The organism is Streptococcus sp. Marseille-Q0941 (assembly GCF_943736975.1).
GTDB lineage: Bacteria > Bacillota > Bacilli > Lactobacillales > Streptococcaceae > Streptococcus.
Window position 1 is genome coordinate 57,672 of sequence record NZ_CALSFO010000005.1, and the last position, 57,671, is coordinate 115,342.

The window sequence follows — 57,671 nt, forward strand, 5'->3', positions numbered from 1 at the left end:
TGGTAGGATACCAACATGCCAGACAGGGCATAAGCTGTTGCAAACAAGGGAACCATCCATCGTTTTGACTCTGCGCCCTTATAACGTTTAATCAGGAGATGAGCAAAGGAAAGCCCAAAAGCTCCATATCTGAGCCAGATTGTTAGAAAAACAGATAATCCTATGTAGTTTAAAGGCAGAAGAACATAAATAATATTGAAAGGGCTCATCAAATAATAGCCCAACTCACCAATCATATCTCCACCGATAGATTTAGTAAAGGAGTATGACAGACTGCTTAAATCACCAGATAGAATGGCATTCTTTAGCAATCCATAAAAACTAATGTACTGCTGATCAAAGACAATGGTCATTAAACTTTTATTTCCAAAAGGATAACTCCCCATGAAAAACCATACCACCAGCATGATGGTCATCGGTAGCAAGGCACTACTGACATAAAGGATACCCTTCGGATATTTTTCCTTTACTTTCTGCCAATGTGTCAACCAATTTTCCATTATTGATTTCTCCTCTATGTTTTTAGCCAACTTCTGTTTGCTGTTTGCTACCGGCTATGTTAGCCAGTATTGTAATGTTGGCTTTGTAACTTCTTGATAAGTGGGGTTTTCCCTTGAAAAGGGAAGGATAGGTATCTACTACTCCATCATTTTAACATTTAAAAAAAGAGAGAGCAATGCTCTCTCCTCTCTAAAGAAACTTATCTAATATTATTTAGTAAATTTACGTTTCATAACAACAGTTCCTGACATGATTACTACACCAGCCAATACAAGTACTAGGCTTGTAGCCTCACCAGTATTTGGAAGTCCTGGTTTGTCTTCAGTTGTTGTTGGAGCTTCAGTTGTTGTTGGAGCCTCAGTTGTTGTTGGGGCTTCAGTTGTTGTTGGAGCTTCAGTTGTTGTTGGAGCTTCAGTTGTTGTTGGAGCTTCAGTTGTTGTTGGAGCCTCAGTTGTTGTTGGGGCTTCAGTCGTTGTTGGAGCCTCAGTTGTTGTTGGAGCTTCAGTTGTTGTTGGGGCTTCAGTTGTTGTTGGAGCTTCAGTTGTTGTTGGAGCCTCAGTTGTTGTTGGAGCTTCAGTTGTTGTTGGGGCTTCAGTTGTTGTTGGAGCCTCAGTTGTTGTTGGAGCCTCAGTTGTTGTTGGAGCCTCAGTTGTTGTTGGAGCCTCAGTTGTTGTTGGAGCCTCAGTTGTTGTTGGAGCTTCAGTTGTTGTTGGAGCTTCAGTTGTTGTCGTTGTAGTGGTTGTTGTCGTTGTAGTTTGACCTTCACCTTCACCAGACGCAGTGTAGATTAGGGCTTTAGCTGGGTAACTACGTTCGCTAGGGAAGTTTTCAGCTTTCCACTTGATGACGTTGTTAACTGCATCACCTTTTTTCTTAGCTTCAGTCAGCTCAGTAGTATACTCCAAGTACATTGGCCAGTTCCAGTTGTCACCAAAGTTGATAGTGAAACCAGTGATTTGACCTGCAGCGTTCGTAGTATACTCAGCTTTCTTAGTGAAGTTGTCAATTGGGTCAAGTTTTGTAAGTTCTTCTTCGCTTTCGATAGCTTTAGGTTGAGTTGCGTAACGTACAGCACGAAGGCTTCCTTTTACCAATACTTGTCCGTCAGCAAACTCATCCGTGATAACCATCTTGTTCAATTTATCTTGAGCAGCGTTCAAGATAACTTTCCACTTGATACGTTTTGGATTTTTTGGGTCTTGATATCCATACTTGTACTCGTATTCACCGATCGCAGTAGAATCTGGCTCGTAAGTCAAATTATAAGTTTGCTCACCATACTTGAATGTCTTTGGACCAGACTCAGTAACAGTAGAAGCATTTACAACGATGTCGTATTTTAATGACATTCTCTTGTTTTGTGGGTTTTTAGAGAAATAGTCAGTGAACGTTACTGTTGTTTTACCAGTAGCTGGGTCAGCAACTGCATTACCAACAATGTCAGATCCGTTTTTGATTGGGAATTCTGACTTAATAGGCCAGCTCAATTCTTTTGGCAAGTCAAGAACAAGTGTATCACCTGCATTGATTGCTTGAGAATCTGGGAAGGTAATATTGTTTGTAGCCTCCATGGCTTGACCTTTACCTACTTTTGTATCAGCAGTAATTGGTTTCCCATCGAGGGTAATAGTCGTGTTGTTAGTATAGTTTGTTACTTCAGCACCAAAGACTCTCGTCAATGTGGTCAATGAAAGAACAAAGATACTTACTAACGCCAAGATGCGTGTTACGCTCTTTTGTGAAATCTTCATCACATAAACTCCTTTAATTTAATCTTATCTGATATATCGTAGCATTTTTTTAATCCTTTTACAAGCTCTTTTCAGCTATTTTTAAAGATTTTTTTAATTTATTTTGGTTTTTTGCTAAGAATGTTCAGGTTTTTTGTTTTTTTATTTATTTTTAGATAAATACCGGCTTTAACAGTCGTCTTTTTTCTTGCGAATGCCGACCAAAGTTAAGAACATCATCAAGATTCCAAGCAGGCTAAGCCACCAGTTTGAATGCTCTCCAGTATCTGGTAAGAGCTGGTCTTGGACAACTGGCGCTTCATCTATTTGAGATTCTTGAGTTGGAACTACTGATGGCTTCTGCTCCTCCTGTTTATGAGATGGAACTGTTGGGATGATTTCAGCTGGTGCTGATGGTTCTTGTCTTGATTGTTCAACCAGTGTTCCGATTTCAATGATCTCTGTTTGTGGTTCTTCTAGGATTTCTGAGCGAATCAATTCTTTCTTGATCACAACTCCATCCTGTAGGGTCAAGCGGTAGACATTTTGTCGTTTTCCTGGTTTCCCTTTTTGTAGAAGAACTTGTGTACCTTTAGCAAGTTTAGGATTTTCAACCGTTTGCTTTTCAAAGCCGATTTCTTCTACTTGGATGAGTTCTTCTATAATAGGAGAGGCTTGCTTGGTTCCGATCTCAGTAATCTCTGCTTGTGGTTTTTCTAGGATTTCTGAGCGAATCAATTCTTTCTTGATCACAACTCCATCCTGTAGGGTCAAGCGGTAGACATTTTGTCGTTTTCCTGGTTTACCTTTTTGTAGAAGAACTTGTGTACCCTTAGCAAGTTTAGGATTTTCAACTATTTGTTTCTCAAAGGCTACTTCTTCTACTTGGATGAGTTCTTCTGTTGTAATCGTAGGAACACGTTTTGTTCCAACTAAGATTATACGAGTCACTGCTTTTCTGATAACCGTGGTATCGACCAAGGTAGAAGAACGCTCTTCATCATTGAAGTAATGTTTCTCAAATGTTCTGTGGATCAATCCATCTTGACCTTCTTGGAAGACTCTAGTTTCACCTTCTGGCAAGCTATCATCATTGCGATATTCTGTTTGATGAGAAACGACTTCATCCTCAGTTACCAAGACTGTACGCTCAACTCCAACACCCACTACAACAACTTGGTTGACTGGTTGAGTCGTGATAACAGTTCTTAGATACTCACGTTGAGTTTCTTTACCATTGACATAGGTGACTCGATAGTAGTCTGTTTGAGTTCCTTCTTGGCCTTCTACTTCGACCAGACGGTAGCTAGTAGGCTTAGTCTTGTCCTCGCGAACGATGATGTTGTAAGGAATCGCACTTGTTGTGCTGATTTCCTTAGTTTCAGTAACTTGAGAACCGATATGGATAATCTGTTCTAGAGCTGGACGTAACTCCTTGACGCTAATCAAATCAGTCTTGACCAAAACTCCATCTTTATAAGTTAGCTGATAAACTTTTTCTACTTGACCAGGACGACCTTCTTGAACAACCTTACGTTCACCCTTCGGTAAGTTTTCATCAATGACAGTAACCGTTCTAAAGTTAGTCTCTTCGATTCGCTTCTCTTGCTTCACTTTAATATTTGGAACATGTTTTGTTCCTACTAAAATGATGGTTGGGACTGCTTCTCTGACAACCTTACTTTCAATTAGTTTTGAAGAACGTTCTTCGTCATTGAAGTATTGCTTCTCGATAGTCTTGTGGATAAGTCCATCTTGACCTTCCTGGATGATCTTCGTTTCACCTTCAGGTAGAGTATCGTCGTTACGGAACTCAGTTGGACTTGTAATTCTCTCTTCTTGAATTTCGTAGACTGTACGCTCAACTCCAGAACCTTCAACTAGGACTTTATTGACAGGTTGAGCAGTAATCACCGTTCTGAGGTGTTCACGCTTGGTTTCCTTGCCATTGACGTAAGTTACTTGATAGTAATCTGTTTGAGTTCCTTCTTGACCCTCAACTTCAACAAGACTGTAGCCAACTGGCTTAGTTCTATCCTTACGAATAATAACATTGTATGGAATTGGACTTGTAGTGTTGATTTCCTTAGTTTCAGTGACTTGAGTACCGATATGGATGATCTCATCTTGAACTTTTTGAACTTCCTTGCTACTAATCAAGTCTGTCTTAATCAAGACGCCGTCTTTGTAGGTTAGTTGGTAAACTTTTTCAATGATACCAGTTCTTCCTACTTGAACTACCTTAGTTTCACCTTTTGGTAGGTCTGGATCTTCGACTTTTTGAGTCTTATAGGCAATCTTCTCAGTTTGAGTATCCTGTTCTACCTTGATAGTTGGTATATGTTTTGTACCTACTAAGATGATGGTTGGAGTTGCTTCTTTAATCAGTTTGCTGTCTACTAATTTTGTAGAGCGCAATTCGTCATTGAAGTATCGTTTTTCGATCGTCTTACGAAGGAGCCCTTCTTCACCAACTTGAGAAATCTTCGTTTCACCTTCTGGAAGAGTGTCATCATTGCGATATTCAGTTGTGCTTGTAATCTTATCTTCTTGAATTTCAAAGAGGGCACGTTCTACTCCAGCACCTTCGACAACCACCTTGTCAACAGCTTCTTTAACGACTGTTGTCTTAAGATGTTCACGTTTTGTTTCAGTACCATTGATGTAGGTTACTTTATAGAGGTCTGATTTCTCACCATCTTGACCTTCTACCTCAGTCACTCTATAACCGATTGGTTTAGTAGTGTCTTTACGAACCTTAACGGTAAATGGAATTGGACTTGTCTCACTTGCTTCTCTAATCTCTTTGACACGAGTTCCGACCTGGATGATTTCATCCACTGGATCTGTAGTGATGTTAGATTCTACAAATGTACGAGAAGTTTCTTCACCGTTCACCTTGGTTACAGAGTAGCGATTTGTTTTCTGACCCTTCTTACCTGGCTGGATAACCTTAGTTGTTCCTGCAGGAAGTTGATCTGAAAACTCTTTGAGAGTATTGTAATCGATTGACTCTGTCTCTTCTACAAACTCAGTGGTTTCAACAATAGGTGTCGCATTTCCGACACGAACGACACGGTTGACTGCATCTTTAATCTTGTGTTCAGAAACGATGGTACGACCGATTTCTTTACCATTTCGATAGCTTACCAAGAAAGTACGGACAATTTGTCCTGGAGTTCCTTCTACATCAACAACACTTTCTCCTGCCGGAAGTGTATTGTCAGAGACATAAACAGTCTTGAATGGAACATCAACCTGTTCATCCAATGTACGTTCTGTCATCTTAGAAGTACCGATTACTGTGATTTCGTCAACAGCTTTTGGATTCTCAACTTTTGATATTTCCTTACGAGAAACTTCGACATCGTCCTCATAGGTAACTTCATAAGTTGTTGTGATGGTACCAGGAGATCCGACTTGAGTAATCTTGCTGTAGCCTTCTGGTTGGGTTTCATCTTTTTCGATAACCTTGTTGAAGTTTTTTTCTTCGACAACAACTACATTTTTGATTGATACAACCACACCTAGGCCTTTAACAACGATCTTATTCTTCTTCTCTTTGAGGGTATTTTCATTGACCAAGGTACGATCAACGAGTTTGTCATTGAGGTAGGTTAGTTTATATTGACTTTCAATACGACCTTTTTCACCTTCTTGACGAACTTCTTCGTAGCCTTTTGGTTTCGTGTAGTCGTATTCAACTACAGTTTCAAAGTCAACATCCTTAACCTCAGTAGTGTATTCTACTTTTTCTACTGCACTACCAACTGTGATAATACGTTTGACTGGTTTGTCAATCACTGTTTCAGACGTCAAAGTCTTACCAGCTTCCTTACCATTCAGTTTTCTAATTTGGTAAGTCTTTTCAATAGAACCATTCTTACCAGCTTGATTTTCAAATTGATAAGTCTTTGGTTTTGTTGGGTCAGTTCTGATTTCTGTTTCGTATGCAACAGTTTCTTTCTCAGTAACAGTTTCAAATGTTTCCTTCGCTGTACCAATCAAGATAATCTCTTTTGTAGGTTCAAGAATTGTTTCTTCAGAAATGATCTGATGTCCTACAACTGTGTCACCAACTTTGGTAATCTTGTATACATTAACTTTCTTACCAGCGACACCTTTTTGAACAGTCTCTTTAAATCCGATAGGAAGTTCATCTGTCTCACGAGTTTCGATGATGTACTCTGTTGTTGTCGTTGTACGAAGTGTTTCAACCGTTTTATCACCAACGATATCTACTGGAGCTAATGGCTTACCATCTAGAGTGTTACGTCCAATGAAGACATTATTACTCTTGGCATTTAAGTTCACCCAATCACCATCATATAGTCTAAAGAAACCATTTTTGTTTAGTGTATCTGCGATGAATTTATTGTCTGTAGCTGTTACTTTAACAGTATCGTTGAGGCGGTTGATGCCAAAGAAAGCTTGCATTAGGTCTTTGATAACTCTACCGTCCGTTTTACGGGTAACATCATAACGTTGCCATGGTTCATTGTCTTTATACTTAAAGGTATTGCTATTGACATTAATAGAAGCTGCGTTTGTGCTTTCAATTGCTACCGCATTCTTCCATCTTGATTTGATTTTCGATACAGTCAACTCATTGTTGTCAATGTTGATACTTCCTCTAGTCTTGGTAAATGGTACTTTTGTAACCTTGTTTACACGTTTTCCAGTAATACGGTCAATAACGCTTGCTACATAAGTTGTATCATCATTGATGTAAATCGGTAACTGCTTGATGTCATCTACTTCAATCTTGTTTCTTGAAATCGTGATGTCACCTGAACCACCACCTTCAACACCTCTAGATGCTTGAGCAGTATTGTTGTTGACAGAGATGATATAGTCTGTCGAATCACCAGTGATGGTGTTTCCTTCAATGTTTAGACTATAATCATTTGAACTTTCGTTATTTCTAAAGAGAATACCAAAGGTTCCTAGTTGTCCATCTTCAAATGGTTTTGTCAAACCTTCAATGGTATTATTTGAAATGACATAACGACCTTTATCAAGAGGTTTAGTCCATTTATGATTTTTCTCATTTGTCAGGATAGAGATGGCTGTGTAACCACGGTAACGAGCCGGATCATCATCATCGTTTTCCAACTTAAAGATTGGATCTTGTGTTACCTTGTTATTACGAATAATGACATCTGTCATAGGATTGGCACGGTTATAGACCTCGATACCATTCAAACGGTCTCCAAGTGAGACGTTGTTTTCGATGAGGATTTTATTCCCGTCGTGAATATCCAAGCCTTTACGGTAGTTGTAGTTTGTATAGTTTCCAGTATAGGTAATACCATCATTATAGGACCCAGCCATTGAGGCTGCACCATATCCAGTACCACCGTCCAACTCATGACCGTTGTATGACAAGATATTATTGTCTACAACAAAATTACGTTGGTAACCGAACATAACACCAGCAACACGGTTGTTATGAAGAAAAGAGTTGGTTACCTTGTTACCGTCCATGATAGGTACATCTGGATCTCCGATAGACTTGACTTCATCTGAAACCTTTTCAGAGATACTGCTATAACGAATTGGTTTACCACTAGCATCATACTCTTGAGCTGTTGCCTTACTTGAACCAAAGAAAACACCAGCTCTGTTGAATTTCATAGCACGAACGTCATTAATCGTAACATTTGAAGAATCGTTTACGTAGATACCGTTTGAACGTCCAAAGTAAGATTTCCCCTTACGGTAAAACTCATTATCCTTAGTATAGTCTGATGAATCATACGTATGTTCAACAGTTAAGCGACCTACAGTAAAGTCCTTCTTATTTTGAATGAGGATTGCAGACTCGTAACGGTTATCCGTCAAGTTTGTTTCAGGATCGTGTTCTCCATCTTGTTTTTTGTTAAACAAGATTTTTGTATTGTTACGACTTGGACCACTACCGATCAAACCTTTTACATTGGCATAGTTCTCATCGATAACCAAGGTTTTCTTCAAGAGGACATTCCCTGAAACCATTACGGCAGCTCCGCCTTCAACCTCGTTGGCTGCTTTCAGTGCTTTTTGGAGAGCATCACTTGCTTCAACCTTACCAGTTGTATCTAATCCAAAATCCGTAGCTTTGACATACTTACCGTATGTTGCGTCTTCATATACTTTTGTATCGCTAGCTGCAGCTCTTCTACGACGAACTCTAGGAGCTGCTGATTCATTTTTAGGAGCTTTCGGTTCCTCTTTAGGAGTAGTTACCCCCTCTTGAGGTGTCTCTGACAACTTTTTCAGTTCTTCTTCAGGTGTTGTTTCAGCTGCCGGTTGTTCTACCTTAGGCTGTTCTGTTGTTGGTTGCTCTTGGACAGGTTGTTCTGCTGCTGGTTTTTCTGCTGCTGGTTTTTCTTCAGCAACTTCCTTCTCAGCAGGAGACTTGTCTGCTTCCTTTTCTGCCACTTCTGTTGTAGAAGTAGATCCTTCCGGCGCTAAAACTGCAGACTTCCCCTCATCAGCAACCATCTCTTTCTTGTCATTAGCAGCGATTTCACTCTTTTGATTTGTGTTCTTATTTAATGAAGCTGCTGGTTCATCCTGATTTTGAACAACTGTGTTATTTGAGAAATCAGTTGTATCAGCTTTAACATGCACCTGACCCAATTGGACGGTAGTTAAAATCCCAATTGTCAACAGTGAATATTTTGTTGATTTTCTAATGTTCATTTTCTTTTTCTCCAAATTCTCATTTAGCCATCATCTCTTTATAAGATTTGAATCGTGCATAAATATCCTTGTTTCGCCTGTTTTAGGGCGCAAAATATTTATTCTATACTATTCTATAATACAGTGATATAGGGCGAAAGTCAATAAATTTTAACCAAAATTTTTATTTATCCAACTAATACTTTTCGTTTACGATTTTTTCTAAAATTTGTGTCTTTTTGATACTTTTTATTCAAAAAAGCTAGGAGTTTTTTCCTAGCTTTTTTGGGTTCTTTTATACTAATTTTTCAAATACTTCTGGGAAATTGTGGCTGATAGCATCAAGTGACACTTGAACTTCTTCTCGAGTTTGGTTATTCTTGACCGTCACTTGTCCACTTTCGACTTCGCTCTCTCCTAGAGTGATGAGAGTCTTAGCCGCAAAGACATCGGCTGACTTGAACTGAGCTTTGAGTTTACGGTTGAGGTAATCACGCTCTGCTTTGAAGCCTTGTTGACGAAGAGCTTGTACCAATTCCAAGGCCTTGAGATTAGCTCCCTCACCAAGAACAGCAATATAGACGTCTAGGGCATTTTCGATAGGAAGTGCTACACCTTGTTTTTCAAGGATGAGAAGCAGACGCTCAACACCAAGTCCTAAACCAAATCCAGCAGTTTCAGGACCACCGAAGTAGGCAACTAAGCCATCGTAGCGACCACCTGCACAGACTGTCAATTCATTACCCTCGATTTCTGTGATAAACTCAAAAATGGTGTGGTTGTAGTAGTCCAGACCACGCACCATATTGGTATCGATGATGTAGTCTACTCCAAGACTTTCCAACATCTGACGAACAGCATCAAAGTGGGCTTGGCTTTCCTCATCAAGGTAATCTAAGATAGATGGTGCATTCTCCACTGCTACCTTATCTTCTTTCTCCTTCGAGTCTAAGACACGAAGAGGATTTTCCTCCAAACGTCGTTGGCTATCCTTAGACAAACTATCTTTGAGTGGTGTTAAGTAATCAATCAAAGCTTGACGATAGGCCGCACGGCTTTCAGGATTTCCAAGAGTGTTGAGGTGTAGTTTGACGCCTTGAATCCCGATTGCTTTCAAAAAGTGGGCTGCCATAGCGATGGTTTCCACATCGGTAGCAGGATTGCTAGAGCCAAAGCACTCCACACCAATCTGGTGGAATTGGCGCAATCGACCTGCTTGTGGACGCTCATAGCGGAACATTGGGCCCATGTAGTAGAACTTGCTTGGTTTTTGAACTTCTGGTGCGAAGAGTTTATTTTCCACATAAGAACGAACGACTGGAGCAGTTCCTTCTGGACGGAGGGTAATATGACGGTCGCCCTTGTCGTAAAAATCGTACATTTCCTTGGTTACGATATCCGTTGTGTCTCCAACGGAACGACTGATGACTTCGTAATGCTCAAAAATAGGGGTACGTACTTCTGCGTAGTTGTAGCGCTTGAAGATTTCACGGGCAAAGCCTTCAACGTACTGCCATTTGGCAGACTCAGCAGGTAAAATATCCTGCGTTCCTTTTGGTTTTTGTAATTTCATAGGGAATCCTCTTTAAAACTTAATAGTCTTATTTTACCATAAATGAAGGGATTGGGACAGTATGAAGAAAGTATGGATTTAAAGATTATTTTTGAGATTGAGACTTGTCAGAAGAATAGCTAATAAAGAAAGAGACACAAAAAGCATCCAAGTCAACTGTATATCCCATACTGCCACCAGTGAAAAACAGGCCGTCCCCACTGGTATGGATAGAGTAAACAACAAACCTAAAAAATTACTGGTACGAGAGAGAACCTCTGGAGCAAGATTTTTCATGAGCAGAGCACTGATCTTTGGAGAAATTTTCCCAGAAACATACATGGTAAAAAAGACGAAGAGCATCCCGAGCAAAACTTGGTTTAACAAATTAGATAGACCAACTAGACTGGCTCCTAATGTAACCCACATCATCAATCTAGGCAGAGATTGCTTCCCAAAATAATCATTGCCCGTAAGGCTACTGATGATAACTGCTAATAAAGTAGTCAATTGTAAGATAAACAAGGCATCCTTGTAGGAAAAATTCAGTAAGGAATGATTTAAAAGGAAGATGTTATAGATACCACCTAAGGCACCACCCAAAGCATTGATAAGTAAGATAGCAAAGAGCATAAAACCAAAGTTTTTCTGTCCGCTTTTAAGAAAAACGAGACGTAGGTTTCGGTAAATCGTTAAAAACTGATCTTTGATAGAAAGCTTCTCATTTTTCAGTGATTTATCATCAACAAGTGGAGTTGATAAGCTTAATTCAACCCTTCCTAAAAAGAGAATGAGAGCTGACACTAGGAAAAATATGGCATTGATTCCAGCTACGAGCGAAAAGTTCTGTGTCGACACCCCTAATAGCCAAACTCCGAAAGCCTGCCCGCCAATCGCAGAGATGTAGGTAATAAACTGGGAAAAGGAATAGGCTTCCATCAGATTTGGCTCTGCCACTTTTTCTTTAACGAGAGGCATTCGCAAGCCCCCTGCAAAATCACTGGCTACATCACTAATGACATTGATGAGACAAAGGGTCGAAAAGGCAAAGAAACTAGCTTGCTGAACAACTAGGGCTGCTAGAAAAAATAAAATTGCCTGAAACAAACCGCTATAGACCATCCATTTGACCTTGTCCCTCGTGTAATCTGCCCGAATCCCTACAAAAACTGTAAAGAGAGTCGGAAGAATCATGACAATATTCGCCATAGCAACAGCAAACGAAGCTTGTGGCAAGGTAGATGCATAGACGATAAATACCAGGTTGAAAATCGAAGCACCAAAAGCATTGAAGAAGCGTGACAAAGTCAAGAGTCGATAAGCTTGATTTCTAAACAATAGTTTCATAGATAATCTCCCTTCTTGTTCGAAGTTCTATATAAAGTATGACAATAGTATAGCACTTAGAAATTTCAAAGGAAGAACTTTTGAATATATGCAACAAACAAAATAAGCAAAAAAAAACGATAGAACTTGCTAATACTAATCAGTATCTTCACAGTCCTATCGTTTCAATTTAATTTGCATAGTTGCAGATATTCAACACTCTATGGCGCTTCTATAATAATCTGCAGATTTGCTACAACCAATCATCTCGAAAATACGGACAGCATCCTCCATTTTTCTCTGACCTTCCTCCGCTCTTCCTTGCTTACTATCAAGCAAACCTTCTGCCCATAGGTAGACTATTCGAAAATAGGTTTCATTTTCTTCAAAAAAGTTCTTTTCAATTTGTTTTTTGAAATAGAGGGCATTGGTAAAATCACCAGCTTCAATACAGGCCATAAAACCATTGAGGAGCAAGGTGTGCATCATATTTCGATTTTTCCCAACACCTTGCAAGAAATCTGACTTCCGCAACATTTCCCGAGTATACTTTGTCAAAAGCTGAACTGATAAAAGAGGTGAACAGGAAGAAAAGAAGGAAAGTTCATAGAGTCCCCAAATTTCAACAGAAAATAGATAATCATGTAGGACTCTTTCTTCCTCAGAGGTCAGTGTAATCGTCTCATCAATAGCTTTCATATAGGATTTTATCAAAATAGCATTGAGAATATGTTCTTGTTTATCCTTTGAAAAAGGGATTTGTTGGTATTCTCTCTGATAGAGGGTATGCAAAGATGTTAAATCTTTTGGGTTTACGGCTTTAAACAGTTGATTTCTGAATTCAGAATTAGCATCCTGATGAAAACCTCTCGCCAAAAATAATAATTCTTCCATACTCGCATGAATATTCTCCAAAGCTGTGATTAACTTTGGAGCAGATATTTCACTCTGAACATTTTCAAAACGTGATAATAAGGATACTGAAAAGCGTCCGCCTGTTGCTTTTCTCAAGGAAATTTTTCTAGATTCCCGTAACTCTTTAAAAACTTTACCTAAATTCTTCATACTATTGCCACTCGTCTTTTATTTTTTCCTATTTTATCATAATTCCTAATAAATACTAGTCTCTAGTCAGCATTTACAATCTCCCACAAGCATGGTACAATGAATAACATCAGATATGCGAAGGAGAACTTATGAAAAAGAATATTTTGACAACTCTTGTAGCCGCCCTGGTCTACTTTCTCTGTATCGGAGTGGGTGTTCTACTAGGGAGCCTTGTCGACCACACTGGAAATATGTTTTACGCCCCTGCCTTTGCTGCCCTAGTGGGTGGTAGCGTCTATATGGTCCTTTTAGCAAAGGTTCCTCGTTTTGGAGCGATTACTACGATTGGACTCGTCATCTCTCTCTTTTTCCTATCTAGTAAGCATGGTCCTGGAGCCTTTCTGCCAGGAATTATCTGCGGTCTTGCAGCAGATGGCATCGCTCACCTAGGTCACTATAAAGATAAGGTTAAAAACCTTCTTTCCTTCCTAGTTTTTGCTTTTGGCACTACTGGCCCCATCCTACTCATGTGGTTAACCCCTCAAGACTATATAGCAACTCTAGTCGCTCGTGGAAAATCTCAGGACTATATCGATCGCATCATGGTTGCACCGAATCCTGCTAATGTCCTACTCTTTATCACAAGTGTTCTCATTGGCGCTTTGCTTGGTGCCCTGATTGGACAAGTGCTCGTTAAAAAGTTTGCAAATAAAATGTGATAAAAAAAGAGCCACACGGCTCTTTTATTTATGACTTAATTTCTTGGTCAAGAAGTCTCCCAAGAACTGGATTGTAAAGATAATCAAGATAATAATAAGCGTCGCAAGGACTGTCACATCATGATTGAAACGGTTAAATCCATAGGCGATAGCTACGTTACCGATACCACCTGCTCCGACCGCTCCCGCCATAGCTGTTTCACCAACAAGGGAAATCAAGGTCACAGTTGTCACACGGATCAAGTCTGGTAGACCTTCTGATAGGTAAACTCCCACAATGTCCCAGAATGTAGCTCCACTGGCTTGAGCAGCCTCGATGACACCTCCGTCAAGCTCTGCCAAGACTACTTGCACCTGACGGGCAAAGAAGGCAAAGACTGCAAAAGATAACGGTACGATAGCTGCATTTGGTCCGATACTCGTCCCTACTATTAGGTGAGAGAAGGGGGACAAGACTGCCAAGAGAATGATAAATGGCACCGCACGGAAAATAGAGGTAATCTTATCCAAAATCCAGAAAACTACCTTATTTTCCAAAACACCACCTGGCGCTGTCAAGACAAGGAAAAGCCCTGCAACCAGTCCTAAGAAACCTCCGATGATAAAGGAAAGAACCGTCATATAAAGAGTTAAGTAGATAGCTGTTCCCCAGCCAGCCTGACCAAACCAACCCATCTTGTAGACGTTTGGTAAGTATGCTTTAATCAATTCTGCCATCTTACTGTCCTCCCTTCAATACTTTTAGTTGCACACCAGCCTGACGAATAGCGTCTTGAGCATTTGCCAGCGCTTCTTTTTCTCCAGATAAAACAACCACAAGCTCACCAACCGGAGTGCCATCCAAAATTTCAATGTTTCCATAAAGAATATTGGCTGTTACTTGGTAGTGCTTATACAATTCATTCAAAAGCGGTTCATCTGTAGATGCCCCAGCGTATTTGAGTTGTACCAGAATGCTATTGTCAGATAAGTGTTCCACGATTTCTTGCTTCTCAATCTTAACCATAGCTTCATCGATACCTGTCGCAGTTGAGATAAAGTCCTGGGTCAATGGTTGCTTAGGATCTGAGAAGATCTCAAGAACGCTACCTTCTTCAATCAAGCGACCATCCTGCATCACTGCTACACGATTAGCAATATCTTTGACAATTTGCATTTCATGTGTAATCAGGACAATGGTCAAACCTAGTTTACGGTTTAATTCTTGCAAGAGTGACAAGATTTGCTTGGTTGTCTTAGGGTCTAGGGCAGACGTTGACTCGTCTGAAATCAAGATTTTTGGATCATTGGCTAAGGCACGCGCAATAGCTACACGTTGTTTTTGCCCACCAGAAAGTTGTGAAGGATAGTTTTCTGCACGGTCAGCAAGACCAACCAAGTCAAGCAGTTTAGCTACTTTAGCCTTCTTTTCTTCCTTGCTGAGTCCAGAGTGCTTAAGGGCAAAAGCCACGTTTTCCTCAGCCGTTTTCTGGCTCATAAGATTAAAATGTTGGAAAATCATCCCAATATCTTGACGTTTGTGGCGTAATTGCTCAGCAGTCAAGGTTACCTTGTTATCAAAAATCACATCATCATCAATAGTAATCTTCCCTGCAGATGGTTTTTGCAAAAGGTTAATAACACGCACTAGGGTTGATTTCCCTGCTCCAGAATATCCAACGATTCCGTAGATATCCCCTTCTTGGATATGAATGGTCACATCCTTGACCGCTGTGATAGTTCTTTTCTTCTGATGAAAAGTCACGTCGATCCGATCTAACTTGATAATATCTCTACTCATAGCTTCTAATCAGCTCCTCTACTAATTCAATATGGGTGTAATAGTCTGCGATTCGCACGTTTTCATCTCCACCGTGGTCTCGGCTATTGGCATTGCCTAAGCCAAAGGCCACCATAGGTACTTCTAAGGCATCGAATACTGTATGCATGGGACCTGTCCCAGCCGTTGTTGGCAAAACAGATACGCCCTGTGGATAGAATTTCTTGGCCAGCTCAATGACATTGAGAATAGCTGGTGCGCTCATGTCGCTTCGATAGCTCATCTCACCCAAAGTATAGTACAATTCTACCTTATCAAAGCCGTTTTTGTCTAGTTGTTTTCGGATTTTCTCCAAAACCTCATGAGGTTCGAGGCCAGGAACCAAACGAACCTCTAGCTTAGCACTGGCTTCTGCTGGCAAAATTGTTTTGACCCCTTGTCCTTGATAGCCTGACTGGATTCCTTCGATATTGAGAGCTGGTTCAAAGAAAAAACGTTTTAGAAAGGCGGTACGTTCCTCTTGTAAAAGTGGCAATTCCAAGCCATAAATCTGGCTGATTTCCTCTGGATTGCGTTGAGCATAGGTTTCCATCAAGGCTAACTCTCGTTCATTAGGCTCTTGAACATCATCGTACAAACCCTCAACTAAAATACGCCCATCCGCAGCTCGCAAACTGGTCAAGGCTTGAATGAGGTACCAAGGAGCTGACTCTACAATGCCACCATAACTAGAATGGATATCTACGTCTGCACTCTTAACCTTGACATCAAAGGTCACAATCCCCTTATTTCCGCCTGAGATTTCTAGCTGCTCTAAGGCATTTTTTGTCCCTTGTTCCCAGACCAATAAATCTGCACCACGAAGTTTGTCAGCATGCTTTTCTAGATATTTATCCAAATCCATAGAGGCCGATTCCTCTGCCCCTTCCATGATGAAGCTGATATTGACTGGAAGATCATCGTGATGTTGCATGTATTTTCTCAGAGCGCTCAAGCGAGCAGTGATATGCCCCTTGTCATCATCAACCCCGCGCCCATACATAATGCCATCACGCACAGAGAGTGTAAAAGGATCCTCGGTCCAAACTTGATCACCATCTGCTGGTACTGTGTCATAGTGGTTGTAGAAAATGATAGTCTTGGCACTTGGTCGTGAACTTTTGAAATGTGCCATGACAAAAGGCGCTGTATAGCTCTCATCAATCTCAACTTCTGCACCAACACGTTTAAAAATCTCACCTAGATAACGAGCCACCTCTTTCAGGCCGACTTGTTGGGCAAAGACTGATTTTTTAGAAATCAAAGTACGCAAAACTTCAAAATAATGTTGCGCTACATGATCCTTTTCAAACTTTTCAATTTGTTCTTCTTGGCTAGGGAAAACCATTTTCTCTCTACCTTTCTACTAGGACTTGTACCTTTGAGTAAGTACAAGTGGATGTTCATTTGCTTAAATCTCAATATAAAAGCAAGAGGTGGAAAATCTCTCTCCCACCTCTTTATGTTTTATTACCAAACTGGTTGATCCAAGCCGTCTGAAGTTTCTTCGATGACTTTTTTCACTTCATCTGTATGGTAAGCTGCGATAACTTTCTTGATTGCATCAGCTTTAGGTGATGTTTCCCAATCTTTTTTCGCAACGATGATGTTATACCATTGTTTTGAGTTTTCGTCAGCTTGCTCTTTAAAGAGTGCTTTCTTGTAGTCCAATTTTGCTTCTGTAACGAATGTGTTGTTTACAACAGCTGCATCAACTGATGACAATGAACGAGCTGTTTGGCTAGCGTCCAATTCAGTGATTTTCAAGTTCTTTGGATTTTCTTTGATATTTGCGATTGTCGCAAGTTCAGTTCCTGAAACGTCCAATTTAATCAAACCAGCTGATTGAAGAAGGTAAAGAGCACGGCTTTCGTTTGTAGCATCGTTTGGAATTGCAATTTCACCCTTATCTGGGATTTCTTCTACTTTAGTATACTTGTTTTCACTTCCGTTTAAACCTGAGTAAAGACGGATTGGTGAGATGTAAGTATCTGCAATCGCAACAAGGTCTTTACCATTTTCTTTGTTCCAGTTATTCAAGAAGTTGTAGTGTTGGAAAGCGTTCAAGTCAACTTCCCCATCAGCAGTTGCTTTATTTGGTTGTGAGTAGTCTGTAAACTCTGTGAATTCCAATTTAATGCCATCTTTTTCAACTAATTCTTGGACTTTGTCCCAGCGTGCTTCTTCTGAACCGCTACGGTTAACAGTCGCAATTTTAACTGTAGTTGTATTGTCTGCTTTCTTATCTGAATTTCCGCAAGCTGCAAGTGTAAGGCCTGCTACTGTAGCGATCGCTGCTACGCTTAACCATTTTTTGATTTTCATGATTCTATCTCCTTTAAAAATAATACCGTAATAGTATCTCATACTTTATTTGAATAAGCAAATTGTTATAAGATAGGCAGACATATAGCTTGAAACTATATGCCGAAAGAGTGCAAAATCATCCATTTGCTAAAGAATGGATGATTGCTAAACACTATTTAATATCAGCTTCTGCTGGGAGGTAAGTGTCTCCGAAGAACTGTTTAGACAATTTTTCAAGAGTTCCGTCTTTGTAGAGTTCTTGGATACGTTTATCTACAAATGATTTCAACTCATCTTGACCTTTAGCAAGAAGTGGGTAAACGTAAGGTTGTTGGTCGCTTGGAAGTTCAATGACTTTCAAGTTGTCCAAACCTTGGTTCTTGATAACTGTTTCAACACCGATTTTATCAAAAATCTTGTAGTCAAACTGACCATCGCTCAAACGTACCATGATTTGTTGGAAATCTGCCTTCGTATAGTTAAGGATAGTTGGGTTATCTGGGTGTTGTTTGTTATATTCTTCCAACTGTTTAGCGGATGTAGTAGCTTGAACAATCTCTGTCGATTTGCCACCGATATCATCGAGAGATTTGATGCTGTTGTCATCTTTCTTCACTACAAGGACATTAGGGTTTTTGGCAATCGGTGCTGCATAGAGATATTTCTCCGCACGTTCTTTAGTATAACTAAGATTGTTCACAGCCATTTGATAACGATCTGCGTCAAGTCCTGCAAAGACACCTGACCATTCTGTTTTTTCAAACTTGACAGTATACTTATCTGAGTCTTTAAAGATAGCACGAACAAGCTCAATCTCGTAACCAGTCAATTCACCATTTTCTTCATAGATAAATGGTTTTGGTGATCCATTAGTTGCTACAACGATTTCTTTCTTACCAGATGTTGCTTCACCAGATGCCGCATCTTTCTTTTCACCACCTGAGCAAGCTACCAACACACCTGCGGCAACAAGCCCTAGAGCAGCAAGAGATGAATATTTGACGATTTTTTTCATGTCATTTCCTCCAAAATAGAATACTTTACTATCTTAACAGAAAATATTTTTTTTCGCCATTATATGATATCTATCTCGGTGATAGGTTTTTTTTATGGCTGACTAAAAGACCAGACGTAAGACTGCAATCAAGACTACTCCAAAAAGAACCGTACCCACTAGATTGCGGTAGCGAAAGGCTACCCAAGCCGTTGGAAAGACTGCTAAAAAGTCCAGCCATTTGATCTGAGGAAGGCTTCCAACCTTGCCAGTCACTACGCTTGAAAGGATCAAGGCAAAGATAATGGAAACAGGCAAAAACTTCAAAAACCGCTCAACGATAGCTGGCAACCCCTTGTACTTAACCAAGATGAAGGGAATCATACGGGGAATCCAAGTCACTAGGCCTGAAAAGATAACGGCTAACAAAAGATATTTACTGACCATCTAAGACCACCCCCATCGTGCAACCAAGTAGTGTCGCAAATAGAACAGCCAGCGACTGGGACACCACTGTCAAAAGTATAAAGAAAGAAAGGGCAACAACTCCTAAAATGATGAAGAGATTGCGCAAGGGAATTCTTTTTTGCATAATCTGAAACTGAGAAGCAAAAATCCCGATAAACATACCAACTAAGGCAAAGTCGAGCCCAAAAATCTCAGGATTTGGCAGGAGACCTCCTAAGGCTGTCCCCGCAACCGTCCCCACAAACCAAGCCAAATAGCTATTTAGGTTATTTCCATGCATCCACATAGGATTGACCTGATCCGTATGCACTAACTCTCCCATCAAGACGCCATAGGTCTCATCGGTCAGAAGGCTGGACATTCCGATATTGTGCCAGATACTGGTATGGCGAAAATAGGTCGAAGCATGCAAGCTCAGCAAAAAGAGACGCAGATTGATCAAAAAGACCGTCATGGCAATGGCTGCCACAGGTGCTTGAACTGCAATCAAGGCTATCATAGCGAACTGGGCACTTCCTGCATAAACAAAGAGACTCATCAAGCCCATCTCAACAGGTGTTACGTAGGGCGAACCGATGATCCCACAGGCAAGACCGATACTGACATAGCCTAAAGCGGTAGGCACTGCAGCCTGTACCCCCTCCCAAAATCCTTTTTCCTTCATAAAACTCCTTACTAGTATTTCAGTAATCGACTGCTGATTTACAGTCACAACGAGGACTATTATAACACAATCAAAGAGGAGAAAAAAGTCTGGCATTTGTCCAAAGTAAAAGAGTTAACACTGAGCTAATTCTTTACTCCATGGTATCAAAAGCGAGACTTGGTTTGGCGTTTAGCTCCAAGCCTGCAAAATTTTCTTTGTTCCACTCGCTGACGCTGGCATAAGCAATCATACCTGCATTGTCCCCGCAAAGTCGAAGAGGTGGAATAATCACCTTGACGTCAGTGATTTCGGCTGCTAGGCGTTCTCTAAGTCCTTTATTAGCCGCCACACCACCAGCCACAACGAGGGTTTTAACAGGATATTTCTCCAATGCCTTCTTGGTTTTTGCCATGAGAATATCCTGAACTGCTGCTTGGAAGGAGGCACACAAGTCCTCTGTAGACAGGCTTTCTCCCTTTTGCTCGGCATTGTGGTGAAGATTGATAAAGGCAGACTTCAAACCTGAAAATGAAAACTCCAGATTATCTTCCTTAATCATGGCACGAGGGAAGTCATAAACATCCTGACCTTGATGGGCTAACTCGTCAATCTCCCGACCAGCTGGATAGGTCAAACCCATGACACGACCGACCTTATCATAGGCCTCACCAACCGCATCATCACGAGTTTCCCCAACAATCTTATAATCGCCAGCCTCAGAAACATAAACTAACTCTGTGTGCCCACCGCTAACCAATAGAGCTAGTAAGGGAAACTCCAAAGGCTCGACACTCTGGGCTGCCATGAGGTGACCAGCCATGTGATTCACAGGAATTAGAGGTAGTCCATGTGCCCAGGAAAAAGCCTTGGCAGCTGATAAACCAACAAGCAGGGCTCCGACCAAACCTGGTCCATAGGTAACCGCAACAGCTGTCACGTCCTCTTCCGTAATTCCTGCTTCTGCTAGCGCCTCCTCGATACAGGCTGTGATGACTTCGACATGGTGACGGCTGGCTACTTCTGGTACTACGCCCCCAAAACGCTTGTGACTCTCAATTTGACTAGCAATGACATTGGATAAGAGCTGGTCATCGTTTTTCAAGACAGCAACACTGGTCTCATCGCAGGATGTCTCAAATGCTAAAATATATCTATCCTTCATCTTTTTCTCTCTTCATGATAATGGCGTCCTCAACTGGATCATGGTAGTAGGCCACTCTCTCAGCGATGACTGCCATTCTTTCTTTCTTGTAAAATGCCTGCGCTCGGTGGTTCGACTTTCTAACTTCGAGGAAAATCTCCTTATCCGCTGGCAATTGAGCAAACAAGGCTGAGGCGATTCCCCGTCCTTGATAGACTCTCTTGACAGCGATTTGCAAGACTTCTGCTTCAAAGATATTTTCCTGAACGGCTAAAAATCCAATCACTTCTACCCCATCATAAGCTAGAGCATACCAAGTCTGATCTTGGGACAGGTCTGCTTGGATTTGCTCTAAAGTCCAAGGACTGACTGGATAAACATCTGTCATGACAGCGTAGATAGCTTGAGCCAAGTCAGACCGCTGTTGGATTCGTTTAATCTCGATCATAGGCGTTTAATGTAAGACTCACCAGACTCGGTGTGATTCTTGAGCCAGTTTTCCTCTGCTTCGACACGTTTGAGGTAGTTAGGTACAAAGTCATGTAAAGAATCTGCTTCCTTATCCCAGGCCCAAAGAGCTAGATTAGCTGCATTTGGCAAGGTTTCTTGGTAGTTGGCTTGTGGCAACTGTTCTTCAATTTGTTCCACAAAGGCTCCAACTTCTCCGACAAAGATTACCTGGTCAGCATCTTTGACTTGTTCTAGGACCTCGGCAAAGGACAGATGAGCTTCTGGAAAGACAGGTTGAGCATGTTCATAAAATCCTGCGTATACATTGTTACGGCGTGCATCCATGATAGGAACCACCAAGCCTTCTTGTTGGCGTGGCACCAGAGCCAAGAGGCTAGACATACCAACTAACTCAATGTTCAGGGTATGTGCCAAGGTCTTGGCAGTCGCCACCGCGATTCGCAAACCTGTATAGCTACCAGGCCCCTCTGCTACGACGATTCGATCCAAATCTTTGGGCGTCAAATCTAGACTGGCCATCAAAAAATCAATGGCTGGCATAAGGGCTATACTGTGATTTTTCTTGATATTGATCATGGTCTCAGCAAGAAGCTGCTTGTCCTCTAAAATGGCTAAAGACAGAGCCTTGCTGGACGTATCAAAAGCTAATACTTTCATAACACATTCCTATCTTTTTGTCTGTTTACTATTATACTACAAAAGCCGACACATGGGAATTTTCTTTGTTTTGAAACGAAAATGAGAGTGGGACCGAAATCGGTCATTCGTTAGAATTCGATTTCGTCGTCCCACCTCCGCACAGTTGAGTAGGGCTGTAAAAGCTGGTGAAATCAGCCTAGTAGAGCCCACTCAACCACTGCGTCTTGCTCGACAATCCAAAGACAATTGAGAGGCTAGGACTTTTGTCCCAGCCTCAGCACTTAAGTATTCAAGCCAAAGTAAAATACAAACCAGACCGCATAGGTCACAAGAAGAAGGAAAAACGAATACAGAGTCACGAAGCCGATCTTCCACAGGAGTTTGGCTTTTCGATGTTCTAGCAGATTATACAAAACATTGCCACCGTATACACAAGCCACAAAGATAGCGAATGCCAAGAGACGAATGATAATAGCTAGTTGAAACATATTCCGCCCTCCTTAAAAGGAAAAACCTCTTTTCTAAATTTATTATAGCATTTGAATTTCAAGTCTTCAAATACTTGTATAGGGCAAAATGAAACACATTTCATGCTCCTTGCTTTCATGTTTCCTGCTTTTACTAATTCCCCTTTTTATGTTATAATTGAGATAATTGTAACGAATCAAGGTCAATCCAGACAGAAAATGAAATAGAAACAAACAGCTTTAAGCTGGTAATTTTTTGAATACAGCTGACCTGAAAACAGAAAGGAAACACATGATTTACAAAGTTTTTTATCAAGAAACAAAAGACCGTAGCCCACGTCGTGAAACAACACGCTCACTCTACTTAGACATCGATGCTAGCTCAGAACTTGAGGGACGTATCATTGCTCGCCAACTTGTGGAAGAAAATCGTCCAGAATACAACGTTGAATATATCGAGCTATTGTCTGACAAATTGCTAGACTACGAAAAAGAAACTGGCGCATTCGAAATTACGGAGTTCTAATATGGCCTATACTCTTAAACCAGAAGAAGTGGGCGTTTTTGCCATCGGTGGTCTAGGAGAGATCGGGAAGAACACATACGGAATTGAATATCAAGACGAAATCATCATCGTTGATGCAGGGATCAAATTTCCTGAGGATGACCTACTTGGTATTGACTACGTTATTCCTGATTACTCTTACATCGTAGAAAACATCGACCGCGTCAAGGCTCTCTTGATTACCCACGGACACGAGGATCATATCGGTGGGATTCCTTTCTTGCTCAAACAAGCAAACATCCCAATCTATGCAGGACCTCTTGCTCTCGCTTTAATCCGAGGAAAACTTGAAGAGCATGGCCTTTTGCGTAATGCTACACTTCACGAAATCAACCACAACACAGAGTTGACCTTTAAAAATCTCAAGGCAACTTTCTTTAGAACCACTCACTCCATTCCAGAGCCTTTGGGGATTGTCATTCATACTCCTCAAGGAAAAATCGTCTGTACGGGTGACTTCAAGTTCGACTTCACGCCAGTTGGTGAACCTGCAGACTTGCACCGTATGGCTGCCCTTGGTGAAGAAGGGGTGCTCTGTCTCCTCTCTGACTCGACCAACGCTGAAGTACCAACCTTTACAAACTCTGAAAAGGTTGTTGGTCAGTCTATCATGAAGATTATTCAAGGTATCGAGGGACGTATCATCTTTGCATCCTTTGCCTCAAATATCTTCCGTCTCCAGCAGGCTACTGATGCTGCTGTCAAGACTGGTCGTAAGATTGCTGTCTTTGGACGTTCTATGGAGAAGGCTATTGTCAACGGGATTGAACTAGGCTACATTAAGGCACCAAAGGGAACCTTCATCGAACCAAACGAAATCAAAGACTACCCTGCAGGAGAGATTCTCATCCTCTGTACAGGTAGTCAGGGGGAACCTATGGCAGCCCTCTCTCGTATCGCTAACGGAACTCACCGTCAAGTACAACTCCAACCTGGCGATACCGTTATCTTCTCTTCTAGCCCAATTCCAGGAAACACCACTAGCGTTAACAAGCTGATTAACATCATTTCTGAAGCTGGTGTCGAAGTTATCCATGGTAAGATTAACAACATCCATACATCTGGACACGGTGGTCAACAAGAGCAAAAACTCATGCTCCGCCTCATCAAACCAAAATACTTCATGCCTGTTCACGGTGAATACCGCATGCAAAAAGTCCACGCTGGACTTGCCGTAGATACTGGAGTTGAGAAAGACAATATCTTTATCATGAGCAATGGCGATGTGCTTGCTCTCACTGCAGACTCTGCTCGTATCGCAGGTCACTTCAATGCCCAAGACATCTACGTCGATGGAAATCGAATCGGCGAAATCGGTGCAGCTGTGCTTAAAGATCGTCGTGATTTATCTGAAGATGGTGTCGTACTTGCTGTCGCAACAGTAGACTTCAAGTCTCAGATGATTATTTCTGGCCCAGATATCCTCAGTCGTGGATTCGTCTACATGCGTGAATCTGGTGACTTGATCCGTCAAAGCCAACGCATCCTTTTCAATGCTATTCGTATTGCTTTGAAAAACAAGGATGCCAGCATCCAATCAGTCAATGGCGCTATCGTAAACGCTATTCGACCATTCCTTTACGAAAATACTGAGCGTGAACCAATCATCATTCCGATGATTCTCACACCAGATGAAGAAGAATAAGAAAAACTCTCTGAAGCCTTTAAGCTCCAGAGAGTTTTTTTATTTAACAATAAGCTCGTAACGAGTTTTGCTGGTGAAAGTTTCACCTGCTTTGAGAATGACTTGATTTTTAAGGTCACTGTGAATAGCATCTGGCAAAGCCTGTGCTTCAAGAGCAATTCCATTGTGCTGAATCATTGGTTGACCAGCGATGATGACACTCTCATCCACAAAGTTTGCTGTATAAACTACAAAGCAAGGTGCTTCTGTCTTAAAGAGTAAGAAACGACCTGAACCTTGGTCATACAAGAAACCAGCATTGTCATGCCCCGCAGGGAGAGCAAATGGATGATCCAAACCAGAAACTAGCTGGATCTGCTCATCTTGGTCTGCAAAGATATCTTTCAACAAGGCGCCATTGTAGATGTGTTTAACCACATCACGATTAGCATCTGGTGTCTTAGCAGGAATACCGTCCGGAGCGATTGGGTAAATCCCCTCAGTGTTTAATTGGAAGACATGGCGGTCAACCGTCTGAGTAAAATCGCCTGACAAGTTAAAGTAGCTGTGGTTGGTCGGATTCACCAAGGTATCTTGGTCTGTCGTTACCTTGTAGCTAACCTCGTAGGCACCAGTTTCTTCCAAGTGATAGCTAATCCAGATTTTAAGATTTCCAGGAAAACCTCCTGTCCCGTCTGTTCTTTCTGTGTAAAGAGTCAAGCCATGGTCACTTACTTTGACTAGTTCAAACAAACTAGAATCCCAACCTGTTGAACCACTGTGGTTACAGTTGCTAGCATTGTTGACTTCGAGTTCATAGGTCTGGCCATTGAGTTCGAAAGTTGCACCTGCAATACGACCTGCCACTGGACCTACACTTGCTCCATGTTTAGGGCTATTCCCCACATAGCTTTCGAAATCATCAAAGCCTAGGATAACATTGGCAAAATTACCAGCCTTATCTGGAGTTACATAGCGTAGAATCGTTGCACCATAGGTCATGATTTCTAGTTGGTAGCCTGCTTCTGTTTCAAAGCGATAAGCGACAACATTCTTGCCATCAACTTTCCCAAATACACGTTCTGTGTATGCTTTCATCCCTATCTCCTTATTATTTGAATTCGTGAATAATGACACCTTGAACAACACGGTTTACTGTACCTGTTGGTGATGGCGTATCAGGTCTGTTTCCAACCTTAAGCGAAGTCAAGAGAGCAAATAATTGACCGTAAACAATATAAGGGAATACGCGGTAAACATCATTTAAAACGCCACCGCAGCCAAGCGCTACTTCCTTCACATTCTCAAGACCAAAGGCTTGATCGCTTAAAAGAACAACGCGACGAGCAATTTGATCCCCTGCAACTTCACGAACCAAGTCCAAGTCATACTTACGAGTATAATCTGTTGTAGTACCGAAGACCAAAACTACAGTATCTTCATTGATAAGAGATTTTGGACCGTGACGGAAGCCGACTGGGCTTTCATACATAGTTGCAACTTGACCAGCAGTTAATTCCAAAATTTTCAGTTGTGCTTCATGAGCAAGCCCGAAGAATGGACCTGCACCTAGATAAATCACACGATTAAAGTCTAGGTCAACCAACTCTTTGACATCTGCTACATTGTCAAGAACTTTGCGAGCAAGACTAGAAAGCACTTCAAATCGTTCAACTTTAACAGCAAATTCTGTTGGATCAAATACCAAAAGTGCGGTCAACATCATTGAAGTGAAGCTTGAAGTCATGGCAAAGCCAGCATCGTTAGAAATAGCTGGTTGCAAGAGCAAGAGATTGCGGTCATCACCATGGGCTTGAAGTGCTAATTTCCCTTCAGCCGCACATGTGATAGTGACTTGATAAAGTTCATCAACCAAGGCCTTAGCCAAGTCAACTGTTGCTACACTCTCAGGCGAGTTCCCACTTCGTGCAAATGATACCAAAACAGTCGCAACGTCTTTTTTCAAATAAGTTTGTGGGTTTGCTACGATATCAGTTGTCGCAATAGCAATGAAATTCCATTTACGTTCGTCATAGACTTCCTTGAAGTAAGGAACCAAAGTATCACCTACATAAGCTGAAGTACCAGCACCAGTCAAGATAACTTTAATGTAGTCATGTTTATCTGCAATACCTTTCAAGAAGGCTGCAATTTCATAACGTCGTTCTTGATAAGCTTCAAAAGCTTCTTCCCAAACATCTGGTTGTTGGTAGATTTCGCGTGTTGTGATCTCTGCTCCCAACTCAAGCAAATCTTCTTTTGTATAATCTAGCATTGAAAACCTCTAATCTAATATTGTTTCATGATTGAAAACATGGGAATGGGAGTCGCTCCCATTCCCATGTATATTTTCTATAAGATGGTTTAACGTTTTAACGCAATCACATCTTATACTCAATGAAAATCAAAGAGCAAACTAGGAAGCTAGCCGAAGGCTGTACTCAAGTACGGCAAGGCGAAGCTGACGTGGTTTGAATTTGATTTTTGAAGAGTATTACTCGTCTTCATCGTCATCGAAGCTTGCCAATAAATCATTAACTTTTACAATGCTTTCTGAAGTACGACTCTTATAGTCCGCATCGATGCCAGTTAGGCTTGCATTGATAAACTCAATGACCATCGGGAGGTTCATTCCTGCATACAGTTCAATGTCGCGACCTTCCATAATCAAGCGGCTCACCACGTTACATGGAGTTCCGCCAAGAAGATCTGCAAAGACTAGGAAATCATCCAAACCTTCAACAGCAGCTTCAAATTTAGCAGTAAATTCTTCTGGTCCATCTTCTGGAAGAAGAGCCACCGCATGAATGTTGTCTTGTGGTCCCATAATCATTTCTGTGCTACCTTTAAGTTCTTCACAGAAACGACCGTGGCTCACTAAAATTAATGATTTAGTCATATATTATGCGCCCATTCCAAGCAAGAATTTTCCAATGAATGAAAGTCCAACTGCAAGAGCAATGATAATACCGATTGCTTTTGTAGAGTTCATACCTTTCTTACCAAGCAACCAGAAGATGAATGCAGTGAAGATTGCTGGAAGCAAGCGTGGGAAAATTGAGTTCAAGATGTCTTGGAAGTCAATCATTTTCTCACCGATTGGCAATTTGTATGAAATTTCAAAGTTGATCATTGTTGCTACAAGAGCACCCATCATGAATACACCAAGTACAGATGCAGCTTCAATCAAAGCTGTCAAAGTACTTTGCATGTTGTTGATAAGGTTAACCCCTTCTTTGTAGGCAAATTCCAACTGTTTCCAACGGAAGATGTCATAAGCAACTGCAACTGCGATCCAAAGGAAGATACCGTAAGGTTGGCCAGCGATGGCCATAGTTGCTGCGATAGATCCCATGATAGCAGGTACAAGTGAACCAAAAATTGTGTCTCCAAGAGGAGCAAATGGTCCCATCAAACCTGTCTTGATACCGTTAACGGCATCTTTTGAACCTACACCATCTTTTTCTTCCATGGCAAGGTCAAAACCAGCGATAATTGTGTGGAAGAATGGTGAAGTGTTGAAGAATTGAGTATGAACTTTCATCATTTCTTTCAACTCAGGAGTTCCATCTCCATACATTTTACGCAATTGTGGCAAGATCATGTAAAGGTAACCTGATGCTTGCATACGTTCGTAGTTCCATCCCAATTGGAAAGTGAACAAGCTACGTTTGTTAATTTGATTAAAATCTTCTTTTGTTAATTTGTAATTAGAATTCGTCATCTTCAATTTCCCCACTTTCTGATGGTGTAGAAGGTGCTGCTACAGCTACTTTTTGGCTATTTTTGAAGTGAAGCACCGCAAGGAAGATACCTACGATAGAGATACCGATCATAGACAATCCTTTGAAGTTGTTTGCAAAGCCAATTTTTTCAGCAACATCAGCAGGAAGAGTGCCAATGATACCAGCAACTGCTCCACCAAGACCTGTTACGTATGAGTAAAGTACAGTCAACATAGCTGTCAAACCAAATCCCATAGCAAGGTAGTGAAGGTTACGTTTAACTGGAAGGTAACGAAGCAAGATAGCGAATCCAAGACCTGGAAGCATACGACCTGCAAGAGTCAAACCGTCTGCAACCCATTGGTATTCTTTAACAAGGTTTACAACACCTGTAACGAATTCTCCACCGAAAGCAAGAGCGAAGAATACTGGAAGAGCACGAGATAGAGCCCAAGGAAGCGCACCAAGAAGGTAGTTGCGTTCGATTCCTTTGTAGTCAAAGCGTTCGATTGCAGCATCAATACGGTGAGCGAAGAATGTTGTAGTCATACGGCCAAGTACGTCGAAGTAAGTCAAGAGTGCCGCTACTGGTACAGCGATTGTAGTAATCGCAAGGTCTGTTTCGATACCTTGTGCAACTGAGAAAGCAGTCGCAAGAACCGCACCAGAAGTTGCATCGATACGAGAAGCACCACCGAAGGTACCTACCCCAAGTACGAACAACTGCAAGCTACCACCGATAAACAAACCTGTTGTCAAATCTCCCATGACTAAACCAGTAATGAAACCAGCGAATACAGGGGACCCTGCAGAAGAAACGATCGTCAACTCATCACAGATTTGATAAGCTGAGTACAAAGTGAGAAGTAAAATTTGCCACCATTGTATCATAACAATGACCTCCTAAAAATTTTTTCCTATTTTAATAAGCTCAAAAAGTCTGAAACTGGATCATTTGGAACCATTTGAGCAGTAAGTTTAACACCTTTTTCCGCCAATTTGTGGAAATCTTCTACGTCTTTATCTACAACGTTGATTGAACGTGTGATAGCACGTGTTTCTGGTGTTTGAGACATGTTGCCGACATTGACAGTTTCAAGTGGCACACCTGCTTCTACCAAACCGAGGAAACGGTCAGGTTTGCGTGCTACAATCAACAGACGTTGGCTATCGTATTTACCAGCAAGGATATTTGCTGCTGCTTTATCAACTGGCAAAATACTAAGTTTTACACCTGGTGGTGTTGCAAGTTTCAAGCCACTTTTTTCAACGTCGTTGTTCACAACTTCATTGTCAACGACCATGATACGTGAAACATTAAGTTTAGCAGACCAAAGGTTTGCGACTTGTCCGTGAATTAAGCGCCCATCGATACGGCATCCTACAATTGTCATAAATTTTCCCCCTTTATAAGTTTTAGTGTAGGTTTACAAGTTAAATGTATGTGTTCTTTATACTCCCCTTCAGTTTCAAAGATAATGATGCGGTTAGCACCTTCTTTGAGATAGCTATGTGGAATATAAAGCGATAAGGTTGGACCAACATTCCAGAAACGTCCGAGATGATGGCCATTGACATAAGCAATCCCTTTACCAAACTCAGATAGTTCTAAGTAGGTGTCCTTTGGAGCCTCAACTTCAAAGTCATAGGCGTAAAAGGCGGGTTGCCCTTCTGTCCATCCTTTAGAGAAATCAATATTCTCTGGCTTATCAAGCGGAAGTGGATATTGCTTCCAGTTGAGCAAGAAATGCAAATCTTTACAAACACCTGTGCGAATCCCTTTTCGCTGTGTGTCTGCTAAGAATTTGTGTCCATAGTTGACACGCCCCATATTTTCAATAAGTATATCAATATTGGACAGCGTTTTCTTTTCACCTTGATAAAAAATATCTTCACCGATTTCTGTTTGGTACTGTGTCGCCACTCGTTTACCATCGATAAAGAGTTGGGCTCTATCTCGTCCGTCAATGATTCGAATGCGTTCTTCATCCGCATCCCAACTTACTTCTGTGCGATAGAGTAGATAGCCGTAACCTTGTCCTAGCTCTTCCATTTTCTTAGGGTAGAGACTTTCAATGGGACTGGATAGGCTATCCAAGGTTTCAAACAAGGAAACTTTCTCGACTAGCGGAATAGCTTCTACTTCCATACTTTCCTTGTGAAGCGGTTCAGATTGTGGATACTCAGGATAGTAAGTCGCCATCATGTCTTTGACTGCAAAATATTTAGCAGTCGGGTTCCCAGTTTCATCAAGAAGAGCGTCGTAATCATAAGATGTTACTTGTGGTAAATCAATAGTTCCTCGAGCTGAACAACCATTCATAAAACCAAAGTTGGTTCCGCCGTGGAACATATATAGGTTGATAGATCCTAGCTCTAGAACTTCATGAACAGCTTCTGCTAATTCCTCAGGTTCACGCTTGATGATTGGTTCTTTCCATCGATTGAACCAGCCATCCCAAAATTCCATACACATGAGTGGCCATTTCTTGCCGTGCTCATCTAGGAACTCTTGCATCTGTGAGAAATTATAAGCAGCTTTGGAACCAAAGTTCCCCGTCACAAAGAGATCATCCTCAATCAAGGTTCCAGCCTTGAGAGTCGCTCGCCACGGACCATCTGATGTGAAAAGCGGACAAGTAACTGCTCGTTCTTCCATCAAGCGTCGGATTCCCCTCAAGTATGCCTTGTCTTCACCATACGACCCATACTCATTTTCGACTTGCATCATGAGAATGTTGCCACCGTTTTCCAATAATCTCGGAACTAAACGTGGAAGTAACTGGTCATAGTAACGGCCAACCATGTCAATGAAAGCTGGGTCCGACGACCGAATTCTCATATCCTTGGTCAATAGCCATGCTGGTAAACCACCGAATTCCCACTCTGCACAGATAAATGGAGAAGGACGTACAATTGCATATAAGCCCAAATCTTGTGCAGTTTGAAGAAATCTTTCTAAATCAAGATCTCCTTCAAAATTAAATTTTCCTTCAGCAGGTTCATGCATGTTCCAAGCAACATAGGTCTCAACTGTATTGAATCCTAATGCCTTGAGGTTATACAATGAATGATGCCAATCTTCCGCAGGAACTCTAAAATAGTGAATGGCGCCAGACAAAATCTTGAATGGTTTTCCATCCAGATAGAAATCATCTTTAATTTCAAATCTTGCCATTCTTCCTCCCCTAAAAGCGAAAAGTTTGCGCTTTCATGTATTGTTATATCAACTATAAACCAATCGGGGAATAATGTCAATACTTTTTGAAATTTTCTTTAAAATTTTTCTATTTTTTTACTGAATCTTTTCTAAAAATCATCTCAAAGCCTATAAAATCAACATTCTGGCTGAAGAGCAAAAATACGGGAAAAAGCACGAATAATTTAAATGAATTCTAGTTTCTCATTCCGATATTTTAATTTTTTTAAGTGCTTTTCAGCTATTTTTTAGATTTTATGTTAAAATGATAAGTGGAGAAGGAAAAAAATGAGGTGAAAATATGGCAATTCCAAAGTATCAATATATTAAAGATGAATTGAAAAATAAGATCATTTATGGTCAATTCGCTAGTGGAGACAAGTTCTACACTGAAGCAGAATTGATTTCCATGTATGATGTTAGTTCAATCACAGTAGTCCGTGCCTTGAACGACCTTGCCAAAGACGGATATATCGTCCGCCAACAAGGTAAAGGAACTTTCGTTGCTCGTGCACGTAAACACAAACTCGTTGAATTTTCTGATGTAGAAATCTTCGAAACTAAAGATGATAAAGTAACTGTTCTTTCTATCGAACGCGGAAACGAACTTAAATACTTAGAAAAACTCGGCCTACGCGACGATCAATTCTATTACAAGATCGAACGTATTCGTGAAACAAATGGCGTTACCTATATCTATCACAGTTCATATATTCCTGAACAATACATCAATGCCAACTATCCAAATCTTGAATACTATAGTTCTATCTATAATCGTTTCAAATTGGACTACCACATTCACATGAATGACGAGCATTTTGAAGAAATCAATGAAATTGTATTTCCAACTCCAAAATATGCCGCTTCTATCCTAGGAATCGACACTAAATTCCCAACTGTTTTCCAAACAAAGACAACTCAGCTTGAAGCAACTGGTCAAGTTTTGGAATACATCGAAACTTATAAACGTTCTGATTTCTACAAAATTAAATTCATCTCATGTGACCGTGATCACTAATCTTAAAAATCCTGAGGCAACTGTCTCAGGGTTTTTGTATACCCATTATAGCACCGCCTCTCTTTCAAGAGAATAGCATTTCAAGCAATTCTATAATTAGTAACCTTTTTACTAAAAAATAGTCAAAACTATAAAAATATATCTTAATTTATAAATTATTCTATTTTTTATAGTAATTTTCTCAAAAACTTGACTTTCTGTTAGTTAGAACATAAAATAGAACCAATATGTGAAAACGCTATCAAAAATTCAAAAGGGAGGTTTTTTAATGAAACCAGAAAATAAACAGCGCTTCTCTATTCGTAAATATGCAATCGGAGCAGCTTCTGTATTGATTGGCTTTGCCTTTCAGGCTCAGGCCGTTGCTGCTGACGGAGTCGTTGCTGCTACAACAGAGAATCAGCCTGCTGTCCAAACCACTGGAGAAGTCACTCCACCAACGAGTGAAGAAAAAGTCGAGACTGCTCCTTCAACAGAAAATACTACTCCAACTGCTCCTTCAACAGAAAAAGCTACCCCAGCTGCTCCAGCAACAAACTCTGAAGCACCAAAAGTTGAAGTTGCTCCTGCACCTGCCGTAGCAAATCCTGTTACATCCGAAGAGGCTCCAACTAAACCAGAAGTAACTGAAGAAGCTAAGAAGACAGAATCGGAAAAACAAGAAGAAAAGAAAGAAGTTGCTAAAGTTGAAGCACCTGCAGTCGCTACAGAAAGAGCAACTCAAGTCAATGAAAAACTCGCTAAAAAGAAAATTGTGTCGATTGATGCTGGACGTAAATACTTCTCTCCTGACCAACTAAAAGAAATCATCGACAAAGCCAAACACTATGGCTATACCGACCTTCACCTTTTAGTCGGAAATGACGGCTTGCGCTTTATGCTTGATGACATGTCTCTAACTGTAGGGGACAAAACTTATGCCAGCGACGATGTCAAACGTGCTATCGAAAATGGAACCAATGCCTACTACAAGGATCCAAATGGCAATCATCTGACTGAAAGCCAAATGACTGACTTGATTAGTTATGCTAAAGATAAAGGAATTGGACTTATCCCAACAGTTAACAGTCCTGGTCACATGGATGCCATCCTCAATGCCATGAAAGAATTGGGTATTGAAAAGCCTAACTTTAACTATTTTGGAAAAGAATCAGCACGTACGGTTGACCTTGACAACGAAAAGGCTGTTGCTTTTACAAAAGCCTTGATTGATAAATATGCAGCTTACTTTGCGGGCAAGTCTGAAATCTTTAACATCGGTTTGGATGAATATGCTAACGATGCTACGAATGCCAAAGGATGGAGCGTTCTTCAGGCCTATAAATGGTATCCAGAAGATGGCTTCCCAGATAAGGGTTATGATAAATTCATCGCCTACGCTAACGATCTAGCTCGTATCGTCAAGTCTCATGGTTTGAAACCAATGGCCTTCAATGACGGTATCTACTATAATGGTGATACTACTTTTGGTACCTTTGACAAAGACATCATCGTCTCTATGTGGACTGGTGGATGGGACGGATACGATGTCGCTTCTTCTAAACTTTTAGTTGAAAAAGGCCACCAAATCCTTAATACCAACGATGCTTGGTACTACGTTCTCGGCCGTAATGCAGATGGTCAAGGATGGTACAACCTTGATCAAGGACTCAATGGTATCAAGAATACTCCAATCACTTCTATACCAAAATCTGAAGGAACAGATATTCCGTTCATCGGTGGTATGGTAGCTGCTTGGGCAGATACCCCATCTGCACGTTACTCTCCATCTCGTCTCTTCAAGCTCATGCGTCAATTCGCAAATTCAAATGCTGAATATTTCGCCGCTGACTACGAGTCTGCTGAACAAGCTCTGAAAGAAGTGCCAACTGACCTTAACCGCTATACTGCAGAAAGTGTTGCAGCGGTTAACGAAGCTGCAAAAGCCATTCGCTCACTCGACAGCAACCTCAGCCGCGCCCAACAAGATACCATTGACCAAGCAATTGCAAAACTCCAAGAAGCTGTTAGCAATTTGACCTTCACACCAGAAGCTCAAAAAGAAGAGGACGCTAAACGCGAAGTTGAAAAACTTGCCAAGAACAAGGTAATCTCAATCGATGCTGGACGTAAATACTTCTCAGCTGAGCAACTCAAACGTATCATTGATAAAGCCAGCGAACTTGGATATTCTGACATTCATCTCCTCCTAGGAAATGACGGACTTCGCTTCCTACTTGATGACATGACTATCACTGCTAACGGTAAAACCTATGCAAGTGATGATGTCAAAAAGGCCATTATCGAAGGAACAAAAGCTTACTACGATGATCCAAACGGAACCACTCTTAGTCAAGCAGAAATCACTGAATTAATCGAGTACGCAAAATCAAAAGGTCTCGGACTCATCCCAGCGATTAACAGCCCAGGGCACATGGATGCCATGCTCGTCGCTATGGAAAAACTTGGAATCAAGAATCCTCAAGCCAACTTCGACAAGGTCTCCAAAACAACCATGGACCTCGAAAACGAAGAAGCGATGAACTTTGTCAAAGCTCTCATCGGCAAGTACATGGACTTCTTTGCAGGCAAGACTAAGATCTTCAACTACGGTACAGACGAGTACGCTAATGACGCTACCAACGCTCAAGGCTGGTACTACCTCAAATGGTACGGGCTCTATGGCAAGTTTGCTGAGTACTCTAACACTCTTGCTGCCATGGCTAAAGAAAGAGGCCTTCAACCGATGGCCTTCAACGATGGTTTCTACTACGAGGATAAGGATGATGTTGAGTTTGACAAGGATGTCATCATCTCTTACTGGTCTAAGGGATGGTGGGGTTACAACCTTGCAACTCCTCAGTACCTGGCAAGCAAAGGCTACAAACTTCTTAATACCAACGGAGACTGGTACTACGTCCTAGGCAATCACAAACCAGACGAAGCCTACCCACTATCAAAAGCACTTGAAAACTCTGGAAAAGTACCATTTAACCAGCTTGCATCTACTAAGTATCCAGAAGTAGACCTTCCAACAGTCGGAAGCATGCTTGCTATCTGGGCAGACAAACCAAGTGCAGAGTACAAGGAAGAAGAAATCTTTGAACTCATGACTGCCTTCGCAGACCACAACAAAGACTATTTCCGCGCTGACTACAATGCTCTCCGTGAGGAACTTGCTCAAATCCCTGAAAACTTAGAAGGATATAGCACAGAAAGTCTCGATGCTCTCAAGGATGCTAAAGAAGCTCTAAACTACAATCTCAACCGCAATAAACAAGCTGAGTTGGATACACTTGTAGCTAACCTTAAAGCAGCAAGACTTGGTCTCAAACCGGCTGCAACTCATTCAGGAAGTCTTGATGAGAGTGAAACTTCTGCTGCAGTTGAAAACCGACCAGAGCTTCTTGTTAAGACAGAAGCAATTCCGTTTGAGATCGTTAAGAAAGAAAATCCTAACCTTCCAGAGGGACAAGAAAAAATTGTCACTCAAGGTGCTAAAGGTGAACGTACAATCTACGTCTCAGTTACTACTGAAAATGGTAAGGAAACCGAAACAGTTCTTGAAAGCAAAGTCACAAAAGAAGCTGTCAATCAAGTGGTTGAAGTTGGAACTCCTGTCACTCATGTAGGAGACGAAGAAGGCGTTGCTCCTGTTGCAGATGCAAAACCACGTGTTGTCATCGAGGACGAAGAAATTCCGTTTACAACCATTACTCGTGAAACGGATGCATTGCCTAAGGGAGAAACTCGTGTCGTAACCGAAGGTGTCAAGGGGCGTCGTAGCCATTTCTACTCTGTCTCTACTGCTGCTGACGGTAAGGAAGTGAAAACATTGGTTACTAGTGTTGTCGTTCAAGAACCAGTTACTCAAATCATCGAAGTCGGAACTCCTGTCACACATGTAGGAGATGAAAATGGACTAGCTCCTGTTGCAGATGCAAAACCACGTGTTGTAATCGAAGACGAAGAAATTCCGTTTACAACCATTACTCGTGAAACCAATGCATTGCCTAAGGGAGAAACTCGTGTCGTAACTGAAGGTGTTAAGGGACGTCGTAGTCATTTCTATTCTGTGTCTACTGCTGCTGACGGAAGCGAAGTGAAAACATTGGTTACTAGTGTTGTCGTTCAAGAACCAGTTACTCAAATCATCGAAGTCGGAACTCCTGTCACACATGTAGGAGATGAAAATGGACTAGCTCCTGTGGCGGAAGAAAATAAACTTCCTGAGACAGGAAGCCAAGGTTCAGAATGGTTGATTGCTACTGGTCTGATGGCTGCACTCACAGCTTATGGACTTAGCAAGAAAAAAGATTAAGCACAAATAAAAAGCGAGATACAATCTCGCTTTTTTTATTGTCATTAGTCACCCAAACCGATGCGTTCGAAGATCTCATCCACACGTTTGGTGTAGTAGGTTGGGTTGAAGATTTCGTCGATTTCTTCTTGAGTGAGGCGTGATGTCACCTCTGGATCTGCTTCAAGAAGTGGTTTGAAGTCGACTTGGTTATCCCATGATTGGGCTGTCTTCGGTTGAACAAGGTCGTAAGCTTGTTCACGCGTCATACCTTTCTCAATCAAAGTCAACATGGCACGTTGGCTAAATATAAGACCGAAGGTTGAGTTCATGTTACGGATCATGTTTTCAGGGAAGACCGTCAAGTTCTTGACGATATTTCCAAAACGGTTAAGCATGTAGTCAATCAAAATGGTCGTATCTGGTGTGATGATGCGCTCAGCTGATGAGTGAGAGATGTCACGTTCGTGCCAGAGAGCCACGTTCTCATAAGCCGTAATCATGTGACCACGGATGACACGCGCAAGACCTGTCATGTTCTCAGAACCGATAGGGTTGCGTTTGTGAGGCATTGCCGAAGAACCCTTTTGCCCCTTAGCAAAGAACTCTTCCACTTCACGTTGCTCAGACTTTTGCAGACCACGGATCTCCGTTGCCATACGCTCGATAGAAGTTGCGATGCTAGCAAGAACTGCGAAGTACTCAGCGTGGAGGTCACGAGGAAGGACTTGTGTAGAGATTTCTTGAGCACGGATACCAAGCTTGTCGCAGACGTATTTTTCAACGAATGGGGGGATGTTGGCAAAGTTCCCAACCGCACCAGAAATCTTACCAGCTTCCACACCAGCAGCCGCATGCTCGAAACGCTCGATGTTGCGCTTCATTTCGCTGTACCAAGTGGCCAATTTAAGTCCAAATGTTGTCAGCTCAGCGTGCACACCGTGGGTACGACCCATCATGATGGTAAACTTGTGCTCCTTAGCCTTATCAGCGATGATGTTGGTGAAATTTTCAAGGTCACGACGGATGATGTCATTGGCCTGCTTGTAGAGGTAACCGTAGGCTGTGTCCACCACATCAGTAGACGTCAAGCCATAGTGAACCCACTTGCGCTCTTCACCAAGCGTCTCAGAAACCGCACGTGTGAAGGCAACCACATCGTGACGAGTCTCTTGCTCGATTTCCAAAATACGGTCGATGTCAAAGTCAGCCTTCTCACGAATCAAAGCCACATCTTCCTTAGGGATTTCCCCCAACTCAGCCCATGCCTCGTCAGCCAAGATTTCCACCTCAAGCCAAGCACGGTATTTATTTTCTTCACTCCAAATGTTCGCCATCTCAGGACGAGAGTAACGGTTGATCATTGTTTTGCTCCTTAATAATTATTTTTTGTATAATCTCAGCATTCTTCGTATCCTCTAATTCCACATAGGCTTGTCTCAACATCTCTAAATCTTGAATGTCTAGGTATATAAATACCCTCCGAAAAGCATCAATTGATTCTTTATATTTATCAGAACGAAATGATATAATAGCATATTCTATATATATTTGAGGTATTACAATCTCCTGATCAGGAATTTCTACTATCTCTTTTACTTTTTTATATAGAGCATCCATATCATTCAGCCACGATTCATCAAATTCCATAAAGTATTTATAAGATTCTACTATATGCTTGTAACTCTTAAAATCTCTCTTAGAATATACATTATATACTTCCAAAAATTCTTCTTCTAATTTTAGTCTACTTCGTATAATTAACTGTCTTACAATTTCTTCTTCCCCTAATTCGACTTTTTCAATGTATTGCACTGGAATCAAATTAGATATTAACTGAGAGTTTTTTATATCATCATGATCATTATAATAAAGTATACTTTTAGAAACAATAAGATCCTTCGCCTCCTTTGATAGAGAAATAATTCTATCCAGAGCGAAAAAAATATTAAATAACAAAAGAGGTATCTTTAAGACATCAGACTCTGTTTTAAAATTTGCAATTACCAATGCAATAAAGAAAATTAGATAAACAATAGATTTTTTGAAGAGTTGTACTTCGCTACTAGAACTACCTTGATACATCCACATTATTAATGTCAAAGCCCCAAATAATGCTCCACCTAACAAGTCATTTAAAGGAATAATATGCTGGATTGCGTAGGAATAAAATACAGAACCAATTAATATAGCTATCATCGCAACAAATTGATATCTCTTTTTTTTTATCTGTTTTTTATTATATAAGTTTATTATTTCTTCAAGATAATTCAAATTTTGTATTATTCTATAATAACCTAATCCCCCAATAGGATAAAAGAATTGCATAGGTATAAAAAGACCTATTAATAAAAGTGCAAAAAATTTCAATTTATAAAACAATATAAGGAAAATTGATAGTACTACTAAAACAATTAACTTTATAATAAAAATATGTTTTGATTTGTAAAAAATATAGAAAGCTATTGTTATTAATATAATCAGTAATATCAGTGGAACAATATACCCTAAAGCATCATCAATTGTCCCAACAATATATATCAATGACGTTCCGGATAAAAAAGTAGCTACAATAAATAAAATTGAAAGGATGTCTCGCTGTCTATTGTCTTTGGAAGCTTGACTTATTATCGGTAGTACATATGTATTTATAAATTTTAGATTATTCACGAATCCTCCCCAAAAACTCCTCCACCTCATCCGGAACATCACTAAACAAAGTCACGTGTCCCATTTTGCGGTTGTGCTTCGCTTCTATTTTACCATACATGTGAAGGTGGGCGCTTGGATTTTCTGCGACATATTTTTCAGCAGTCTCGACGTGTTGGCCGAGAACATTGAGCATAACAGCCGGCGCATGCAGTTTGATAGCTGGCAATGGTGCTCCCAGAACACCAAGAATATGGGTGTCAAACTGGGAAAAGTCGCAGGCTTCGATAGAATAGTGCCCAGAATTGTGTGGGCGTGGGGCAATCTCATTGACAATGATGTCATCAGCCGTCGCAAACATTTCCACGCAGAGAGTTCCAGAGAGGCTCAGTTGTTCAGCGATTCGCACTGCCATGGCTTTGGCTTTATTTGCTAGACTTTCTGAAATGCGAGCTGGTACGATAGTTTTAGAGAGGATGTTGTTACGGTGGATATTTTCCTGAACTGGAAAAACCGTCACATCCTTGCCATTTCCTGACACAATGACAGAAATTTCAAGATCAAAGCTGACGAATTCTTCCAAGACACAGTCTGCTGAATCAGCCAGTGCATAGGCTTCTTCCAAATCTGCTGCCGAGCGAATGACTTTCTGACCATGGCCATCATAGCCACCAGTCGCAGTCTTGAGGACATAGTTTTTCGACAGGTCGATATCTACCAAGTCTTGGCTTTTGGTCACAACCTTGTAAGGTGCCACCGTTACTTGAGCCTTATTTGAGAGAAAGTCCTTTTCAAAGATGCGATTTTGGGAAATGCGGAGCAGGTCGGTCCCTTGAGGGAGCTGTCCATCCTTAATGACAGCATCCAAACCGTCAGCATCGACATTCTCAAATTCATAGGTGAGGACATCGCAACGCTCAGCCAACTGACGAAGGGCATCCACATCGTCGTAAGGCGCCACGATGATTTCCGCCACACGAGAAGCTGGACAATCCGCCGCAGGATCTAGCGCGATAACTTTGTGCCCCATGTAGATAGCAGAAATGGCCATCATCTGACCAAGCTGACCGCCACCGATAATTCCGATTGTTTTAGATGAGCTCATTGCTAGACTCCTCTGCGATTTTTCCTTGTTCTTCTGCAAAATCTGCCAAAGCTGTCGCGATAGCCTGATCCTCTACTGACAGGAGACGGAGGGCAAAGAGGGCTGCGTTGGTCGCCCCTGCCTCACCGATAGCCATTGTCGCAACAGGCACACCGCCCGGCATCTGTACGATAGAGTAGAGTGAGTCCACACCACTAAGAACACGTGATTTGACTGGTACACCAATGACTGGAAGGGTTGTTTTGGCTGCTACCATACCTGGCAAATGGGCTGCGCCTCCAGCGCCTGCGATGATGACCTTAATCCCACGGCTACGTGCTTCCTCGGCATGTTTGAACATGAGATCAGGTGTACGGTGGGCAGAAACAACTTTCTTTTCGTAGGCCACGCCGAAGCGGTCTAGGACTTCTGCTGTTTTTTGCATGGTTTCCCAGTCGGATTTTGAGCCCATGATGATGGAAATTACTGGTTTAATCATAATTTTTCCTTTTCTTCCTTTCAACAATCACCTTAGGTTGTGAGGGACGGCAGCAGCCACCAAAGGTGTCTCATGCCTAAATCGGAAGCCCAAGGTCTTCCGATTTCCCCGAACGATTGGCTTACAATCCAATCGTTCTTTCACAACGGCGGTGATTGCTCTATATTAGCTCGCTAATGCTCGCAAGTCAAACGACCATTATCGTATCTGGCGACTTCGTCGCGTTATTCTTATATCTTTACTTAATTGCCTTGCTTCCGATATCTGTTCGGTAGAAGAGCCCTTCTGTTTTTTGTTGGGCGAGTTCTTGGTAGATGGTTTCTTGGGCTTCTTTGACGGTATCTGCTGTGGTGACGAGCATATAGACACGGCCACCGTTTGAGAGCAGCGCTCTGCTATTTTCCGCAAACTTAGCTCCAGCATAGTAGGTGATAATGTCGCCTTCGGTCTTGGATGGAAGCTTAACACCTTTTTCATAGTCTAGCGGGTAGCCCTGGGATGCGACAACCACACCCAGAGTCACACCCTTGTCCGTCCACGTGATGTTCGGATCCTTGCCATCAAGAATATCCGTGATATTTTGCGCAAAGTCAGATGTCAAGCGAGGCAGGATAATCTGTGTTTCGGGATCACCAAAACGAGCGTTGAACTCTATAACCTTCGGACCGTCAGCAGTCAAAATAAGTCCCGCGTAGAGGACACCAAGATACGGACGACCTTCTTTGATCATCCCTTCAAGAACTGGCTTGACAATAGTCTCAACCGCTGTGTCAACCACGCTCTGTGGCAAGTGAGGAACTGGCGCATAGGCACCCATCCCGCCAGTGTTAGGGCCCTTGTCGCCATCGTAAGCACGTTTGTGGTCCTGAGCCGTTGGCATGATGTAGAACTTGTCCCCATTGACAAAGGCAAAGAGAGAGAACTCTTCTCCGTCAAGAAATTCCTCGATGACCACACGCGCACCTGAATCTCCGAATTTATTGTCTAAGAGCATCTCATGAGCGGCTTCTACTGCTTGCTCGACTGTCTCGGCAACGACGACACCTTTCCCAAGTGCCAATCCATCTGCCTTGACGACGATAGGAGCGCCTTTCTCCTCGATATAAGCCTTGGCCTCCTCGAAATCTGAAAATGTGCCATAGGCTGCTGTCGGAACTTCATATTTGACCATGATTTCCTTAGCAAAATCCTTGGACCACTCCAGCTCCGCTGCCAATCTTGTTGGACCAAAGGCTTTGAGACCAGCTTGGTTAAAATCATCCACAATTCCAGCAGCAAGGGCATCATCTGGCCCGATGAAGGTCCAAGCAATATCGTTGGCCTTTGCAAACTCAATTAACTTAGAATGTTCGGAAATAGAGATATTTACCAATTCCAAACCATCCAGAGTCATTCCGTCATTTCCAGGAGCTACAAAAACTTTTTCAACGTCTTTTGACTCAAGTAACTTCTTAGCAATCGCATGTTCACGACCACCCGAACCGACAACTAACAGCTTCATCTTATAACCTCTTTTGCGAATTATTTAATAATATTATATCACAAACGTTCGTTTTAATCTTGTTTCATTTAGTATTTTAAGCCAAAAAAGGAAAGAAACTGTTTTCTTCCCTTTTGTCTTCTTAATGTCTAAAATGTCTCACACCTGTAAAGACCATAGTCAAGCCGTACTTGTCAGCGGCTTCGATAGACTCTTGATCACGCACAGACCCACCTGGTTGGATGATGGCCTTGATTCCTGCTTTGGCGATTTCTTCCACATTATCCGCAAATGGGAAGAAGGCATCGGAAGCAAGCACAGCGCCTTCAAGGCGGTCTTTGGCTTGTTCAATAGCGATGCGAACAGAAGCCACTCGGTTGGTTTGACCTGGCCCAACGCCAAGTGTCATGTGGTCGTTAGTTATGATGATTCCATTTGATTTGACGTACTTGATAGCCTTCCAAGCGAATTCAAGAGCAGTCGCTTCTGTCTCGGTTGGCTGGCGTTTAGTCACCACTTGCCAGTCAGCTGGGCTTTCCTTGACCACGTCTTGGTTTTGCACGAGGAGTCCACCTACCACGCCTGTGTATTCTGCTTCCACTTCGCTTGCCTCTTGAGCGTCAAATGGCAAGGCAAGGATACGCAAGTTTTTCTTTTTATTGGTCAAAATGGCTAGCGCTTCATCCGTATAGCTCGGTGCGATAATGATCTCGAGGAAAACGCCGTGCATCTTCTCAGCAGTCGCAACATCCACCTCACGGTTGAGAACGACGATTCCACCGAAAATTGAGACTGGGTCAGATTCATAAGCATAGTCCCAAGCTGTTTCAATGTCGTCAGCTTGACCGATACCACATGGATTCATATGTTTGAGAGCCACAACGGTTGGACGGTCTTTGAAATCACGAATAATACGAATGGCCGCATCGGCGTCACGGATATTATTGAAGGACAATTCCTTGCCATTTAGCTGTTTCGCTGAAGCAATAGAGTAGTCTGTAGGCAAAGTTTTTTGGTAGAAGTCTGCATCCTGTTGAGGATTTTCTCCGTAACGCATGGATTGTTTGAGGTCATAGGTCAAAGTGAGCTTTTCAGGCTTTACTTCACCCACTTGAGCTGTGAAGTACTCTGCAATCAAGGCATCATAAGCAGCTGTGTGACGGAAAACCTTGGCTGCTAAACGTTGGCGAGTTTCATAAGTCGTTTCACCGTTTGCTGACAATTCGTCAAGAACAACAGCATAATCCGCTGGGTCTACCACAACCGTCACGCTGGCGTGGTTTTTAGCCGCTGAACGAAGCATAGAAGGCCCACCGATATCGATATTTTCAACTGCGTCAGCATACGTCACATCTGGTTTGAGAATCGTTTCCTTGAATGGGTAAAGGTTGACTACAACAAGGTCAATCAATTCAATCTTATTGTCCTTAGCAGCCTCTAGATGGCTGCCAAGATCACGACGAGCAAGGAGCCCACCGTGAATATTTGGATGAAGGGTCTTGACACGACCGTCCATCATTTCTGGGAAACCCGTCACATCATCAATTGCAATGGTCTCCACTCCAGCATTGTCAAGGGCAACTTTGGTACCACCTGTTGAGATAATGTCCCAACCGAGTTTTTTAAGTTCTTGGGCAAATTCAACAATGCCCGCTTTGTCTGAGACGCTGATTAAGGCGCGTTTAGTCATGTTTTTTCCTTTCATTCCTAGTTTATATATCTAAAAATTGTTGACGAACTTCATCTGAATCAACTTTTTGAAACATTTTTAAAAAATTTATATAATTATCTGTAGATTCTGTGGGAATTTCAATTTTAAATCGTCTTGTTTCCATATGTTCTTCAGAAATCTTATTCAATCCCCAACTTGATAATAAATTTATAAGTTCATCAGCAATGCGAATATCTCTTTCACGAATTTCATCAAGTTTCCAATCACTTTTATCCTTAGCTAAATCTTGTACCAATGTAATTGATGATTTTTGATAACTTTCTTTCTTCTTAGCAAAATATCCGTTACTAGCAATAATATTCAGTTTCTTCTCAAAAGGTATCTTATTACCAATATGTTCTATCAAATCCCTAACTTCTCTTTCGGAATTATCTGGAAAGAAACTATTTTGCCACTTTTGAGGTAAAATATGCTCTATTTCCCATTTTTCTGGCAATAATTCTTCTTGTTTTTGATAAGCCAGTACCTTTAGAAGCATCCGAACCGTATTTCGATGTGCATTCTTTACTTTTTCTTTGAATTCTTCTTCATCAACTAAAGAGAAATCAAATTTAGGTGTTTTAGATTGATAAACTGAGGCATTCAAATTTAAAATACTACGCTTAACTGCGTTTATTGTTGGAGTAACTACGTACCTTGCTGACAAAACTGCAAATAAATTTCTTAAAAAGTTCAAAAAATCTGACTCAAAATTTTCAGAGTTTTTGTAACGTAAATAATATATTACTACAGGATACTTCCAAAATTCATTCGGATAAGAGGATAGAGAATCCAGTACTTTAAGAATTTCTTTATTCTCTGACCAATTCTCGCCTTCCACAACTATCCTATTATTAATAACTGTCCATAAACCTACTAGTAAACGAAGATTCGTCAATAAGTCACTTTGATATAATTTTTCAAATTGATTCTGAGAATAGTATTTTCTAATACCTGGAGTTGTAGTATTCCTATCATTCTCTTTAGCTCTCAGATAAAACATATAGTAATAAAACAACTTTTGAATACTCTCATTTGCATTTGATGCGGATTCATCAATCAGTTTCCACTCCTCAATAAAATCCTTTTTCTGACTATTGTCTATATAGTTATATATCTTAGCCTTAAAAATATCTGCATCAGATAAAGCTAGTCCTCTATCATTTAGTGTAGAAAATATTGTCAGCGCAGTATCCTGTGAATCAGCAGTAATAGGAAGCAAAATAGCCCTATTTAAAACATTTTGAATAAACCAGTAGAACAATTCTGGTTCTTTACTTGCATAATCTTCAATTAACTCCACAAATAACTTATAGTTTTCAGAATAAGTGTCTTTTCTTCCTTTTTCTGTTTCTCCCGTAACTAATATATTTGTAAAAATATTATTTTCTTCTTCACCAACAACTCTTGAAACTATTAAAACTTTTTCAAAATCAACTTCTGCTGTAAGTTCATCTTGTTCCCACATTGCTGCTTCAATCTGTCGCATAAAATTCTTTGACTGAAGGGTTTCACTCATAGAACTCAATTTAGAATATAGAGCTCTTAGAAGCAAAAATAAAGAAGTAATACGTTGCTGACCATCTATAATTTCTTGTTCGTTCTCATCATTCTCATATGCTACAATAGTGCCTAAAAAGTATGTACTATCTTTTTCTTCACCACTGGTATACTCAACTAAGTCATCAAATAGAGTCTGAATCTGATCAGTTGTCCATGCATATGGTCTCTGATATTCTGGAATAGCGAATTTCTTATTTTTTCCTGATCCAAGCAATTCCTTTACAGTCTGTTTATTAACCTCTATAGTTGTTGCCATATTTAATACTTCCTCTCCACTCCCAAGCTATCCAGCACCTCTGGATACAACTTGTACTCCGCCTCATGAATGCGAGTTTCGAAAGTATCAAGAGTATCCCCTTCAAGGCGAGGCACACGGACTTGTTTGATGACCTTGCCAGTATCAACGCCCGAGTCCACCCAGTGAATGGTCACACCAGACTGCTCAACACCAACATTCCAAGCATCCTCAATACCATGAGTACCTGGAAATTCTGGCAGGTAAGCGGGGTGAATATTGATGATACGGCCTTCATAGGCTGCTAGCAAGGTTGGACCGACGATTTTCATATAGCCTGCTAGACAAACCAAGTCGATTTGGTGCTCATCCAAAAGCTCGACGATGGTCCTTTCGTAATCTGCCTTACTCTCAAATTCCTTGAGCTCAAAAGCATAGGAAGGAACTCCAAGCTTTTCTGCACGTTCAAGAACGTAGGCATCCCGGTGATCTGAAAAGACAAATTCTACCGGAAATTGTTCTGCAATCACCTGAAAGTTTGAGCCATTACCAGAGGCAAAAACCGCTATTTTTTTCATTTGATGATGACACTTTCGTTTTCTTTCTTGACGATGCGACCAATTTCATAGACTGGTTCATCCAGCAATTCTTTGACACGATCTACATTTTCAGGGTTAACTGCTAGCATAAGCCCCACACCCATATTGAAGATTTCAAACATTTCTTCGTGTTTGATCTGACCGTATTTTTCAAGGGCTTTGAAAATCGGAAGGACTGGAACCTTGCTTTCCTCAATCTCAGCAGCTAGGTCATCCGCAAACATACGAGGGATATTTTCGATAAATCCACCACCAGTGATGTGGGCAATTCCATTGACCAATTCTTCTTTGATGAGTGGTAAAACTGCTTTGACATAGATACGAGTTGGTTCCAAAAGGACGTCTTTGAGTTTCTTACCTTCCAATTCTGGCAAGATTTCTTCACCTGTGTAATCCGCAAAGACACGACGGACGAGCGAGTAACCATTTGAGTGGATTCCACTTGAAGCAAGTCCGAGAAGGACGTCTCCCTCTGCTACTTTTGAACCGTCAATGATTTGAGATTTTTCTGCAACACCAACAGCAAAGCCAGCCAAGTCATAGTCGTCTTCGCCATACATACCAGGCATTTCAGCAGTTTCCCCACCGATGAGGGCTGCACCTGCTTGTACACAACCTTCAGCCACACCAGCAACCACTTGTTCTAGCTTAGCTGGTTCATTTTTCCCAGTTGCGACATAGTCAAGGAAGTAAAGGGGCTCAGCACCTGCAGCGATGATATCGTTGACACACATAGCCACACAGTCTTGACCTATGGTATCGTGTTTGTTGTATTTGATAGCAAGCATGAGCTTGGTTCCAACACCGTCAGTTCCTGAGATCAAAACAGGCTCTTTAACACCCGTTTTTGAAAGGTCAAACATGCCACCAAAGCCTCCAAGAGCTCCCATGACACCTGCACGCTCGGTACGAGCGACGTGTTTTTTGATCCGTTCAACAACTTCATAACCCGCTTCAACATCCACACCCGATTGAGCGTATGCATTCTTATTTGTCATTTGTTTTATTCCTTTTCCTTTCCTTCAATGGGAATTTTTATTTGTAAAAACTCGTTTTCTCTTCCAAACTTCTACGATATTCTTCCTCATAGTCGTAGAGAGGAGTTGGGTAGTCACCGTCAAAGTAAGCAACACAGAGACCACCATTCGGTGCATCTGTTTCAATCCCAATAGAGTTAATCAATCCATCAATCGAAAGATAAGTCAGGCTATCCGCACCAATGATTTGGCAAGTTTCTTCAACCGTATGATTGGCCGCAATCAGCTCCTGACGTGTCTGGATATCAATCCCGTAGAAACATGGATAGGCAAGAGCAGGACTCCCAATAGCAACGTGCACTTCTGCTGCTCCCGCTTCTTTCAAAAGCTGGACAATGCGACGTGATGTCGTTCCTCGTACAATGGAGTCATCAATCATGACAACACGTTTGCCTTTTACGACACCAGAAACGGCAGACAGCTTCATCCGCACACCTTGTTCCCGCAATTCTTGAGTCGGCTGGATAAATGTACGTTGCGTATATTGGTTTTTGATCAGACCCATTTCATTTGGAAGACCTGATTCTTCGGCAAAGCCCATAGCTGCGCTGAGAGAGGAATTTGGCACCCCAACTACGATATCCGCTTCGTGCTTGAACTCACGTGCCAATTGAGCTCCCATTCGCTTACGAGCTGTATGGACATTGACACCATGGATATTGGAGTCAGGACGGGCAAAGTAGATATACTCCATCGAACAGATTGCCAGCTGAGTATCGTTTGTATAGCTGTCATACTGGATGCCATTTTCATCAATAATAACAATCTCGCCTGGTTTCACATCGCGAATCCACTCAGCACCGATGACTTCAAAGGCGCAGGTTTCAGAGGAAACCACAACTGCTCCATTGGCCATTTTCCCGATTGACAGAGGACGGAAGCCGTTTGGATCAAGCGCTGCAATTAGCTTATCTTCAAACATCAAGAGATAAGCAAAACCACCTTTAACAAGACTGAGCGCTTCCTTGATTTTCCCCATCAGGTTTGGATTGTGGCTACGACGAATCAAGTGAGCCAAGATTTCTGAATCAGAAGTCGAGCTAAAGATTGCTCCTCTTTGTTCCAATTCTTGTTTGAGTGATTCTGCATTGGTCAAATTCCCGTTATGAGCCAAACCAAACTGCATATCGTGAAAACGGAAGAGGAAAGGTTGGATATTGTCTACAGAAGCTTCTCCCGCAGTCGCATAGCGCACGTGTCCAATTGCTCCAGTCCCTGTCAATTTATCCAAATTAGCAGGATTTTTGAAGACTTCTGATAAAAGCCCCATATCACGATGACGCTTCAATTGTCCATGGTCATTGGAGAGGATCCCTGCCCCCTCCTGACCACGGTGCTGAAGGCTATGGAGTCCAAAATAGGTCAATTTAGCAGCATCCGGGTGACCCCAAATACCGAAAACACCACATTCTTCATTAAGAGATTTTACTTCGTATGTCATTTTATATACCTTTTATTTCCCAGTAAAATATTTAACCGCTGATGCAAAGAGGTGCTGGTCTTTATTTCCTGGAATATTTTGGAAGAGACCATCTTCGAAACGTTCTGAGTGCCCCATCTTACCAATGATTTGACCGTTCTTGCTAGTGATCCCTTCAATAGCATGGACAGAACCATTTGGATTGTATTTAGAATCCATGCTAGGTTTACCTTCAAAGTCAACGTATTGGCTAAAGATTTGACCATTGTCACGAAGCTCTGCAAATTCTTCAGCTGTCACGACAAATTTCCCTTCACCGTGTGATACTGGAATAGCATGGATGTCACCAACTTCCACTCCAGCAAGCCATGGTGAGTTCGTGTTGGCAATACGTGTTTCTACCATCTTAGCCACGTGTTGGTTGGCATCATTGTAGAAGAGGGTTGGACTGGTACTGCTTGCATCTTCAAAGTTACCGTATGGAAGGAGACCTGATTTGACAAGAGCTTGGAATCCATTACAGATACCGATGATTAAACCACCACGTTCGATGAAGCTATCAATAGCAGCACGAACTTTTTTATTGAGCAAGATATTAACGATAAATTTAGCTGATCCATCTGGTTCATCCGCTGCTGAGAAGCCACCTGCAAAGAAGATAATGTTAGCTTTTTCGATATTGTCAACCATGGTGTCAACCGACTTGACAATTGCTTCTTCATTCAGTGTGACAAATGGTACCAAGTTAACTCTTGCACCTTCTTTTTCAAAAGCCTTAGCGGAGTCGTACTCAGAGTTAGTACCTGGGAATACTGGGATGTAAACCACTGGTATCTCAACTCTTTCTTTAGCTTTGATAACAGCATCTGAAGCCACTGCAGGTACTTCTTCCAGTTCAGTAGCCTGTTCAAATTCAGTTGGGTAAACTTCTTCCAGTTTGCCTTGGAAGGCACTGTCAAGTTTATGTCCATCAAGCGTTACACCATTGACAGCAAGTGTAAAGTCAGCTACTGTTTGTCCAATCTTGGCAACACCTGCAATCTCTTCCGGAGATGTGAAGACGAATCCACCCAATTGAGCTGTCAAGGCAGTCTCAAGATTTTCAAGGGTTACAGTGGCACCGATATGGTTACCAAATGTTGCAAGTGCAAGAGCTTCAAGGACACCACCATATTTGACAGCTGATGCAGATGTCACTTTGTGATTAGCTTGGATAGCTTCAAACTGAGCAAAGTTAGACTTGATGAGATCAAAATCAATCTCTTGGGCTAAAGTTTGACCTGGGATGTAGTAGATGTTTTCACCAGCAGTCTTGAACTCTGGAGAGAGTACCTTCCGGCTATCTGCTGTTGTCACCCCAAAGGCGACCAAGGTTGGTGGTACTGTCAATTCTTCAAAAGTACCAGACATAGAGTCCTTACCACCAATAGATGGCAACCCAAGTTGAATCTGAGCTTCAATGGATCCAAGAAGAGCAGCTACGGGTTGGCCAAAACGCTCTGCTTGTTTATCCATACGCTCGAAGTATTCTTGATAAGAGAAACGAGCCTTAGACCAGTTTGCACCAGCAGCAACCAAGCGAGCGGTTGCTTCGATGACCGCATAAGCAGCACCATGATATGGAGACCATTCGGCTACATAAGGGTTGAATCCTTGCGCCATGACAGAAGCAGTATGAGTCACGCCATGTTGGACTGGCAATTTCTGTACAGAAGCTTCCGTTGGTGTGATTTGGTAGCGACCACCAAGTGGGTGATTGACTGTTGAACGACCAACCGAGCTATCAAAGATAGTTTGTAATCCTTTTTGACTTGCATGGTTAAGGTCAGCCAAAACTTCAAGCGTATCTGCCTCAAGGGTTTCAGCAGATGTTTGGCGTTCTTCTGGAAGCTTGACATCCTTGTCAACCACCTTAGCATCTACGACTACCCGTACACCATTTGTATCAAGGAAACGACGTTCCAAATCAACAATTGTCTCACCATTCCAGTGCATGACAAGATTTGGTTTTTCAGTCACTGTTGCAACGACAACTGCATCAATATTTTCTTTATTACATGCAGCAACGAAGGCATCTACGTCTTCAGGACACACCACAACTGCCATCCGTTCTTGAGATTCAGAGATAGCAATCTCTGTGCCGTTCAAACCTTGGTATTTCAATGGCACTTTGTCTAGATCAATTTCAAGACCATCTGCCAATTCACCAATAGCCACACAGACACCACCAGCTCCAAAGTCATTTGATTTCTTGATCAGACGGGTAACATCCCCATTACGGAAAAGACGTTGAATCTTACGTTCTTCGATGGCATTCCCTTTTTGAACCTCAGCACCAGCTGTTTCAACAGATTCAACCGTTTGAACTTTAGAAGAACCTGTCGCACCACCGACACCGTCACGTCCAGTCTTCCCACCGAGCAAGATAATCACATCACCATCTTCAGGTTTTTCACGAACTACATTTTCCTTAGGAGCTGCACCGACAACAGCACCTAGCTCCATACGCTTAGCAACGAAACCTGGGTGGAAGTATTCGCGAACATAGGTTGTTGCAAGACCAATTTGGTTCCCATATGAAGAATAACCGTGAGCCGCTGTTTTAGAAATGACTTGTTGTGGCAATTTACCAGCACGTGTTTCTGATATGGGAGCTGTAATATCACCAGCACCTGAGATACGCATAGCTTGATAAACGTAGGAGCGACCTGACAATGGGTCACGAATGGCACCACCGATACAAGTAGCTGCCCCACCAAATGGTTCAATTTCCGTTGGGTGGTTATGGGTTTCATTCTTGAACATGAGGAGCCATGGTTCTTTGACACCATTGACATCTACTTCAATTTCAACGGAGCAGGCATTGATTTCATCAGACACTTCCATGTCATCCAAACGACCATTGGCACGCTCATAACGACCAAAAATAGTCGCCATATCCATCAAGGTTTGAGGTTTCTCGGTACGTCCCAACTCATCACGCATGGCGATATATTTGTCATAAGTCGCTTGCAATTGTTTTTGGAATTTAGAAGCTGAGAAGTCGATATTCTTCAACTCAGTCTCGAAAGTTGTGTGACGGCAGTGGTCAGACCAGTAAGTATCCAAAACCTTAAGCTCAGTCTCAGTTGGCACACGTCCAATGGACTTGAAGTAATCTTGGATGAAGAGAAGGTCATCCACTTCCATGGCCAATCCTTGCTCTGCCTTATACCGAGCAAAATCTTCCGCTGTATAAGTTTCAAAGAAATCCAAATTTGGAATGGTCTTGTCGGACTCAGAGAAATCTTGTTTGGCAATGCCAAGAGTGATATCTTTGAAACGAGAGTCCACTGGGTTCAAGAGGTAGTTTTTAACAGCTTCTAATTCATTCGCGGCAATATCCTTGTTAACCAAGTACAATTGTGCTGTGTTCACCGTTACATCACTTGAGCTACCAAGCAACAGCAAAGCTTCTTGTGAAGATGCTGCACGTTGGTCAAATTGACCAGGCAAACTTTCGATGGCAAAGAAAGCAACCTTCTCAAGGTCAGCCTTAACTGTAGCTTCATCCAAAACAGTATCTGTCACTTGCTCAGAAAAGATGTGTTTTTCCGCACGCGCAAACAAATCCTCTGCCAAATTAAAGACATCGTAAACCTGTACAATACGAAGGTCCTTCAAGGTTTTTAACTGAAGATTATGCTGTAGTTCCTTTACTAAAGAGTCAGATTTCACACGAAAATCAGCTTTTTTCTCAACGAAAATACGTTTATCCATTTTAGTTCCTTTATCTATTTCTACTTAAAGACTGTAGTGACGACCAAGTAAAACTTTACTTCAAGCCCTTCAACTTCTCCAAGACAACCTTATAAACGTCTGTCAGACTACCCAAGTCTCTACGGAAAACATCCTTGTCCATATGATGACCTTCAGCATCCCAAAGACGACAATTATCTGGTGAAAATTCATCTGCCAAGATAATCTTACCATCCTTATCAAAACCAAATTCCAATTTGAAGTCAATCAAACGAAGACCAATTTGTGCAAACCAATCTTTCAGCAATTCATTGATACGGCGAGTTTCTTCCTTGATATAAGCAATTTGCTCATCGTTGGCAATATCCAAAAACTTCACATGCTCATCATTGATAAATGGATCATCCAAATCATCGTTTTTGTAGTAAAATTCAACGATTGGAGTTTTCAAGTCCAAACCTTCTTCAACACCGAAACGTTTTGAGAAAGAACCCGCAGTCACGTTACGAAGAACAACTTCTAAAGGAATAATAGTCACTTTCTTGTTGAGTTGTTCTGTATCGGAGATACGTTCGATAAAGTGAGTAGCCACACCCGCAGCATTCAATTTTTCAAAAATAAGAGACGAAATCTGATTATTCAGCACACCTTTACCCTCAATGGTCTCTTTGCGAGCTCCATTCAGCATAGTTGCCTGGTCCTTGTAGACCGACTTAATCACATTTTCGTCTTCTGTAGTATAGATATCTTTAGCTTTTCCCGTATAAATAAGTTTACTGGACATTTTATCATTCGCCTTTCGTATTACTTTGCCTCATTCTAACACAAAAACAAGCAAAAATCAAATATTTTGCGAACGAAAACGTATTCTCCCTTTGAGTTTGATAAGAATTGTAAATCCTTTTAGAATTACAGTTTTAAAATATTATTTAAAAAAGTGAACCTTATTCCCTATTCAAAAAATCATCCAAATAATAGCGTAAATAACTTTTCTTGCCTGTGATTATTTGTAAGTTGCCTTCTAAACCATACCTAAGATTTTCAGCTTGTTCTCGAGTTATTTTTGTTTCCGCTTCTATTTTAAAGAAATTTCCTTGGTCAGTTTTGGTTGCAATTGTATCAATACTAGTGATAGTAGAAACAAGTCTCACTTGATCATTGGTGGCATTAGTCGTGGTAAAGCGCACAAAATCTCCAATCTTGATTCCCACAATATCTTTTGAACTAAGATAGGCCGTCAATTTTGCTCTTCCTTCTCTATCTAATAGTGGATATAATTTAGCAAGTAATGTTCCTTCTGTGACTACCGCAGATTGATTCCTTTCAGGATTGAGATAAAGAACTCCGTCCTCCTTGGCTCTTATTGTTCCTCTTTCGAGTAAACTAGTTTGGCTTTTTTCCCCTATTTTTACTTCTAAATCATCTTGTTCAAAATCTATCTGCTCTTGTACAGTCGAAGAATTCTGAGAAGAAAGACCTATATTTTCCCGTGTAACACCATTCTTAAGATTACTTGTTTTACTTTGATAGTCTCTAAAATTCTCCAACTGACTAGCATTGGTTTCATCCTGAAGTACATCACCTAATTCCTGATACTGAACAAGTAAATCTCCTTGTTGCACCTGTTTGTTCTCTTCTAGATAATTAATTACCATCCGCCGATTACTACTTGACTGGATATTAGCAATGATACGACTAGGTTCAACTGTAGCTTTCGAAGATAAACTTATTTCCTTTTCTGCAAACATTGCAAATCCAAACATAAACACTACCAAAAGTGACATAGGAAAAATCACTCGACTGGAAAAATTATGATAACGTCGATTATAAAATTCCGCACTTTCTAAAAATTCAAGGTACATTCTTTCTCCTTTCTAACAGTTAACTAAATGAGCATAAAAACTATTTCGAGCAAGCAAGTCAGCATGATTGCCTTCTTCTACAATCTTACCTCGATCCAAAACAACAACTTTCTCCACCCGTTCAGCAATAGTCAAACGATGAGCGATGAAAATCAAGGTCTTATCTAGATTCATGAGATTGTCCACTATCCGTTTCTCTGTTAAGATATCTAGACTACTCGTCGCCTCATCCAGAATCAAGATAGGGGCATCTGTCAAGAGAGCACGCGCCAACGCAATCCTCTGGCGTTGACCACCAGAGATTCCTGTCCCATCAGAAGTCAATTCTGTCTGGTAATTCAAGGGCATACGCTCAATATCTTCACGAATTTCTGCTAGCTCAACTGCACGTAGTATATCCTCCTGAGTCGTACCCTCCTTGGCTCCAAGGAGAAGATTTTCTAAAATTGTCCCATTAAATACATAAGGTTGTTGAGGTAAATAGTTGATATGTTTGCGCAGAGACTTTTTATCAATCTGATTTAAATTCATACCTCCCAGTCTGATTTCTCCCTGACTTGGGTTGAAAAAATTAACCATCATCTTAGCCAAGGTCGACTTCCCTGATCCTGAAACTCCTACAAGAGCTATTTTAGAGCCATCTTTGATGTTCAAATTGATATCCGATAAGATATCTTGACCATAGTCATACTTGTAGTGAATTCCCTTAAAAGTCATATCTCCTTGAACCATACTCAAATCCTCTACCATTTTCTGTCCTTCAAACTCAGAGTTGACCCGATACACCTCGTTGAGACGACTATTAGCAACTTGAGCTGTTTGGAGCTTACTCTGAAGGTTGATGATGTTTTCTAGAGGATTGGTGAAATAATAAAGAAGTGTATTATACGTAATCAACTGGCCCAAACTCATCTTCCCATCCATAACGAAATTAGCACCCATCCATAATACGCAGACATTTAGCAACAGTTGAACAAATTTTTTAAGAGCTTTTTGCTGACTTTCTGCTCTGCTATAAGTAAAGGATCTTTTCAGATAGTCCACAAATTCCCTATCAAGCTTTTGGTAGCGTGTTTTTTCGCTAGCTAAGGATTTAATCGTTTCAATACCATTAATATCCTCTATAATAGAAGATGATAGGGTTGCATTTGCTTCCATGGTATCCCGATTCATCTTTTCAAAAGGTTTCATAAAAGCAATAATAATCACAGCATAAATAGGAAGCCCCAATAAGCTCATGAAAAAGAGATTACTATTTTGCAAAAACAAAATTATGGAAATCATCAACATCATAGATATATCCAAAAAAATTGAAATAATGGTTGAAGCCAAGGCATCTATGATACTATTAGCATCTGTAAATCGTGACACGATTTCCCCCGTCCGTCGAGTCACAAAAAAAGACATAGGTAGATTAAAAATATGTTTGATATAAGATAAAATAACATCAATCGATAGACGTTGCCCAAGGATAATTAAAAGGTAATCTTGAGCAAAAGACAAAATCTGTTGAAGAGCATAAACGATAACAAGGCATATAGAAATAATACTTAGGGTCGAAGATGTCTGATTCGGTACATAGGTATCAATAATAGATTGTAGATAGTATGAACCAACGATGTTAATCAAGGTTACTAGAACGGTCGCTAATATGATATTGGTGATTAAACCTTTCTGATTTATCAAAATAGGCAGAAAAGAAGTCAAACCCTGATTCTTGTCCTTATGTGGCTGATAATTTGGGGAGGGAGCCACAAAGATAGTTGTCCCTGTCCATTCTTCTTCAAATCTTTCACGCGATAGTTTGGTCAATCTAACCTCTGGATCTGGGTCAGCTATATGGATATTCTGCTTATCCATCCCTGTCACTACATAATAATGATATAATTCTTTGTCCTTAAGCACGTGAACCACAAAAGGAAAGATTAAATTTGGAGAATCAAATAAAGTCATGTCTGCTTGAATGGCTTGTGGCTCAAAACCTAATGTTTCCGCAGCCTTCACCAGACCCAAAGCTGTCGTCCCATTTATAGTCGTTTTGGCTAATTCACGCAGACGTGCTAATGAATAATGGCTTCCAAAACAGCCAAACACCATGGCCAATGAAGCCACTCCACAGTCCTTCTGATCCATCTGTGAGCGATAGTGTTTTTTTCTGAATTTCATATTCTTATCCTTTTCTTAACAACCTAATTAAAAGTTCTGTAAGATTATTTTAGCCAAACAAAATAAGAAATTGATAACTCTTTCTAAAAAAACAGTATCTACACCCAAATAGCACTTTTAAAAGTTTAAGCAAGCATATGGATTTTATAATTCGTTAAAATAAATATTCCACACAATCAAAAAAGCAACATGCAAGACATGTTGCTTTTTCTTATATTCTATTTTTGATAATTTCTAATACGTCTGCGACACTTTGGAGGTTGTCAATTTCTTCATCATCGATTTCGATTCCAAACTCATCCTCAATTGTTAGGACAAATTCCATCAAATCTACTGAATCAGCATCTAAATCATCCTTTAAGCTCAAGTTTTCGGTTACGACAAAGTCTTCCCCTTGACGCTCTTGGATGATAGTCACGATACGGTCGAAAATTTGTTGTTCTGTCATATTATTCTCCTTATTCCTCTGAAAATTCACGCGCAGTTTGGGCAACTACATCTGTCTCAAGCATGGTACGAATTTGGCGTATGGTGCTATAGACAGCCTTGGCATCACTTGAACCATGAGTCTTAACCACCGGTGCCTTAACACCAAACAGAACCGCTCCCCCAACATCTGAATAGTTAAGCTGTTTTTTCAAACCTCTGAGATTGTCTTTAAGAAGGAATGCACCTAGTTTGGCTCTAAGACCACCACCTACAATAGCATTTTTAAGCAAACCCATGATACCCATAGCGGTACCTTC

Annotated in this window: 46 protein-coding genes (2 of these 46 cut by a window edge); 5 read left to right on the plus strand and 41 right to left on the minus strand. The window is 41.2% G+C overall.

The annotated features are described in order from the left end of the window. From pgfM1 to NGI26_RS06125, 6 genes are all read right to left on the minus strand, one after another. Positions 1-500, minus strand: the 5' end (the start) of a protein-coding gene (gene pgfM1 / locus NGI26_RS06100) for a glycosyltransferase PgfM1 (protein ID WP_251937623.1). It extends 2,464 nt beyond the left edge of the window; the window shows 500 of its 2,964 coding nt (coding positions 1-500); it begins with the start codon at positions 498-500; the stop codon falls past the left edge of the window. A gap of 210 nt (positions 501-710) precedes the next feature. Beyond that, entirely contained in the window at positions 711-2,252 is a 1,542-nt protein-coding gene (locus NGI26_RS06105) for an LPXTG cell wall anchor domain-containing protein (RefSeq protein WP_251937626.1), read from the minus strand. A 168-nt stretch (positions 2,253-2,420) separates the two neighbouring features. Beyond that, positions 2,421-8,918 carry a G5 domain-containing protein gene (locus tag NGI26_RS06110; RefSeq protein ID WP_251937629.1) on the minus strand — a complete coding sequence of 2,166 codons (6,498 nt, stop codon included), beginning with the start codon at positions 8,916-8,918 and terminating at the stop codon, positions 2,421-2,423. A 274-nt stretch (positions 8,919-9,192) separates the two neighbouring features. Then, complete coding sequence (hisS, locus tag NGI26_RS06115) at positions 9,193-10,470, minus strand: histidine--tRNA ligase (RefSeq protein ID WP_251937632.1); 1,278 nt, start codon at positions 10,468-10,470, stop codon at positions 9,193-9,195. 78 nt (positions 10,471-10,548) lie between these two features. Then, complete coding sequence (locus NGI26_RS06120; RefSeq protein ID WP_251937635.1) at positions 10,549-11,796, minus strand: MFS transporter; 1,248 nt, start codon at positions 11,794-11,796, stop codon at positions 10,549-10,551. A 192-nt stretch (positions 11,797-11,988) separates the two neighbouring features. Further along, positions 11,989-12,840, minus strand: a complete 852-nt coding sequence (locus NGI26_RS06125) for an Rgg/GadR/MutR family transcriptional regulator (RefSeq protein WP_251937639.1) — start codon at positions 12,838-12,840, stop codon at positions 11,989-11,991. Between the two features lie 131 nt (positions 12,841-12,971). Between NGI26_RS06125 and NGI26_RS06130 the strand changes: the two genes are divergently transcribed. Then, a complete protein-coding gene (locus NGI26_RS06130) occupies positions 12,972-13,541 on the plus strand; it encodes an MptD family putative ECF transporter S component (RefSeq protein WP_251937642.1) in 570 nt (189 codons plus the stop codon). Positions 13,542-13,565: 24 nt separating this feature from the next. Here the strand turns inward: NGI26_RS06130 and NGI26_RS06135 are convergent, their stop codons facing one another. From NGI26_RS06135 to NGI26_RS06185, 11 genes are all read right to left on the minus strand, one after another. After that, entirely contained in the window at positions 13,566-14,258 is a 693-nt protein-coding gene (locus NGI26_RS06135) for a methionine ABC transporter permease (RefSeq protein WP_251937645.1), read from the minus strand. Between the two features lies 1 nt (position 14,259). Next, positions 14,260-15,321: a methionine ABC transporter ATP-binding protein gene (locus NGI26_RS06140; RefSeq protein WP_251937648.1), complete on the minus strand. Its 1,062-nt coding sequence runs from the start codon at positions 15,319-15,321 to the stop codon at positions 14,260-14,262. After that, a complete protein-coding gene (locus NGI26_RS06145) occupies positions 15,314-16,687 on the minus strand; it encodes a M20 family metallopeptidase (protein ID WP_251937651.1) in 1,374 nt (457 codons plus the stop codon). The genes NGI26_RS06140 and NGI26_RS06145 overlap by 8 nt, the downstream gene beginning before the upstream one ends. Before the next feature lie 122 nt (positions 16,688-16,809). Further along, entirely contained in the window at positions 16,810-17,664 is an 855-nt protein-coding gene (locus NGI26_RS06150) for a MetQ/NlpA family ABC transporter substrate-binding protein (RefSeq protein ID WP_251937654.1), read from the minus strand. Between the two features lie 154 nt (positions 17,665-17,818). After that, positions 17,819-18,661: an amino acid ABC transporter substrate-binding protein gene (locus NGI26_RS06155; RefSeq protein ID WP_251937657.1), complete on the minus strand. Its 843-nt coding sequence runs from the start codon at positions 18,659-18,661 to the stop codon at positions 17,819-17,821. 102 nt (positions 18,662-18,763) lie between these two features. Next, on the minus strand, positions 18,764-19,087 hold the full coding sequence (locus NGI26_RS06160) for an AzlD domain-containing protein (protein WP_000253936.1): 324 nt from the start codon (positions 19,085-19,087) through the stop codon (positions 18,764-18,766). Continuing rightward, positions 19,077-19,772 carry an AzlC family ABC transporter permease gene (locus NGI26_RS06165; RefSeq protein WP_251937660.1) on the minus strand — a complete coding sequence of 232 codons (696 nt, stop codon included), beginning with the start codon at positions 19,770-19,772 and terminating at the stop codon, positions 19,077-19,079. Before NGI26_RS06165 ends, NGI26_RS06160 begins: the two co-directional genes overlap by 11 nt. A 133-nt stretch (positions 19,773-19,905) precedes the next feature. Then, on the minus strand, positions 19,906-20,916 hold the full coding sequence (gene tsaD / locus NGI26_RS06170; protein WP_251937663.1) for a tRNA (adenosine(37)-N6)-threonylcarbamoyltransferase complex transferase subunit TsaD: 1,011 nt from the start codon (positions 20,914-20,916) through the stop codon (positions 19,906-19,908). Continuing rightward, positions 20,906-21,343 carry a ribosomal protein S18-alanine N-acetyltransferase gene (gene rimI, locus NGI26_RS06175; protein ID WP_251937667.1) on the minus strand — a complete coding sequence of 146 codons (438 nt, stop codon included), beginning with the start codon at positions 21,341-21,343 and terminating at the stop codon, positions 20,906-20,908. Before rimI ends, tsaD begins: the two co-directional genes overlap by 11 nt. Then, on the minus strand, positions 21,340-22,023 hold the full coding sequence (gene tsaB / locus NGI26_RS06180) for a tRNA (adenosine(37)-N6)-threonylcarbamoyltransferase complex dimerization subunit type 1 TsaB (protein WP_251937671.1): 684 nt from the start codon (positions 22,021-22,023) through the stop codon (positions 21,340-21,342). Before tsaB ends, rimI begins: the two co-directional genes overlap by 4 nt. Before the next feature lie 263 nt (positions 22,024-22,286). Next, a complete protein-coding gene (locus NGI26_RS06185; RefSeq protein WP_251937675.1) occupies positions 22,287-22,493 on the minus strand; it encodes a hypothetical protein in 207 nt (68 codons plus the stop codon). 271 nt (positions 22,494-22,764) lie between these two features. Here NGI26_RS06185 and NGI26_RS06190 point away from each other — a divergent pair, with 271 nt between their 5' ends. Together NGI26_RS06190 and rnjA are read left to right on the plus strand one after the other, a co-directional pair. Then, positions 22,765-22,998: a DNA-dependent RNA polymerase subunit epsilon gene (locus tag NGI26_RS06190; RefSeq protein WP_251937678.1), complete on the plus strand. Its 234-nt coding sequence runs from the start codon at positions 22,765-22,767 to the stop codon at positions 22,996-22,998. A 1-nt stretch (position 22,999) separates the two neighbouring features. Continuing rightward, on the plus strand, positions 23,000-24,682 hold the full coding sequence (rnjA, locus tag NGI26_RS06195) for a ribonuclease J1 (RefSeq protein ID WP_251937682.1): 1,683 nt from the start codon (positions 23,000-23,002) through the stop codon (positions 24,680-24,682). Positions 24,683-24,721: 39 nt separating this feature from the next. Here the strand turns inward: rnjA and NGI26_RS06200 are convergent, their stop codons facing one another. From NGI26_RS06200 to NGI26_RS06230, 7 genes are all read right to left on the minus strand, one after another. Next, positions 24,722-25,759 (minus strand): aldose epimerase family protein, encoded by a 1,038-nt coding sequence (locus tag NGI26_RS06200; protein ID WP_251937685.1) that lies wholly within the window; start codon positions 25,757-25,759, stop codon positions 24,722-24,724. A 13-nt stretch (positions 25,760-25,772) separates the two neighbouring features. After that, the gene (locus tag NGI26_RS06205; RefSeq protein WP_251937688.1) at positions 25,773-26,936 is read right to left on the minus strand and encodes an SIS domain-containing protein; all 1,164 of its coding nucleotides are present in this window, start codon (positions 26,934-26,936) and stop codon (positions 25,773-25,775) included. Positions 26,937-27,155: 219 nt separating this feature from the next. Continuing rightward, complete coding sequence (locus NGI26_RS06210; protein ID WP_251937691.1) at positions 27,156-27,560, minus strand: PTS sugar transporter subunit IIA; 405 nt, start codon at positions 27,558-27,560, stop codon at positions 27,156-27,158. Positions 27,561-27,563: 3 nt separating this feature from the next. Further along, positions 27,564-28,385, minus strand: coding sequence for a PTS system mannose/fructose/sorbose family transporter subunit IID (locus NGI26_RS06215; protein WP_251937695.1), 822 nt, complete (start codon positions 28,383-28,385; stop codon positions 27,564-27,566). Next, entirely contained in the window at positions 28,372-29,277 is a 906-nt protein-coding gene (locus NGI26_RS06220; protein WP_251937699.1) for a PTS mannose/fructose/sorbose/N-acetylgalactosamine transporter subunit IIC, read from the minus strand. The genes NGI26_RS06215 and NGI26_RS06220 overlap by 14 nt, the downstream gene beginning before the upstream one ends. A gap of 26 nt (positions 29,278-29,303) precedes the next feature. Beyond that, positions 29,304-29,780: a PTS sugar transporter subunit IIB gene (locus tag NGI26_RS06225; protein WP_006149635.1), complete on the minus strand. Its 477-nt coding sequence runs from the start codon at positions 29,778-29,780 to the stop codon at positions 29,304-29,306. Further along, positions 29,777-31,564 carry a glycoside hydrolase family 35 protein gene (locus tag NGI26_RS06230; protein ID WP_251937721.1) on the minus strand — a complete coding sequence of 596 codons (1,788 nt, stop codon included), beginning with the start codon at positions 31,562-31,564 and terminating at the stop codon, positions 29,777-29,779. Before NGI26_RS06230 ends, NGI26_RS06225 begins: the two co-directional genes overlap by 4 nt. 322 nt (positions 31,565-31,886) lie before the next feature. Between NGI26_RS06230 and NGI26_RS06235 the strand changes: the two genes are divergently transcribed. Continuing rightward, positions 31,887-32,603 (plus strand): GntR family transcriptional regulator, encoded by a 717-nt coding sequence (locus tag NGI26_RS06235; protein ID WP_251937724.1) that lies wholly within the window; start codon positions 31,887-31,889, stop codon positions 32,601-32,603. Positions 32,604-32,871: 268 nt separating this feature from the next. After that, positions 32,872-36,903 (plus strand): LPXTG-anchored beta-N-acetylhexosaminidase StrH, encoded by a 4,032-nt coding sequence (strH, locus tag NGI26_RS06240; RefSeq protein ID WP_251937727.1) that lies wholly within the window; start codon positions 32,872-32,874, stop codon positions 36,901-36,903. Between the two features lie 44 nt (positions 36,904-36,947). Here the strand turns inward: strH and purB are convergent, their stop codons facing one another. From purB to plsX, 17 genes are all read right to left on the minus strand, one after another. After that, positions 36,948-38,246: an adenylosuccinate lyase gene (purB, locus tag NGI26_RS06245; RefSeq protein WP_251937730.1), complete on the minus strand. Its 1,299-nt coding sequence runs from the start codon at positions 38,244-38,246 to the stop codon at positions 36,948-36,950. Continuing rightward, positions 38,221-39,552 (minus strand): hypothetical protein, encoded by a 1,332-nt coding sequence (locus NGI26_RS06250; RefSeq protein ID WP_251937735.1) that lies wholly within the window; start codon positions 39,550-39,552, stop codon positions 38,221-38,223. Before NGI26_RS06250 ends, purB begins: the two co-directional genes overlap by 26 nt. Beyond that, entirely contained in the window at positions 39,545-40,636 is a 1,092-nt protein-coding gene (purK, locus tag NGI26_RS06255) for a 5-(carboxyamino)imidazole ribonucleotide synthase (RefSeq protein WP_251937740.1), read from the minus strand. The genes NGI26_RS06250 and purK overlap by 8 nt, the downstream gene beginning before the upstream one ends. Continuing rightward, entirely contained in the window at positions 40,623-41,111 is a 489-nt protein-coding gene (purE, locus tag NGI26_RS06260; RefSeq protein WP_251937825.1) for a 5-(carboxyamino)imidazole ribonucleotide mutase, read from the minus strand. The genes purK and purE overlap by 14 nt, the downstream gene beginning before the upstream one ends. Before the next feature lie 30 nt (positions 41,112-41,141). Continuing rightward, complete coding sequence (locus tag NGI26_RS09270; RefSeq protein WP_353505224.1) at positions 41,142-41,258, minus strand: phosphoribosylaminoimidazole carboxylase; 117 nt, start codon at positions 41,256-41,258, stop codon at positions 41,142-41,144. 94 nt (positions 41,259-41,352) lie between these two features. Beyond that, a complete protein-coding gene (gene purD / locus NGI26_RS06265) occupies positions 41,353-42,615 on the minus strand; it encodes a phosphoribosylamine--glycine ligase (RefSeq protein ID WP_251937743.1) in 1,263 nt (420 codons plus the stop codon). A 121-nt stretch (positions 42,616-42,736) separates the two neighbouring features. Then, the gene (purH, locus tag NGI26_RS06270; RefSeq protein ID WP_251937747.1) at positions 42,737-44,284 is read right to left on the minus strand and encodes a bifunctional phosphoribosylaminoimidazolecarboxamide formyltransferase/IMP cyclohydrolase; all 1,548 of its coding nucleotides are present in this window, start codon (positions 44,282-44,284) and stop codon (positions 42,737-42,739) included. Between the two features lie 22 nt (positions 44,285-44,306). Continuing rightward, complete coding sequence (locus NGI26_RS06275) at positions 44,307-46,124, minus strand: DUF262 domain-containing protein (protein WP_251937750.1); 1,818 nt, start codon at positions 46,122-46,124, stop codon at positions 44,307-44,309. A 2-nt stretch (positions 46,125-46,126) separates the two neighbouring features. Beyond that, entirely contained in the window at positions 46,127-46,681 is a 555-nt protein-coding gene (gene purN / locus NGI26_RS06280) for a phosphoribosylglycinamide formyltransferase (protein WP_251937753.1), read from the minus strand. Next, on the minus strand, positions 46,678-47,700 hold the full coding sequence (purM, locus tag NGI26_RS06285) for a phosphoribosylformylglycinamidine cyclo-ligase (protein ID WP_251937756.1): 1,023 nt from the start codon (positions 47,698-47,700) through the stop codon (positions 46,678-46,680). Before purM ends, purN begins: the two co-directional genes overlap by 4 nt. 37 nt (positions 47,701-47,737) lie before the next feature. Beyond that, the gene (purF, locus tag NGI26_RS06290) at positions 47,738-49,180 is read right to left on the minus strand and encodes an amidophosphoribosyltransferase (protein ID WP_251937759.1); all 1,443 of its coding nucleotides are present in this window, start codon (positions 49,178-49,180) and stop codon (positions 47,738-47,740) included. Positions 49,181-49,192: 12 nt separating this feature from the next. Continuing rightward, the gene (locus NGI26_RS06295) at positions 49,193-52,918 is read right to left on the minus strand and encodes a phosphoribosylformylglycinamidine synthase (protein ID WP_251937762.1); all 3,726 of its coding nucleotides are present in this window, start codon (positions 52,916-52,918) and stop codon (positions 49,193-49,195) included. Between the two features lie 55 nt (positions 52,919-52,973). Further along, positions 52,974-53,681, minus strand: a complete 708-nt coding sequence (purC, locus tag NGI26_RS06300; protein WP_251937765.1) for a phosphoribosylaminoimidazolesuccinocarboxamide synthase — start codon at positions 53,679-53,681, stop codon at positions 52,974-52,976. 160 nt (positions 53,682-53,841) lie between these two features. Further along, positions 53,842-54,759, minus strand: coding sequence for an HlyD family efflux transporter periplasmic adaptor subunit (locus tag NGI26_RS06305; protein WP_251937768.1), 918 nt, complete (start codon positions 54,757-54,759; stop codon positions 53,842-53,844). A 12-nt stretch (positions 54,760-54,771) separates the two neighbouring features. Continuing rightward, positions 54,772-56,925 (minus strand): peptide cleavage/export ABC transporter ComA, encoded by a 2,154-nt coding sequence (gene comA, locus NGI26_RS06310; protein ID WP_251937772.1) that lies wholly within the window; start codon positions 56,923-56,925, stop codon positions 54,772-54,774. 211 nt (positions 56,926-57,136) lie between these two features. Continuing rightward, complete coding sequence (locus NGI26_RS06315) at positions 57,137-57,373, minus strand: acyl carrier protein (RefSeq protein WP_251937775.1); 237 nt, start codon at positions 57,371-57,373, stop codon at positions 57,137-57,139. A gap of 10 nt (positions 57,374-57,383) precedes the next feature. After that, positions 57,384-57,671, minus strand: the 3' end of a protein-coding gene (gene plsX / locus NGI26_RS06320; RefSeq protein ID WP_251937778.1) for a phosphate acyltransferase PlsX. It continues 705 nt past the right edge of the window; the window shows 288 of its 993 coding nt (coding positions 706-993); the start codon falls outside the window, past its right edge — the gene reads right to left on this strand; its stop codon occupies positions 57,384-57,386.

What these genes read in the sequence shown, in the direction of transcription:
- NGI26_RS06130 (WP_251937642.1), top strand. Translation starts at nt 12,972, where the DNA reads ATGAAAAAGAATATTTTGACAACTCTTGTAGCCGCCCTGGTCTACTTT.
- comA (WP_251937772.1), bottom strand. Translation starts at nt 56,925, where the DNA reads ATGAAATTCAGAAAAAAACACTATCGCTCACAGATGGATCAGAAGGAC.
- NGI26_RS06305 (WP_251937768.1), bottom strand. Translation starts at nt 54,759, where the DNA reads ATGTACCTTGAATTTTTAGAAAGTGCGGAATTTTATAATCGACGTTAT.
- purF (WP_251937759.1), bottom strand. Translation starts at nt 49,180, where the DNA reads ATGACATACGAAGTAAAATCTCTTAATGAAGAATGTGGTGTTTTCGGT.
- NGI26_RS06120 (WP_251937635.1), bottom strand. Translation starts at nt 11,796, where the DNA reads ATGAAACTATTGTTTAGAAATCAAGCTTATCGACTCTTGACTTTGTCA.
- NGI26_RS06155 (WP_251937657.1), bottom strand. Translation starts at nt 18,661, where the DNA reads ATGAAAAAAATCGTCAAATATTCATCTCTTGCTGCTCTAGGGCTTGTT.
- NGI26_RS06125 (WP_251937639.1), bottom strand. Translation starts at nt 12,840, where the DNA reads ATGAAGAATTTAGGTAAAGTTTTTAAAGAGTTACGGGAATCTAGAAAA.
- rimI (WP_251937667.1), bottom strand. Translation starts at nt 21,343, where the DNA reads ATGATCGAGATTAAACGAATCCAACAGCGGTCTGACTTGGCTCAAGCT.
- NGI26_RS06185 (WP_251937675.1), bottom strand. Translation starts at nt 22,493, where the DNA reads ATGTTTCAACTAGCTATTATCATTCGTCTCTTGGCATTCGCTATCTTT.
- NGI26_RS06200 (WP_251937685.1), bottom strand. Translation starts at nt 25,759, where the DNA reads ATGAAAGCATACACAGAACGTGTATTTGGGAAAGTTGATGGCAAGAAT.
- NGI26_RS06165 (WP_251937660.1), bottom strand. Translation starts at nt 19,772, where the DNA reads ATGAAGGAAAAAGGATTTTGGGAGGGGGTACAGGCTGCAGTGCCTACC.
- purN (WP_251937753.1), bottom strand. Translation starts at nt 46,681, where the DNA reads ATGAAAAAAATAGCGGTTTTTGCCTCTGGTAATGGCTCAAACTTTCAG.
- NGI26_RS06210 (WP_251937691.1), bottom strand. Translation starts at nt 27,560, where the DNA reads ATGACTAAATCATTAATTTTAGTGAGCCACGGTCGTTTCTGTGAAGAA.
- purC (WP_251937765.1), bottom strand. Translation starts at nt 53,681, where the DNA reads ATGTCCAGTAAACTTATTTATACGGGAAAAGCTAAAGATATCTATACT.
- NGI26_RS06235 (WP_251937724.1), top strand. Translation starts at nt 31,887, where the DNA reads ATGGCAATTCCAAAGTATCAATATATTAAAGATGAATTGAAAAATAAG.
- purD (WP_251937743.1), bottom strand. Translation starts at nt 42,615, where the DNA reads ATGAAGCTGTTAGTTGTCGGTTCGGGTGGTCGTGAACATGCGATTGCT.
- NGI26_RS06230 (WP_251937721.1), bottom strand. Translation starts at nt 31,564, where the DNA reads ATGGCAAGATTTGAAATTAAAGATGATTTCTATCTGGATGGAAAACCA.
- purH (WP_251937747.1), bottom strand. Translation starts at nt 44,284, where the DNA reads ATGACTAAACGCGCCTTAATCAGCGTCTCAGACAAAGCGGGCATTGTT.
- NGI26_RS06295 (WP_251937762.1), bottom strand. Translation starts at nt 52,918, where the DNA reads ATGGATAAACGTATTTTCGTTGAGAAAAAAGCTGATTTTCGTGTGAAA.
- NGI26_RS06110 (WP_251937629.1), bottom strand. Translation starts at nt 8,918, where the DNA reads ATGAACATTAGAAAATCAACAAAATATTCACTGTTGACAATTGGGATT.
- rnjA (WP_251937682.1), top strand. Translation starts at nt 23,000, where the DNA reads ATGGCCTATACTCTTAAACCAGAAGAAGTGGGCGTTTTTGCCATCGGT.
- purK (WP_251937740.1), bottom strand. Translation starts at nt 40,636, where the DNA reads ATGAGCTCATCTAAAACAATCGGAATTATCGGTGGCGGTCAGCTTGGT.
- NGI26_RS06205 (WP_251937688.1), bottom strand. Translation starts at nt 26,936, where the DNA reads ATGCTAGATTATACAAAAGAAGATTTGCTTGAGTTGGGAGCAGAGATC.
- NGI26_RS06105 (WP_251937626.1), bottom strand. Translation starts at nt 2,252, where the DNA reads ATGAAGATTTCACAAAAGAGCGTAACACGCATCTTGGCGTTAGTAAGT.
- purB (WP_251937730.1), bottom strand. Translation starts at nt 38,246, where the DNA reads ATGATCAACCGTTACTCTCGTCCTGAGATGGCGAACATTTGGAGTGAA.
- NGI26_RS06220 (WP_251937699.1), bottom strand. Translation starts at nt 29,277, where the DNA reads ATGATACAATGGTGGCAAATTTTACTTCTCACTTTGTACTCAGCTTAT.
- NGI26_RS06190 (WP_251937678.1), top strand. Translation starts at nt 22,765, where the DNA reads ATGATTTACAAAGTTTTTTATCAAGAAACAAAAGACCGTAGCCCACGT.
- NGI26_RS06140 (WP_251937648.1), bottom strand. Translation starts at nt 15,321, where the DNA reads ATGAGTAGAGATATTATCAAGTTAGATCGGATCGACGTGACTTTTCAT.
- NGI26_RS06275 (WP_251937750.1), bottom strand. Translation starts at nt 46,124, where the DNA reads ATGGCAACAACTATAGAGGTTAATAAACAGACTGTAAAGGAATTGCTT.
- NGI26_RS06160 (WP_000253936.1), bottom strand. Translation starts at nt 19,087, where the DNA reads ATGGTCAGTAAATATCTTTTGTTAGCCGTTATCTTTTCAGGCCTAGTG.
- NGI26_RS06135 (WP_251937645.1), bottom strand. Translation starts at nt 14,258, where the DNA reads ATGGCAGAATTGATTAAAGCATACTTACCAAACGTCTACAAGATGGGT.
- NGI26_RS06315 (WP_251937775.1), bottom strand. Translation starts at nt 57,373, where the DNA reads ATGACAGAACAACAAATTTTCGACCGTATCGTGACTATCATCCAAGAG.
- tsaD (WP_251937663.1), bottom strand. Translation starts at nt 20,916, where the DNA reads ATGAAGGATAGATATATTTTAGCATTTGAGACATCCTGCGATGAGACC.
- hisS (WP_251937632.1), bottom strand. Translation starts at nt 10,470, where the DNA reads ATGAAATTACAAAAACCAAAAGGAACGCAGGATATTTTACCTGCTGAG.
- NGI26_RS06145 (WP_251937651.1), bottom strand. Translation starts at nt 16,687, where the DNA reads ATGGTTTTCCCTAGCCAAGAAGAACAAATTGAAAAGTTTGAAAAGGAT.
- NGI26_RS06150 (WP_251937654.1), bottom strand. Translation starts at nt 17,664, where the DNA reads ATGAAAATCAAAAAATGGTTAAGCGTAGCAGCGATCGCTACAGTAGCA.
- NGI26_RS06225 (WP_006149635.1), bottom strand. Translation starts at nt 29,780, where the DNA reads ATGACAATTGTAGGATGCCGTATCGATGGGCGCTTAATTCACGGACAA.
- purM (WP_251937756.1), bottom strand. Translation starts at nt 47,700, where the DNA reads ATGACAAATAAGAATGCATACGCTCAATCGGGTGTGGATGTTGAAGCG.
- tsaB (WP_251937671.1), bottom strand. Translation starts at nt 22,023, where the DNA reads ATGAAAGTATTAGCTTTTGATACGTCCAGCAAGGCTCTGTCTTTAGCC.
- NGI26_RS06215 (WP_251937695.1), bottom strand. Translation starts at nt 28,385, where the DNA reads ATGACGAATTCTAATTACAAATTAACAAAAGAAGATTTTAATCAAATT.
- strH (WP_251937727.1), top strand. Translation starts at nt 32,872, where the DNA reads ATGAAACCAGAAAATAAACAGCGCTTCTCTATTCGTAAATATGCAATC.